At 49.7% G+C, this 57,671-nt stretch carries 49 protein-coding genes (1 of these 49 running past the window's edge); 23 read left to right on the top strand and 26 right to left on the bottom strand.

Annotation, left to right across the window (positions count from 1 at the left end; all coding sequences use genetic code 11):
• The 9 genes from bamA to rpsB all read right to left on the bottom strand — a co-directional run.
• Positions 1-1,526, bottom strand: the 5' portion of a protein-coding gene (bamA, locus tag BZG75_RS09565) for an outer membrane protein assembly factor BamA (protein ID WP_077459731.1). The gene continues 904 nt to the left of window position 1, outside the view; 1,526 of the gene's 2,430 nt are visible here — the first part of the coding sequence; it begins with the start codon at positions 1,524-1,526; its stop codon lies off the left edge, out of view.
• Positions 1,527-1,559: 33 nt separating this feature from the next.
• Positions 1,560-2,915 carry a sigma E protease regulator RseP gene (gene rseP / locus BZG75_RS09560; protein WP_021021997.1) on the bottom strand — a complete coding sequence of 452 codons (1,356 nt, stop codon included), beginning with the start codon at positions 2,913-2,915 and terminating at the stop codon, positions 1,560-1,562.
• Complete coding sequence (gene ispC / locus BZG75_RS09555; protein WP_077576825.1) at positions 2,912-4,108, bottom strand: 1-deoxy-D-xylulose-5-phosphate reductoisomerase; 1,197 nt, start codon at positions 4,106-4,108, stop codon at positions 2,912-2,914. The genes rseP and ispC overlap by 4 nt, the downstream gene beginning before the upstream one ends.
• An 18-nt stretch (positions 4,109-4,126) precedes the next feature.
• The gene (locus tag BZG75_RS09550) at positions 4,127-4,978 is read right to left on the bottom strand and encodes a phosphatidate cytidylyltransferase (protein WP_077576824.1); all 852 of its coding nucleotides are present in this window, start codon (positions 4,976-4,978) and stop codon (positions 4,127-4,129) included.
• Between the two features lie 15 nt (positions 4,979-4,993).
• A complete protein-coding gene (locus BZG75_RS09545) occupies positions 4,994-5,764 on the bottom strand; it encodes an isoprenyl transferase (RefSeq protein ID WP_021022000.1) in 771 nt (256 codons plus the stop codon).
• 75 nt (positions 5,765-5,839) lie between these two features.
• The gene (gene frr / locus BZG75_RS09540) at positions 5,840-6,397 is read right to left on the bottom strand and encodes a ribosome recycling factor (RefSeq protein WP_021022001.1); all 558 of its coding nucleotides are present in this window, start codon (positions 6,395-6,397) and stop codon (positions 5,840-5,842) included.
• A 53-nt stretch (positions 6,398-6,450) separates the two neighbouring features.
• Positions 6,451-7,179, bottom strand: coding sequence for a UMP kinase (pyrH, locus tag BZG75_RS09535; protein WP_021022002.1), 729 nt, complete (start codon positions 7,177-7,179; stop codon positions 6,451-6,453).
• Positions 7,180-7,262: 83 nt separating this feature from the next.
• Positions 7,263-8,105, bottom strand: coding sequence for a translation elongation factor Ts (gene tsf, locus BZG75_RS09530; protein ID WP_021022003.1), 843 nt, complete (start codon positions 8,103-8,105; stop codon positions 7,263-7,265).
• A gap of 133 nt (positions 8,106-8,238) precedes the next feature.
• Positions 8,239-8,967, bottom strand: a complete 729-nt coding sequence (rpsB, locus tag BZG75_RS09525) for a 30S ribosomal protein S2 (RefSeq protein WP_021022004.1) — start codon at positions 8,965-8,967, stop codon at positions 8,239-8,241.
• 462 nt (positions 8,968-9,429) lie between these two features.
• Here rpsB and map point away from each other — a divergent pair, with 462 nt between their 5' ends.
• The 3 genes from map to BZG75_RS09510 are packed head-to-tail and all read left to right on the top strand — an operon-like array spanning position 9,430 to position 13,334.
• On the top strand, positions 9,430-10,224 hold the full coding sequence (gene map, locus BZG75_RS09520; RefSeq protein ID WP_021022005.1) for a type I methionyl aminopeptidase: 795 nt from the start codon (positions 9,430-9,432) through the stop codon (positions 10,222-10,224).
• A gap of 53 nt (positions 10,225-10,277) precedes the next feature.
• Entirely contained in the window at positions 10,278-12,896 is a 2,619-nt protein-coding gene (gene glnD / locus BZG75_RS09515) for a bifunctional uridylyltransferase/uridylyl-removing protein GlnD (RefSeq protein ID WP_077576823.1), read from the top strand.
• A 60-nt stretch (positions 12,897-12,956) separates the two neighbouring features.
• The gene (locus tag BZG75_RS09510) at positions 12,957-13,334 is read left to right on the top strand and encodes a DUF3461 family protein (protein ID WP_021022007.1); all 378 of its coding nucleotides are present in this window, start codon (positions 12,957-12,959) and stop codon (positions 13,332-13,334) included.
• A gap of 34 nt (positions 13,335-13,368) precedes the next feature.
• Here BZG75_RS09510 and truC read toward each other — a convergent pair whose 3' ends face one another.
• Positions 13,369-14,106, bottom strand: coding sequence for a tRNA pseudouridine(65) synthase TruC (gene truC, locus BZG75_RS09505; protein ID WP_175993541.1), 738 nt, complete (start codon positions 14,104-14,106; stop codon positions 13,369-13,371).
• A gap of 8 nt (positions 14,107-14,114) precedes the next feature.
• Positions 14,115-14,435 (bottom strand): YqcC family protein, encoded by a 321-nt coding sequence (locus tag BZG75_RS09500; protein ID WP_077576821.1) that lies wholly within the window; start codon positions 14,433-14,435, stop codon positions 14,115-14,117.
• 140 nt (positions 14,436-14,575) lie between these two features.
• On the opposite strand from BZG75_RS09500, the gene BZG75_RS09495 reads away from it, so the two are divergent.
• The 4 genes from BZG75_RS09495 (at position 14,576) to BZG75_RS09475 (ending at position 17,404) form a co-directional block, all read left to right on the top strand.
• Positions 14,576-15,628, top strand: a complete 1,053-nt coding sequence (locus BZG75_RS09495) for a DUF3549 family protein (protein ID WP_077576820.1) — start codon at positions 14,576-14,578, stop codon at positions 15,626-15,628.
• Complete coding sequence (locus tag BZG75_RS09490) at positions 15,618-15,932, top strand: DUF3301 domain-containing protein (protein ID WP_021022011.1); 315 nt, start codon at positions 15,618-15,620, stop codon at positions 15,930-15,932. The genes BZG75_RS09495 and BZG75_RS09490 overlap by 11 nt, the downstream gene beginning before the upstream one ends.
• A gap of 927 nt (positions 15,933-16,859) precedes the next feature.
• Positions 16,860-17,093: a DUF2789 family protein gene (locus tag BZG75_RS09480; protein WP_077576818.1), complete on the top strand. Its 234-nt coding sequence runs from the start codon at positions 16,860-16,862 to the stop codon at positions 17,091-17,093.
• 32 nt (positions 17,094-17,125) lie between these two features.
• Positions 17,126-17,404, top strand: coding sequence for a hypothetical protein (locus BZG75_RS09475; RefSeq protein ID WP_077576817.1), 279 nt, complete (start codon positions 17,126-17,128; stop codon positions 17,402-17,404).
• A 72-nt stretch (positions 17,405-17,476) separates the two neighbouring features.
• Here BZG75_RS09475 and BZG75_RS09470 read toward each other — a convergent pair whose 3' ends face one another.
• Together BZG75_RS09470 and syd are read right to left on the bottom strand one after the other, a co-directional pair.
• Positions 17,477-18,256: a Zn-ribbon-containing protein gene (locus BZG75_RS09470; RefSeq protein ID WP_077576816.1), complete on the bottom strand. Its 780-nt coding sequence runs from the start codon at positions 18,254-18,256 to the stop codon at positions 17,477-17,479.
• Positions 18,253-18,801, bottom strand: a complete 549-nt coding sequence (syd, locus tag BZG75_RS09465; protein WP_077576815.1) for a SecY-interacting protein — start codon at positions 18,799-18,801, stop codon at positions 18,253-18,255. Before syd ends, BZG75_RS09470 begins: the two co-directional genes overlap by 4 nt.
• A gap of 63 nt (positions 18,802-18,864) precedes the next feature.
• Here syd and queF point away from each other — a divergent pair, with 63 nt between their 5' ends.
• The 5 genes from queF (at position 18,865) to xni (ending at position 26,146) form a co-directional block, all read left to right on the top strand.
• Positions 18,865-19,713: an NADPH-dependent 7-cyano-7-deazaguanine reductase QueF gene (gene queF, locus BZG75_RS09460; RefSeq protein WP_021022017.1), complete on the top strand. Its 849-nt coding sequence runs from the start codon at positions 18,865-18,867 to the stop codon at positions 19,711-19,713.
• 58 nt (positions 19,714-19,771) lie between these two features.
• Positions 19,772-22,177, top strand: coding sequence for a hypothetical protein (locus BZG75_RS09455; RefSeq protein WP_077576814.1), 2,406 nt, complete (start codon positions 19,772-19,774; stop codon positions 22,175-22,177).
• 76 nt (positions 22,178-22,253) lie between these two features.
• Entirely contained in the window at positions 22,254-23,813 is a 1,560-nt protein-coding gene (locus BZG75_RS09450) for a GGDEF domain-containing protein (protein WP_077576813.1), read from the top strand.
• A gap of 120 nt (positions 23,814-23,933) precedes the next feature.
• Positions 23,934-25,295, top strand: coding sequence for a nucleotide 5'-monophosphate nucleosidase PpnN (ppnN, locus tag BZG75_RS09445; protein WP_077576812.1), 1,362 nt, complete (start codon positions 23,934-23,936; stop codon positions 25,293-25,295).
• An 80-nt stretch (positions 25,296-25,375) separates the two neighbouring features.
• Positions 25,376-26,146, top strand: a complete 771-nt coding sequence (gene xni, locus BZG75_RS09440; protein ID WP_077576811.1) for a flap endonuclease Xni — start codon at positions 25,376-25,378, stop codon at positions 26,144-26,146.
• Here the strand turns inward: xni and rlmM are convergent.
• From rlmM to BZG75_RS09420, 4 genes are all read right to left on the bottom strand, one after another.
• Positions 26,143-27,228, bottom strand: coding sequence for a 23S rRNA (cytidine(2498)-2'-O)-methyltransferase RlmM (rlmM, locus tag BZG75_RS09435; protein ID WP_077576810.1), 1,086 nt, complete (start codon positions 27,226-27,228; stop codon positions 26,143-26,145). The two genes, xni and rlmM, sit on opposite strands and share 4 nt — an antisense overlap.
• A gap of 102 nt (positions 27,229-27,330) precedes the next feature.
• Positions 27,331-27,729 (bottom strand): DUF423 domain-containing protein, encoded by a 399-nt coding sequence (locus tag BZG75_RS09430; protein ID WP_077576809.1) that lies wholly within the window; start codon positions 27,727-27,729, stop codon positions 27,331-27,333.
• Positions 27,726-28,364: an alpha/beta family hydrolase gene (locus BZG75_RS09425; protein WP_077576808.1), complete on the bottom strand. Its 639-nt coding sequence runs from the start codon at positions 28,362-28,364 to the stop codon at positions 27,726-27,728. Before BZG75_RS09425 ends, BZG75_RS09430 begins: the two co-directional genes overlap by 4 nt.
• A complete protein-coding gene (locus BZG75_RS09420; protein ID WP_021022025.1) occupies positions 28,361-29,266 on the bottom strand; it encodes a transcriptional regulator GcvA in 906 nt (301 codons plus the stop codon). Before BZG75_RS09420 ends, BZG75_RS09425 begins: the two co-directional genes overlap by 4 nt.
• Positions 29,267-29,621: 355 nt before the next feature.
• Between BZG75_RS09420 and BZG75_RS09415 the strand changes: the two genes are divergently transcribed.
• The 6 genes from BZG75_RS09415 to phaC all read left to right on the top strand — a co-directional run bounded on the left by BZG75_RS09415 (position 29,622) and on the right by phaC (position 36,053).
• Positions 29,622-30,833 carry an aminotransferase class V-fold PLP-dependent enzyme gene (locus tag BZG75_RS09415; protein WP_077576835.1) on the top strand — a complete coding sequence of 404 codons (1,212 nt, stop codon included), beginning with the start codon at positions 29,622-29,624 and terminating at the stop codon, positions 30,831-30,833.
• Between the two features lie 22 nt (positions 30,834-30,855).
• Entirely contained in the window at positions 30,856-31,281 is a 426-nt protein-coding gene (locus BZG75_RS09410; protein WP_077661063.1) for a SufE family protein, read from the top strand.
• A gap of 496 nt (positions 31,282-31,777) precedes the next feature.
• Entirely contained in the window at positions 31,778-32,518 is a 741-nt protein-coding gene (locus tag BZG75_RS09405) for an SDR family oxidoreductase (RefSeq protein ID WP_077459746.1), read from the top strand.
• A 15-nt stretch (positions 32,519-32,533) separates the two neighbouring features.
• A complete protein-coding gene (locus tag BZG75_RS09400) occupies positions 32,534-33,745 on the top strand; it encodes an acetyl-CoA C-acetyltransferase (protein ID WP_021022029.1) in 1,212 nt (403 codons plus the stop codon).
• Positions 33,746-33,802: 57 nt separating this feature from the next.
• A complete protein-coding gene (locus BZG75_RS09395; protein WP_021022030.1) occupies positions 33,803-34,150 on the top strand; it encodes a phasin family protein in 348 nt (115 codons plus the stop codon).
• Positions 34,151-34,229: 79 nt separating this feature from the next.
• The gene (phaC, locus tag BZG75_RS09390) at positions 34,230-36,053 is read left to right on the top strand and encodes a class I poly(R)-hydroxyalkanoic acid synthase (RefSeq protein WP_077459748.1); all 1,824 of its coding nucleotides are present in this window, start codon (positions 34,230-34,232) and stop codon (positions 36,051-36,053) included.
• Between the two features lie 53 nt (positions 36,054-36,106).
• Here the strand turns inward: phaC and tcdA are convergent, their stop codons facing one another.
• Together tcdA and BZG75_RS09380 are read right to left on the bottom strand one after the other, a co-directional pair.
• Positions 36,107-36,916, bottom strand: coding sequence for a tRNA cyclic N6-threonylcarbamoyladenosine(37) synthase TcdA (tcdA, locus tag BZG75_RS09385; protein WP_021022032.1), 810 nt, complete (start codon positions 36,914-36,916; stop codon positions 36,107-36,109).
• A gap of 33 nt (positions 36,917-36,949) precedes the next feature.
• On the bottom strand, positions 36,950-37,870 hold the full coding sequence (locus BZG75_RS09380) for a LysR family transcriptional regulator (RefSeq protein WP_198532282.1): 921 nt from the start codon (positions 37,868-37,870) through the stop codon (positions 36,950-36,952).
• A 98-nt stretch (positions 37,871-37,968) separates the two neighbouring features.
• Between BZG75_RS09380 and BZG75_RS09375 the strand changes: the two genes are divergently transcribed.
• From BZG75_RS09375 to BZG75_RS09365, 3 genes are all read left to right on the top strand, one after another.
• A complete protein-coding gene (locus BZG75_RS09375; protein ID WP_077576806.1) occupies positions 37,969-39,297 on the top strand; it encodes an aspartate aminotransferase family protein in 1,329 nt (442 codons plus the stop codon).
• 48 nt (positions 39,298-39,345) lie between these two features.
• A complete protein-coding gene (locus BZG75_RS09370; protein ID WP_158009976.1) occupies positions 39,346-40,155 on the top strand; it encodes a 3-keto-5-aminohexanoate cleavage protein in 810 nt (269 codons plus the stop codon).
• 143 nt (positions 40,156-40,298) lie between these two features.
• A complete protein-coding gene (locus BZG75_RS09365) occupies positions 40,299-41,270 on the top strand; it encodes a TAXI family TRAP transporter solute-binding subunit (RefSeq protein WP_021022036.1) in 972 nt (323 codons plus the stop codon).
• 84 nt (positions 41,271-41,354) lie between these two features.
• On the opposite strand, the gene mltA is transcribed toward BZG75_RS09365, so the two are convergent.
• Positions 41,355-42,434 carry a murein transglycosylase A gene (gene mltA, locus BZG75_RS09360; protein ID WP_077576804.1) on the bottom strand — a complete coding sequence of 360 codons (1,080 nt, stop codon included), beginning with the start codon at positions 42,432-42,434 and terminating at the stop codon, positions 41,355-41,357.
• A gap of 236 nt (positions 42,435-42,670) precedes the next feature.
• Here mltA and BZG75_RS09355 point away from each other — a divergent pair, with 236 nt between their 5' ends.
• Positions 42,671-42,895 (top strand): hypothetical protein, encoded by a 225-nt coding sequence (locus BZG75_RS09355; protein ID WP_025744513.1) that lies wholly within the window; start codon positions 42,671-42,673, stop codon positions 42,893-42,895.
• Between the two features lie 100 nt (positions 42,896-42,995).
• Here the strand turns inward: BZG75_RS09355 and BZG75_RS09350 are convergent, their stop codons facing one another.
• The gene (locus BZG75_RS09350) at positions 42,996-43,346 is read right to left on the bottom strand and encodes a DUF2850 domain-containing protein (RefSeq protein ID WP_077459753.1); all 351 of its coding nucleotides are present in this window, start codon (positions 43,344-43,346) and stop codon (positions 42,996-42,998) included.
• Between the two features lie 212 nt (positions 43,347-43,558).
• Between BZG75_RS09350 and argA the strand changes: the two genes are divergently transcribed.
• Entirely contained in the window at positions 43,559-44,890 is a 1,332-nt protein-coding gene (gene argA / locus BZG75_RS09345) for an amino-acid N-acetyltransferase (protein ID WP_077576803.1), read from the top strand.
• 12 nt (positions 44,891-44,902) lie between these two features.
• Here the strand turns inward: argA and recD are convergent, their stop codons facing one another.
• The 5 genes from recD to BZG75_RS09320 all read right to left on the bottom strand — a co-directional run bounded on the left by recD (position 44,903) and on the right by BZG75_RS09320 (position 57,418).
• On the bottom strand, positions 44,903-46,747 hold the full coding sequence (gene recD, locus BZG75_RS09340; RefSeq protein ID WP_077576802.1) for an exodeoxyribonuclease V subunit alpha: 1,845 nt from the start codon (positions 46,745-46,747) through the stop codon (positions 44,903-44,905).
• Positions 46,744-50,331: an exodeoxyribonuclease V subunit beta gene (gene recB, locus BZG75_RS09335; RefSeq protein ID WP_077576801.1), complete on the bottom strand. Its 3,588-nt coding sequence runs from the start codon at positions 50,329-50,331 to the stop codon at positions 46,744-46,746. Before recB ends, recD begins: the two co-directional genes overlap by 4 nt.
• Positions 50,332-50,482: 151 nt before the next feature.
• Entirely contained in the window at positions 50,483-52,729 is a 2,247-nt protein-coding gene (locus BZG75_RS09330) for a CehA/McbA family metallohydrolase (protein ID WP_077576800.1), read from the bottom strand.
• 490 nt (positions 52,730-53,219) lie between these two features.
• Positions 53,220-56,600, bottom strand: a complete 3,381-nt coding sequence (gene recC, locus BZG75_RS09325) for an exodeoxyribonuclease V subunit gamma (protein WP_077576799.1) — start codon at positions 56,598-56,600, stop codon at positions 53,220-53,222.
• A gap of 134 nt (positions 56,601-56,734) precedes the next feature.
• On the bottom strand, positions 56,735-57,418 hold the full coding sequence (locus BZG75_RS09320; RefSeq protein WP_077459758.1) for a DNA-3-methyladenine glycosylase I: 684 nt from the start codon (positions 57,416-57,418) through the stop codon (positions 56,735-56,737).
• Positions 57,419-57,671 lie beyond the last annotated feature (253 nt).

Raw genomic sequence — 57,671 nt, 5'->3', positions numbered from 1 at the left:
GTCCCGTAACTCTCGTTGGTATACTCAACAATATTGGCATCGCGCGCTTCAAACTCGTTGTAAAATACCTTACCACCCAGACTGACACCATCGAGGGTAAAGTAAGGGTCTCGGTACTCCAACGTTAGGTTTTTACGATAATCATTGACCATGGCATTAATACCAAAGCGATTACCGGTACCGGCAAAGTTATCTTGCTGCAAACCGAGCTGTAAACTGGCGCCAGACTCGGTACCGTAACCGACACCAAAGTTAATGCTACCGGAGTTGGCTTCTTTGACTTTATAGTTAACATCGACTTGATCGTCCGTTCCCGGCACGCGTTGTGTATCCACTTCCACGTTTTGGAAAAAGCCGGTACGACTCAACCGCTCTTTCCCCCGAGTGACCGCTTTGGAGTTTAGCCAGGTTCCTTCCAGCTGTCGCATTTCGCGGCGTAACACTTCATCTTTAGACGTGGTATTCCCGGAAAAGCGGATATTGCGCACGTAGATACGCTTACCCGGCTCGACATTCACGGTCAGTGAGACTTGTTGGTTGTCATCGTCAAAAGTCGGCATGGTATTGACTTTGGGGTAGGCAAAGCCGGTTTCACCAAGATGGCGCTTAATGGCCTCTTCGAGTGCAGTCACCTTATCGCCATTGTAGGTATCACCACGGGTAAAGCTAACCAATGAACGGTAAGTGTCTTCGTTTTGCGGATCGCCACGAAAGTTGACATCAGCAATCTCATACGGCTTGCCTTCATTCACATTCAGAGTGATGTAAACACCCTTTTTATCTGGCGAAATAGCCACCTGGGTCGATTCAACGCGAAACTTTAAATACCCACGATTGAGATAAAAATTACGCAGTTTTTCCAGATCGCCAGCAAGCACCTGCTTTTGATACTTTTCGTTGGCTAAGAAATTCCACCACGGCACATCGGCACGCAAATCGAAGCTATCGCGTAATGCGTCATCACTGAAGACGTCGTTCCCCACGAAATTGATCTGCTCAATCTTGGCCGAGACGCCCTCAGTAAATACAAACTTCAAATCCGCGCGATTTCGCGGCAAAGGCGTAACAACGGCTTTTACCGACGCACTGTATTTACCCACACTGTAATAAAAGTCTTCTAAGCCTTTCTCAATATTACTAAGCTTTGTCCGATCAAGCGCCTCACCGACACGCAGCCCGGAAGACGTGAGGTTTTCTTGTAACTGCTCTTTTTTAATTGCTTTGTTGCCTGAGAACGAAATGCTCGCAATAGTAGGACGCTCCACGACTTTAACCAGCAAGGTTTCATCATCGCGATAGACGCGCACATCCTCGAAATTACCCGAGGCAAACAGTGCATTTATCACATCTGCCACATCCTCGTCGTCGACGTTGTCACCCACACGGACCGGCATCGATAGCAATGCAGCCCCTAAGCTGACGCGCTGTAGGCCTTCAAAGCGGATATCGCTTACCTCGAATGTGTCAGCATGCGCCATACTGCTGCTGACTAAAAGAGACGCTATTAATAGTTTTTTCATCGCCATGTGCTATCTGACTTATCCTTGAATACTAACCGTTTAAAGTCGGGCGAAGTCGTTAAACAATGCCACTGCCATCACCATCATCAACACGGCAGCGCCGATACGATACCCAAAGTCCTGTACACGCTCGGAAACCGGTTTTCGTGTCACAGCCTCAATCCCAAAGAACAGCAAATGGCCGCCATCTAATACGGGCAGAGGAAGTAAATTGATAATGCCTAGGTTCACACTGATCAGTGCCATGAACCCTAAAAATGAGATCAATCCGATCTCTGCTGTCATGCCCGCGCCTTTCGCGATCGATATAGGACCACTTAAGTTGTTCACACCCACATCACCGGTGATCAGTTTTTTTATCATATTGACGGTCATGCTGATCACTTGGCCCGTTTTATTGACCGCTTCTGGTATCGCCGCTAACGGCCCATATTGTTGCGTGAAACGGTATGATTCAGGCCATGCTGCCATTTGAGGAGCAATCCCCGCATACCCTGTCATTTGACCTTCAACGTCACGCGCATCCGGGGTGAGTGTCAAATTTTGCGTTTCCCCATCGCGGACGATTGTCAGCGACAAGCTTTGATTGGGACTTCGTTTGATCACCGCAACGAGCGCTTGCCATGATGCCAACTCAGTGTCATCCACGGCAACGATCTTATCACCTTGCTCGAGTCCAGCTTGCGCTGCCGCGCTCTGTTCAACCACTTGTGCGACCGACAATGTGATCGCGGGTCGATAAGGCGTGATGCCAAGCGTCGTCAAAGGCGATTGTTTTTCTGGATCAAACTGCCATTGCGTGAGATCTAGGGTGTAATCGCGTTGATAAGTTTGCGCCGGACTCTGTTTCGCAGTGAGGGTCATGCTCTCATCACCAATATGCCCGATCAACGCAAAATTAACCGCTTGCCAATCAGCGGTTTCGACGCCGGAAACTTGGGTTAGTTCCATTCCTGATTCGATTCCGGCTTCAGCAGCAATCGAATTGGGGGATATTTCGCCGATCACAGGTTTGACAGCAGGAACACCGATCATCATCACCAGCCAATACGCAAAGGCGGCAAAGATAAAGTTAGCGATAGGGCCGGCGGCGACAATGGCGCTACGTTGCCACAGGGGTTGGTTGTTAAATGCGCGGTGCTTGTCTGCGTCAGGAACGGCCTCAATACGCTCATCCAACATTTTGACGTAGCCACCGAGCGGGATCGCAGCAATCACGTATTCGGTATTGTCTTTGCCGTACCAGCGCCATAATGCGCGACCAAAACCAATTGAAAAACGCTCAACCTTTACACCACAGCGACGAGCGACCCAAAAGTGACCGTATTCGTGAATTGCAACCAGTATGCCAAGCGCGACAATAAACGCCGCCGCGTTCCAAAGAAAATCGCTCATTTTTTCACCTTAGTAATCTGCTCATTGGCAGCCATGCGAGCTATTCTATCCAGCTCAAATAAGCAATCCAAGCTTGTTGGCGTGGGAAGCGATGATTGGGTCAATACCTGCTCATTGATGCGAGCAATATCCATAAAGCTGATCTTTCCGGCAAGAAACGCGGCGACAGCTTGCTCATTGGCGGCATTGAGCGTGGTGGTTGCTGCTTGCCCCTGCTCACAGGCTGCGATCGCGAGCGAAAGACAAGGATAACGACACGCATCCGGTGCCATAAAAGTAAATTCGCCAATTTGAGTGAAATCAAGAGGCGCTACCGACGCTTGAACGCGATCAGGATATCCCATTGCATGAGCAATCGGCGTACACATATCGGGCGTACCCAATTGCGCGAGCACCGAGCCATCACACATCTGTACCATGGAGTGGATCACTGACTGCGGGTGGATCACCACGTCCAGTTGATGAGGCTGGGCGTTGAATAACCATCGCGCCTCAATGTATTCCAAACCTTTATTCATCATGGTTGCTGAATCGACCGAGATTTTTGGCCCCATCGACCAATTAGGATGTGCGATGGCCTCTTCAACACTGACGGTCGCTAAGCTTTGTGGGTCACGATAGCGAAATGGTCCACCCGAGCCTGTTAGCAAAATTTTATTGACGCCGGCCGATTGCAAATCACAGCGTCCAGGCTGTTGCTGCACGGATTGCGGCAAGCATTGAAAGATCGCATTGTGTTCACTGTCGATGGGCAGCAGCTCAGCGCCGTATTGATAAACAGCATCAATAAAAAACTGCCCAGACATTACCAAGGCTTCTTTATTGGCAAGCAGCACCCGTTTGCCCGCTTTAACCGCCGCCATTGTTGAAGACAGCCCGGCCGCGCCAACAACTGCCGCCATCACCATATCCACTTCAGGTAATGCCGCAAGGTGACATAAACTGTCCTCGCCAGCGAGTACTTCGGTGCCGATCCCTCTTTCACGCAACGCATGACGCAACTGTTGCGCTGACGTGCGATTGGCCATCGCGGCGTAAGCAGGTTGCCAATCGACACATAACGCAATCATTTTCTCGACATTGGTATRTGCAGCCAATGCCGTGACTTCAAACTTTTCAGGGTTGGCTGCAACCACTTTTAAGGTACTGGAGCCAATAGAACCTGTGGCGCCTAATACGGTGATTCTTTGCATGTCGAAGACTCGTTTCACTTAATTCGCAAATGCGAAGTACAACACGGTAAACACTGGGAACGCTGCCGTTAAGCTATCAATGCGATCAAGAATGCCCCCATGACCTGGAAGCAAATTACCACTGTCTTTCACCCCAGCGACGCGTTTAAACATACTCTCCGCTAAGTCACCCAACACGGACGCCAAGGCAGTCACCACAGTGACAGCCAAGAACACGCCAACATTGGCGAAATGGATGTTTAACAGATGCGTCCCTAACCAGGTCACTGCCACTGCCGCAGTGAGCCCACCCAATAATCCTTCGAGGGTTTTATTCGGGCTGACTGCAGGGGCCATTTTATGTTTACCGAACTTTTTCCCGGCAAAATAGGCACCACTATCTGCGCACCATACGAGGACAAAAACCAGCAGCACTAACTTGGCGCCATAAAAAGAGGAGAACTGGTAGTCTGTTGCACGCAACAGCAAGACACTCCACATAAACGGTAACAGGGTAACGAGACCAAAGAGTAAGCGTAGTAACTTGCTGTGGGTCCAATACGCCCCTGAGCGAGGGTATGTGAGCACTAACACGGTTGCGAATAGCCACCAAGCCGCGCCGGTTGCCGCCAGTGCGAAAGGTGGCAGTGTGACATGCCCAAGCGCCATGGCACTAAAAGGAATACTAAAGAGCGAAAGCGCCAGCGCTGCAGCAGGGAGAATAAAGGTAAAAAGACGCGAAGACGCCGAGACAAACTGCGTCCATTCCCAAAGTCCAATTAAAGTGACAGCCGCTATCGCTGCAACAAATGCAGGAAACGGTAAGTAAAAGACTCCAGCGACCACTAAGGGGACTAACAAGGCCGCGGTTAAAACACGTTGTTTGAGCAAACTGATTCCTCGTGGTTACTTATCCGTTGTTATCATGGCTTTAATTTGCTCGCCGGTGCAGCCAAAACGTCGTTCACGATTGACATACCAAGCCACGGCATCATACAAACTTTGTTCGTTGAAATCAGGCCAATATTGCTCGGTAAAACATAACTCTGCATAGGCAGCTTGCCATAAAATAAAGTTACTAATGCGGCATTCGCCGCTGGTGCGGATCATTAAATCGACATCCGGTAAATCTGCCAACATTAAATGACGCGCAATATCCTGCTCCCCAATATCATTGGGTTGTAAGTGACCGGCGACAACCTGTTCAGCGACACGACGTGTTGCCTGGGTAATATCCCATTGCCCACCGTAATTCGCCGCAATATTGAGTACCAAACGATCATTATTTGCCGTTAGCGCTTGGGCTTCGGCAATTTTCGTTTGCAAAGAGGGGCTGAATCGAGAGGTGTCACCAATGATGCGTAATTGCACACCATGGCTGTCGAGCCGTTTAGCTTCACGCGATAGCACATTGATAAATAGCTCCATCAATACGCTGACTTCGTCTTCTGGACGACGCCAGTTTTCACTACTAAACGCAAATAAAGTTAGCGCTTTCACACCAAGCTCAGACGCCGCCTTGACGGTCTTGCGTACCGCTTTGACGCCCGCTTTATGCCCGAACACACGGGCTTTTCCGCGAGCCTTGGCCCAGCGTCCATTGCCATCCATGATAATGGCGATGTGTTGCGGTAAAGCGGCAGATTCGAGCTGCGCATCAAGAGACTGGGAACTCATGTTTCTCCTTGGCAAATAAAAAGCGCTGTACTGCACGCACAGCGCTTTAGCATTGGCGGTAAAGTCTAATGAGATTTAGACTTCCATCAACTCTTTTTCTTTTGCATCAAGAAGTGCATCAACATTCTTAACCGCTTCATCAGTCAACTTTTGAATGTCATCTTGCGCACGGTGCTCGTCGTCTTCTGAAATTTCTTTGTCTTTTAATAGGGCCTTGAGATCACTATTGGCATCACGACGGATGTTACGTACTGCAACACGCGCATTTTCACCTTCAGAACGAACAACTTTCACCATGTCTTTACGGCGATCTTCGGTCAGTGGTGGCAAAGGCACACGGATCACGGTACCTGCTGAGGCTGGGTTCAAGCCTAGGTCAGAGGTCATGATCGCCTTTTCAACCGCTTGGGTTACTTGCTTGTCATACACGCTAATCGCCAAGGTACGCGAATCTTCAGCAACAATAGACGCAAGTTGGTTTAAAGGCGTTTGCGCGCCGTAATACTCAACGGTAAGGCCTTCTAGTAGGCTTGGATGTGCACGCCCAGTGCGCAGTTTACCTAACGTGTGCTTAAGCGCTTCTACACTTTTTTCCATACGCGCTTTGGCGTCGTCTTTTATGTCATTAATCACGGGAATATCCTTGCGATTGAATTAATTTGTAAGATTATGCCACCAATATTGGCTTAGCTGTTAGTGATCAAGGTGCCTTCTGCTTCACCCATCACGACACGGCGTAACGCACCTGGCTTATTCATGTTAAATACACGAAGAGGCAGTTTATGGTCGCGTGCAAGTGTAAATGCGGCCAAATCCATCACTTTCAACTCTTTTTCTAACACATCTTGATATGTCAGCGAGTCATAAAGTGTTGCATCTGGGTTTTTGGTTGGATCATCACTGTATACACCGTCGACTTTGGTCGCTTTAATCACCACATCGGATTCAATTTCAATACCGCGTAAACAGGCAGCCGAGTCGGTAGTAAAGAAAGGGTTACCGGTCCCAGCAGAGAAAATCACCACGCGACCATTACGAAGTTGGCTGATGGCTTCAGCCCAGTTATAGCTGTCACATACACCGTTTAGAGGAATCGCTGACATCACTCGTGCGTTCACATAGGCACGATGAAGTGCGTCACGCATCGCCAACCCGTTCATCACGGTGGCTAACATACCCATGTGATCGCCCACAACACGGTTCATTCCCGCCTCAGCAAGACCCGCACCACGGAATAAATTCCCGCCACCGATGACCAATCCTACCTGAACACCCAGCTCGACCAGTTCTTTTATTTCTTGCGCCATACGATCAAGCACGGTGGGATCGATACCGAATCCATCTTTGCCCTGCAGGGCTTCACCGCTCAGTTTAAGTAAAATTCGTTGATATGCAGGCTTAGGATTTGTAGTCATTTCACTACCTTTCTATTAGGCACTAATTAGGGAAGAAGGTTATGGAAGACCGCGGCGAGCACCGCGGTCTGAGTCAGCAAGAATTAGCTTTGTTGTACAGCAGCAACTTCTGCAGCAAAGTCTACTTCTTCTTTCTCGATGCCTTCACCCACTTCAAAACGGATGAAGTTAGTCACTTCGGCACCTTTTTCTTTCAGCATTTGACCCACAGTTTGTGCTGGATCCATCACGAATGCTTGACCTGTCAGAGAAATTTCACCGGTGAATTTCTTCATACGGCCAACAACCATTTTCTCTGCGATATCAGCTGGCTTGCCTGATTCCATTGCGATATCAACTTGAATTTTCTTCTCTTTTTCAACAACGTCAGCAGGCACATCTTCAGGGTTCACGTAGTCAGGCTTAGACGCGGCAATGTGCATAGCAACGTGCTTGATGGTTTCTTCGTCAGCTTTCGCAGCAACAACCACACCGATGCGATCGCCGTGACGGTAAGAACCGACTTTCTCGCCTTCGATGAATGAAACACGGCGGATATCCATGTTTTCACCGATTTTTGCAACAAGCTCAGCACGCTGCTGTTCGAATTTTTCTTTCAGCGCGTCGATTGCTAGGCCTTCAGCCAGTGCTGTTTCTGCCACTTGGTTAGCAAATGCAGCGAAATTCGCGTCTTTAGCAACAAAGTCAGTTTCACAGTTAATTTCAACGATCGCAGCTTTGCCGTCGTTTTCTTTAACTAGGATGACACCTTCAGCAGCAACACGGCCAGCTTTCTTCGCTGCTTTTGCCGCGCCGCTCTTACGCATGTTTTCGATTGCAACTTCGATGTCAGCGTTCGCTTCAACCAGTGCTTTTTTACATTCCATCATGCCAGCGCCAGTGCGCTCGCGCAGTTCTTTAACCAGGGCAGCGGTAACAGTTGCCATTGTTCAATCCTCGATTCGAAACTATTTTGGGTAAAAAACAGGGGCCCGATATCGGCCCCTGCTAACCATACTTAGCTTACAGCATGAAAGATGACACGCTGATGGCTAAGAACGCTCACAAGGAGCTGTCGTCTTACTCAGCGACTTCAACCAGCTCGTCTTCTGCTTGCGTGACGATGTCTTGGCTACGGCCTTCTTTGTAAGCGTCAGACGCTGCGTTCAGGTACAGTTGGATAGCGCGAATTGCGTCATCGTTACCTGGAATTACGTGATCAACGCCGTCAGGGTTAGAGTTAGTATCTACCACTGCAAAGACTGGGATGCCCAGATTATTCGCTTCTTTAATGGCAATGTGCTCGTGATCTGCATCGATAACGAACATTGCATCAGGTAGGCCGTTCATGTTCTTGATACCACCCAGTGATTTGTCGAGTTTTTCCATCTCACGGGTGTACATCAGCGCTTCTTTTTTGGTCAGCTTTTCAAACGTACCGTCACTCGCTTGAGTTTCTAGATCTTTTAGACGTTTGATAGATGTGCGAACGGTTTTCCAGTTGGTCAGCATGCCGCCCAACCAACGGTTACTTACATAAAACTGCTCGCAGTTTTCTGCTGCCGTTTTTACCGCTTCGCTTGCTGCGCGCTTAGTACCAACAAACAGAACTTTACCTTTACGCTCACCGATTTTTGACAGTTCAGCCAGTGACTCGTTGAACATTGGTACGGTTTTTTCAAGGTTGATGATGTGCACTTTGTTACGTGAACCAAAAATGAACGGCTTCATTTTTGGGTTCCAGAAACGAGTTTGGTGACCGAAGTGTACACCCGCCTTGAGCATGTCGCGCATTGAAACAGTAGCCATGATAAATTCCTCTCGGGGTTAGGCCTCCACATATCCCATTTACCGACCCGTTAGTGGGCACCCCGGTCAATGTGTCGATATGTGTGTGATTTAAGATTAAAAATGATAATTGAACCCCATCAAACTGAAACCTAGCTCGGCTAGACCTAGCATAGCTAGATTGATCATAATGACGGTTTTCGGCGCGCTTTATATCACAAACACGTGGGTAAAATCCAGTTAAATTGCGCGCGCAATCCGCCTAAACCTATACGATGACCGCGCGGAATGCTTCTCTTTCTGTTTCTTCCATGGACATGGCTTGGTACCATATAGTCACTATTAGACAGTTGCTAATCCTGCACCGCTGAGACAAGCGTAGCAGGGCGTCAGTGGCTGTGCTTAATGATACAAAACGTGACTTGAATCATGCTCTCGTTTTAACATTATCATTGAGCATCCCGAATAAAGAGAGAAAGCAAAATGACAATCCCGATTAAAACAGAAGAAGAAATTGAAAAAATGCGCGTAGCCGGTCGGCTCGCTGCTGACGTGCTCGTGATGCTTGGCGAGCATGTTAAGCCTGGGGTCACCACCCGTGAGCTAGACGACATCGCTCACCAGTATATGACTGACGTACAAGGCACCATTCCTGCCACATTGGACTATCACGGTTTTCCTAAATCCATGTGCACATCAATCAATCATGTCGTTTGTCATGGTATACCTTGTGATGAAGACGTGCTCCAAGAAGGCGACATCGTCAATATTGATGTCACCGTGATCAAAGATGGCTACCATGGCGATACCTCAAAGATGTTTTTAGTCGGGGAAGTGTCTCTCGAAGACAAACGTCTTTGCCGTGTCACGCAAGAAAGCCTGTATCACGCGATCAAAAAGGTAAAACCAGGTGCGACTGTTGGTGATTTAGGAACAGCGATCCAAAAGTTCATCAAGAGCAGCAACACGCGCTACTCCATCGTCAAAGAGTACTGTGGGCATGGTATTGGCGCGAGCTTCCATGAAGATCCACAAGTGGTGCACTACAAAAACAACGACCGTACCATTCTTAAACCTGGCATGTGTTTTACTATTGAGCCTATGATTAACGCAGGGAAGTATGGGACCGTACTGGATGAGGACGATGATTGGACGGTCTATACCATCGATGGTAAAAAGTCGGCGCAATGGGAGCACACGCTGCTGGTGACCGATACAGGGGTTGAGGTGTTAACGTTACGAGAGGAAGAAAGTCTCCCACGTTACATCAACCACTAATCTAGAAATAAGAGCCGGTTTCGTTCCGGCTTTTTTTTGCGCAAAGGATCGCCATGACAGACACGGTAATTACGCCACAACATTTGGGGGATGATCAACTCGACCCCATCACGCTAAAGGCACAGTTCCAACAGCTACTTGAACAGCAAAAGCAAGATTTCCTTGCCAATGTTCCCGTTGCCGAGTTGGTTTATCAGCGTACCGATTATATGGATGCCCTTCTGGCTAGGTTATGGCATCACTTTGGTTTTGATCAAAGCCCTCTTGCACTGGTCGCGGTGGGCGGCTATGGCCGGCGTGAATTACACCCTCTGTCTGATATTGATTTACTCCTACTTTGCCAAGCACCGCTAAATGCTTATCAGCAGCAAAGCCTCAGTGATCTACTCACTTTGTTGTGGGACTTGAAATTGGAAGTCGGCCACAGTGTCCGGACTGTCGAAGAGTGTATTGACGTTGGGCTGGATGATCTTACCGTCGCGACTAATTTACAAGAGTCGCGCCTTTTATGTGGCGATTCACAGTTGTTCGAGGCGCTCGAGGCCCGTGTGCACCATGATAGCTTTTGGCCCAGTGAACGCTTTTATCAAGCGAAAGTCGACGAGCAAAAAGCCCGACATCGCCGCTATCATGATACCGCTTATAAACTCGAGCCAGATTTAAAACTCAGCCCTGGCAGCTTACGCGATATTCATACCCTATCTTGGATTGCGCGCCGTCATTTTGGTGCCACCAGCTTAAGAGAAATGAGCGATTTTGGCTTTTTGACTGATGCTGAGTATCGTGAACTTAACGAATGCCAAAACGTGCTGTGGCGGATCCGTTTTGCCCTTCATCTTGAGCTGCGCCGCTACGACAACCGACTGACCTTCGCTCATCAAACCTCAGTGGCTGAACTCCTCGGCTACCGGGGCGACGGTAATCGTGCGGTCGAGACCATGATGAAAGATTTCTTTCGCACCCTCGGACGCGTGGGGGAGCTCAACAAGATGCTGCTGCAAATCTTTGATCAGGTGATCATCGATAATGGTCGGTCTGGAGAAGTCGACGTATTAAGTGATGACTTCCAACGCTGCGGACGGACTATTGAGGCACGCAAACCTGCTTTATTTCAAGCACGCCCTGAGACTATCTTAGATATGATGCTGCATATCGCCGACGACACCTCGATCGAGGCCATCGCCGCCCCCACTTTACGCCAACTGCGTACCGCTCGACGTCGACTTAACCACTTTTTGTGTCAGCAAGACGATGCAAGAGAAAAATTCATGGCACTCATACGCCACCCAAACGCTCTGCATAAAGCGTTTGGACTAATGCACCGCCACGGTGTCATGTCTGCGTACCTCCCACAGTGGAGTCAAATTGTCGGACAAATGCAGTTTGATTTGTTTCATGTCTATACGGTTGATGAACACACGATTCGTTTGCTCAAACATATGCGTTTGTTTGACGATGAAGCTAATCGTGAGCGCCACCCCATTTGTTGCGATGTATTTCCGCGTCTTGCACGAAGAGAGCTGTTGCTGGTTGCGGCTATTTTTCATGATATAGGCAAAGGCCGTGGAGGCGATCACAGTGAAATTGGCGCGATTGAATCCCATGATTTTTGTCTTGACCACGGTTTATCAAAGCCAGAAGCCAACATTGTCAGTTGGCTGGTACGTAACCACTTACTGATGTCTGTCACCGCCCAGCGTCGCGATATTTACGATCCCGATGTCATCACCGACTTTGCCAAAGAGGTCCGCGACGAGGAGCGGCTCGATTTGCTTCTCTGCCTGACCGTGGCAGACATTAATGCCACTAACCCAGACTTGTGGAATAGTTGGAAGCGTACCTTAATTGCTGAGCTTTATTATTCCACTCAAAAAGCCTTACGACGTGGGCTAGAAAACCCACCGGATGTCCGAGAACGGATCCGGCACAACAAACATCTCGCTGCTGCCATGTTACGCAAGCAGGGGCACAGTCCACGAGAAATTGAAGTATTATGGCAACGTTTTAAAGCGGATTATTTTCTTCGCCATACCCACAAGCAAATAGCTTGGCATAGTGAACATCTGCTCCACCACGCCGATGATAAGCCGCTGGTACTCGTCAGTAAAAAAGCGACCCGTGGCGGCACAGAAATATTCGTTTACTGCCAAGACAGGCCGAGCTTGTTCGCACGCGTCGTTGCCGCCCTAGATAAGAAAAACCTCAGTGTCCATGATGCCCAAGTCATGACCAGCAAAGATGGCCACGCACTCGATACCTTTATGGTGCTCGATCAAAACGACGATGCGATTTCTATCGATCGTCATCCTAGAATTATCGACGGGGTTGGGAAAGCACTCAACGAGACCGGCAAGATCACTATTCCCAAGCGTCGCTCACCGCAAAAGTTACAACATTTTTCGGTGAAAACGCAGGTATTGTTTCTCCCCACCAAAAACGGGCGACGTACACTCATGGAATTAGTCGCGCTCGATACGCCAGGGCTATTGGCACGCGTCGGTGCGGTTTTTGCTCGGCAAAATGTGAGTGTTCACGCGGCTAAAATCACCACCATCGGTGAGCGCGCAGAGGACTTTTTTATCGTCACAGATCTCGACAATCAAGCGCTCACTTCTGAACACCAAGCACAATTGAAAGCGGCGCTCGAGAAAGCCCTCTCGCAAGCCAAATAATACCAGGGAATCGCGCGGGTAAGACGCGCAACCATAACGATGTCTAACCATGAGGTGGCTATGTATCAACAGTTAAAGAATATCGGTGTTGAACACCCTGAAAAAATAGAGCGCTACTCGCTCCGTCAAGAAGCAAGCTACGATACGCTCAAAATCTATTTTAGTAAGCCAAAAGGCGATCTGTTTGCGCGGAGTATGAAATTTAAATATCCGCGGCAGCGTAAAAATGTGGTCGTCGACAGCGGTACAGGTCGCTCAAAAGAAGTAACAGAGATAAACCGGAGCCTCTCTTTGGTCATTGATGAGCTCGACCAGATCGTACAACACGAGCATACCGAGCAAGACGTGAAGCAAAAAGTGCTTACCGACCTACGTCACCTAGAAAAAGTGGTCGCCAGTAAGATTGCAGAAATCGAGGCCGAACTCGAAAAGCTGTAAGGGCGGCATGCGAGTACACCGCCCATAGCAAGGTCTAGTTATCGTATGATGACGCCGGCGCTTCCCAGCCCAACTGTTCAATAACATGCTGCCAGACTGTATCCAAAGGCGCATGAATAAAAACAGTCTTGCCACTAGCTGGGTGCGTTAGCGTCATCTCACTGGCGTGCAATAGCAGCTGATGACAATTAAATTGCTCTCTAAACACACGATTGTGGCGACCGTCTCCATGAGTGGTGTCACCAATGATCGGATGGCTTAAGTGGTGCATATGCCGCCGCAATTGATGCTTTCGTCCAGTATGAGGTTGCATCGCTACCAAGCTATAACGACTGGTCGCATAGCGTCCGGTTGCGATCGGCAGCTCAACTGTCGCCAATGGCTGATAGTCTGTCACCGCCGCTTTTGCTGTCGCCGGTTGGCTGGCGTGTTTATCCGCTATTTTGTCTTGTTCTTCCACCAGCGGGTAATCCAACTGGCCAGCATGGGAAATCCAGCCTCGAACAATGCCATGGTAAGCTTTTTTGACCTGCCCTTCAGCAAACTGCGGCATCATCTTAGAGGCCACTTCACTGGATAACGCAAACACCAAAACGCCCGACGTCGGCTTGTCCAGTCGGTGCAATGGATAGACATGCTGGCCAATTTGATCTCTCAAGGTTTGCATCACAAATCGGGTTTCCCCTTTGTCTAACCAAGAGCGGTGGACCAGCATCCCTGACGGTTTATTTACCACCACTAAATGCTCGTCACGGTATAAAATGTTCAGCAAAGTATCGGTCATTGATCAGAAAACAAGTTATCAATTCGAACAACGACAGCAACCACGTCACTATGGCCTGCCTGCTCTTTCATTGCTTCTTCCACGTACGGTGAGATTTCAAAGTTACGTGGCAAAGCTTGCTCTGTCTTGATAAGCGCTCGCATCTTAGGCACAAAAACCCATTGCAACCATTCGTGGCACGCCAGTGTATCGACAGCAAACGGTTCAGTGCTGGCTAGCCGCTCAGTTGACGGTGGCGTCGTCTGCCATAGCGCGTGATCGTTTAGCACTTGCTCTAATTCATCAAGGAGTTGTTCACATTGTTGGCGAAGAGTCATTGACAACCTCATCATTACTCGACCGATAAAGCGCGAAGCATAGCACGAACCGATTCAAGACGACATTAACAAGGCGAGCATTGCAGGGATAAAAACTGATATACTCGCGGCTAATTAAGCGATAACGAAGAGCGGATATCATGCAAACGGTTCACGCCCTCAGCGCCCTATTTGATCAAGCAGGTTGCCAATTCAGTGTCTATGATTTAGGCCGTCGAGTGTGCCGCCTGGAAGAGGCATCTTTTCGTGCCGTCGAGGCCAACCAACAACCTTACCCTTACCCATTACGTCAGCAAGCGCATATGGCCGTGGCTTTTTGGCCACAAGGTGGCACGCCTTGGGTATGGTTTTTAAAAATGCCTTTAGATGAGCGAGGGTTATTAAATCACACCGCAATGGGGGATTTCCTTCAGTATGTCAGCGCGGCGATGGGCGAGAGCCTGACCGCGACGCCAAACAAGGCACAGCGCGAGAAACTGGCCAACAATCCTTATACCTTTACCCCAACTGACGACAAGATGGCGATGTTTCACGCCTCACTGACCTATCAACTGGGTCACCCTGCCAGCCAGTACTATGACCATGCCCAGCATTACCTCAATGGCGAGCTCGGCTGGGATAACTGGCAAGGCGTTGGACTTCAGGGGCTAGCGGATACCTGCGTGCGTATGCAGGAGCAAAATAATGCAACTCGAGTTCGTAAAGCACTGAATAACATACCTAGCACACCACTATATGCGCTGTTAGGTTGTTTGGAGCATTGTGAAATTAACGCGAAATTAGCGGAAAGTTTACGCGAGATGTTTACTCAAATGTGCCAAAACCAAGATGTCGACTTGTTTTTGGTCAGTGCATTGCTTCGTGCTCATGCTGGGGCGCCTTCAGACACCGAGCACCAACTGATAGAAGCGGTGCTTGCAAGACCAGAGCTCCACCACCGAGAAATTTTTGTCGCTATTGCCGGTCGCTGCTGGCGTAGCTTAGCCAATGAATCCGTGCTTGACTGCTTTTTGATTTCCTTGGCAGACCACCAGGATGCAGCATTATTTCAGCAAATCTATACGGATTTGGTCATGTTACCACCGTTACGCGGTGCACTACTGACGCGGCTCCACGGTCATACATCACCCGCCCTAGCGCAGGCCATGGCTCGGATGCAACAGGCCGTGACACAAACATCGCATGATCACTGATCTATTGACCATCTTGCTAGTTGTCGTCATTGCCTTGCTATTTTGGCAACAGCGGCGGCAATCTGAGCAAGCTCACCAGCATATTCGTCAATACTGTCAACGAATGGAGTTGCAATTACTCTCGATCGCGCGCGGTCGCCACACCATGGTCAAAACGAAGGCTGGTTGGCGATGGGTAACGTACTATTGGTTTGAGTTTTCAGCGACGGGTAATGATCACTACACCGGTCAAGCACAGCTTTATGGACTAAGGCTGAAAGCGATTGATACGCCTGTTCATACGATGCCGGGGCAATCCGATTGATCGATGAGAAGATCGTCAATGCAAAGGCCCTCCCTAGTATAAAGACCTTAGGGCAAAGACCTGAGTACAGAGACCTGGGTGCACAAACATAGTCGCGCATCGTGATAAGCTGTACTAGATTATAAATATGATGCGCACGCTGAGGGTGTTTTTGCTAATGCGTGACAGGGAGTCACCGAGTGTCGGCCACCGAGTGTCGGCCAAAGCACTCAAAAAGGAAAGGGCGCAGCTTGCGCCGCGCCCTAAAGTTTTACTTGCAGCTATCCTGCTACGAAAAGGTGCTCCCTGCATCATTCCTTGATCAGTCGCCGATTCCTTCAGCGTCGTTCCATGTCTCTCCGTCTTGGAGGTGTCCTTTCGTCATCCTGACAAACCGAAATTCCGATTTTCGATAAGCTCTCCATCCTGGAGGTGTCCATGACTTCGTCCTGAAGTGATCCTTAAGCCCCCATCCTGGGTTGTCCTAAATCTTCCTGACGTACAAGCTTCCTGCTTGCAGCGAACGGCTCCGTCCGTTGTCCTTTTTGCAATCCTTGCCAGCGCTTCTTCCTGAAGTACTGCCTCATCCTGAGGTACCAAGTCCTTGGTGATTCCTGTTCCCTGTGTCAGTTCCCTTCCGACACCCATAAGATTACGCGAATAGACGCTTGGTACAAGTCACTGTCACGTGCTTAATCTCTCATTTTTTAGTCCGAACTAGTTACAATCCAGTAAGTCACTGTTTTAAATTAAAAATAAACTATCGTCAGGTCGTTTGTCTTGATACGATTCTGCTTTTATCCCACGCGCGTGTAAGAGATATCGCACACAGAAAAGGGATAATTGTCTCGACAAGGTAGGATTGAGTCATCAACGGTGGGGAAAGGTCTACGCTTTTTATTCTTGCTATAGTCAATATAGACCCATACCAACAGGATAGGAAAGACAATGGAAACGTTCCAGCATGATTTGCAACATCTGTTTGAGCAACTCGGGTTAGACAGCGATCACACAGCGATTGAGCACTTCTTATCCAACCACTGTCTGGTAGACGGACAAACGCTGGTGGACGCCCCTTTTTGGAACGCGGCGCAGCGGGCATTGATTGAGCAAGCCGTAAAAGAGGATGCCGACTGGGCTGAGCAAGTTGATATGCTTGATGCATTACTGAGAAAGCCCTAATCTTGCCGCTGACTTTAAACTAAGGAGATGAAATGAGCTATCAAGCAGCATTAGAGCGAACGTTAAAAGCGCTCGCCGCAAAAGGACAAAGCGCGACAGTGGCAAAGATAAAAGCTCAACTTGATACACAAGTCCCATTGCCGCTGATCATTCAGGCCGTCAAAAGTGCCAAAAAAAATCAGTCCCTGCCTGCCATGTCAGCCCCCGAGATCACCCTGTCTGATGCTGAGCGGATCGATCAACTTGAGCAACACATTACACAGCTAAGTGAGCGTTTGGCCCGGTTAGAAGCAACGTTGGACAATCAGTAATACAACAATCAAGCAATCAAGCAATCAAGCAATCAAGCAATCAAGCAATCAAGCAATCAAGCAATCAAGCAATCAAGTTAGTTTAAAGTCCCAAGACAGGTTTGAGACCAAACGGCAAGCCTCACACTTAAATAAGAAAATATCGTGCAGTGGCGTATCTAATCGCCACGCTGCGCCGCATTTCGGACAAGGGCGTGTTAACTCAGTGTCCTTGTCTTTGCCACCGACGCGATATTGATAGTAATAAGTCGGGATCCCCGTTAGGTATTCAATCCGACCGCGCAAATCCCACCCCCGTTGAAATAGCCGAGTATGGGGGCTTTGTATCTCGTTAAGCCCAGCAAATTCGGCATCACTGGCGCCCGCCATTTGTAGTTCATCACAGGCCTGCCATTCCGTTTGCCATTTGACGACCGACTTATGATCACCATTAAAGGTGGCTGGTAAACGGTATAAAGGGATAGGTAGCAACGTATCCCCGCAGCGCAGCGGTGAGCACGTGTGCACAAAGGTTGTGTACAACACTTGCCAACTTGGTGACGCATTAGGCGCCGCTTGCTCCGAATTGAGATCGCGCCCCAAAAGGCGTACTTTTGGCTGGGTCAAACACGCATCAGCCAATTGTTGCAACGCGCGTTTGACTTGAGGACTATGATACTTAGGTTGTAACGCATCTTCATCTGGACACACCACACGGAGCTGAAATTGCCCGTCTTGCATGAGAATAGGAAATTCGCGTCCAAGCACCTGACCGTTATATCGCAGCGCGTCCATTAAACCATTAAGCTTACGATCGACGGCATCTACTGTGGTGTTATCGAAACACTCAAACGTCAGCTCTGTCAGGATCATATAGCATCAACCTCCAACGCCGTCACAAACGCTTCGGCATCCTTGGCTATCACGTCGCGAGTGCCAGTATTCAATCCTTCTTTCACCACTTCGCCGCTCATATTATCAATTGAAATGATCGTCATTTCGTCATCCGTGGTGGCAATGAAAACAGTCGGGGTCAATTTACGCTGACGTTGCATCATTAAATGCCCCAAAATATTTTCTTGTAAGCGTGCGAGATCGTCATCGCTCCAAACTTGCACCAAACAGATCGACTCCCCCGCAAACCGAACCGGTAAATCGGCGCAATAGAAGCCATTATAAAAATCTTTTATATCACTGTGTAAACGCAGCGATATTCCCTTCTCAACATTGATAAAGTCCGCGGCGGTTTCACGCTTAACTGGCTGCCACTGTACTTGATGCGCATTGTCACTGACCATACAAGGCGATGAGAGCCCGATATACTCATCCGAGCACGGTAAACTCTGATATTGATGCTGCCATGCGGTAACATAATTCTGTGCTAGCGCCCAAAGGGCGCGATGTAATGTGTTCTCCATTCGCAACCTATAGCAAGATTCAGTAAACTTTACCCATTCTACTTGAATCAATAGCAGATCCGTATGAGCAATTATCAAGATGCCGATGCCCTAGCCAAACTATCGCTAGGTCAACACACTGATTACCCAACTGAATATGATCCGTCACAGCTGCGTGCGGTCCCGCGCGAATTAAACCGCCAAGCTATCGGCCTCGATCAGGCGTCGCTTCCTTTCACTGGCTATGATACCTGGACGCTCTATGAACTATCCTGGTTAAACAAGAACGGTTTACCTCAAGTCGCGATCGGCGAGGTACGATTACCCGCATCCAGCCCAAACCTAGTGGAATCGAAATCGTTCAAGTTATACCTCAATAGTTTTAACCAAACCCGATTCGATAGCTGGCAGCAAGTGGCGAATGCACTACAAACCGACCTTTCCGCTTGTGCCGGTGAAGCTGTGGATGTCACCTTATCGCCCCTCAGTGAACTAGAAGGGGAGGTGATTGCGGGACTATCAGGCGAGTGCTTGGATCATCAAGATATCAGTATTGATGACTATCGTTTCCAACCTGAATGGCTAGAAGACGCCGCGCAAGGTGCCATTGTGTCCGAAACCCTTCATAGTCATTTGCTCAAGTCGAATTGCTTAATCACTCACCAGCCCGATTGGGGCTCAGTGAGAATTGCTTATAAGGGCAAGAAAATAAACCGCGAGAAATTGCTTCGTTACCTGGTTTCATTCCGCGAGCATAACGAATTTCACGAGCAGTGCGTTGAGCGCATTTTTATGGATATTATGCGCTTTTGTCAGCCTGAAAAATTGACCGTCTATGCCCGCTATACTCGCCGTGGCGGTTTAGATATAAACCCCTATCGTACCAATATGGGCAAAACCCCGAGTGAAAATAACCGGTTAGCACGACAATAACAAAATGGGGCTGCTTATCGGCAGCCTTTCTTTCATTTTTATACATAGAGGATGGCGCATGCGCATCAGCCCACTACTTGTAGGCCTGCTTTTTTGGTTGACGTCGATGGCGGCGTTCGCTTCTATCCACTCCTCGCCCGTTTTGACCGATGCCGAAAAATTATTGGATACATCCCCCATCCAATCCTTAGAAATCAGCAACCGATTCCTAGCCCAACGACGATTAACGACAGGGGCTAATCGTTCACACGTCAACAATGACACCGATCGATCGATTCGGACGCCGTTGCACACGGTTTATGCGTATTTAATTAGCGCCCGTGCTTATGCTCATTTGGAGCAGCCACTTGAGTCCAAAGCCGCGCTCCAAAAAGCGTATCAGGTCGTTGAAGAGTACGATTTAAAACATACTCACGTGCAAGTCGTTCTGACTGAAGCGACGCTCATTTGGCACTTAGACCATGATGAACAAGGCGCACTGGCAAAGTTAGATGCAGTACAAACGGCGATGAGTACCTTGCCGGAAAATAGTCTCAATGGGCCAGAGCTTCGCTTTCGTAGTGCCTTACTACGCGCCAACATACTGGCTGAAACATCAGATAACGAATCGGCATTAGTGGCGTATGAAAATGCACGCAGCCAGCTGAGTAATGATCCACAAGATCTTCGCGACAAAGTCGAGTTTCAACTCTCATTTGGACGTTTTTTGCTGGCACAAGAACAGCATGAAAGTGCCTTAACTGAACTGCTAAGCGCTTTTTGGATCGCCAGTGAAAATGAATATACCGCATTGATCGCGAACGCCAATATGGAACTTGCTCGACTTTATTTTCAACAAGGTGTACTCGAGCAAGCACTCGAGCATGCGAATCAAGCCGCGGCATTTTTCGAACACTTCTCACTCAGCCGACGACTCTCAGCGTCTCAGCGCTTATTAGCTACCTTATACGAGCAGCAATCTCGGTATAATTTTGCACTCGTGCATTATTTTAATGCGCTCGAAGTTGAGCAGTCTCTTGGCCGAACTCAACCGCTCGCCGATATACACTTAGCCATCGCCCGCACCTACTTTGAGCTAAAACACTTTCCTCTCAGTGATCGCTATATTCAGGATGCATTGCGACTCGTGGGGAGTTTGCCAAACTCGCCACTGACAACTCAGGCCATGCTGTTACAAGGCCGAATACATTTAGCGCTTGAGCAACCCAAACAAGCAGAAAAGGAAATCAAGACCGCGCTTGAGCGCGCCGAGGCTGAAAACGATATCACCACCATGACCCACGCCTATCAGGCATTATCAAACGCTTTCGAGGCGCAGGAACGATATCAAGTTGCGCTCGCTATGCAGCGAGAATATGAGCAATTACGAGCAACACAGGCTCAATCAAAGCAACAGCAACAAGCAGATACCTTTAAGCAACAGCAGCGTGTGGTTGAACGCCAGTTACAAATGGATGAATTACAGCGTCAGCTCGATACGGCGCATCAAGAGCAGTTGCACCTACAAAAAGTCAATTACTTTCTGTTGGGCAGCCTGGGTGTCCTAATTGCCATTGTCTATCTACGCCACCGCGCCGCAGTGTTACGCCAAACCGAGCTCGAGCAGTTACGTGATGACTTCTACACTCACCCTCGTACTGGGCTGAGAAACTTACGTATGCTTAATGCCAAATTGCCGCGTTCGCTTGAAAAAAGTAATGCCAATTTTGAGCAATGGTACCTCAACGACATGATTCACCAACCGCTCAGTGATCGGCTACGCTTCGCCATGTTCGACGTGGTTTTTCTCAAAGAATTGTTTTTGTTGCATGGTTACCAACGTGCTCAAGACATAGAACGCCAGCTCGGTGAGTATCTGTCTGAACGTGTGACACAATCTGGGCGTCTGTACCATTTTGCTGACACCCTGTTTATCTATATAGAGACAAACTGGGACGAAAACACCAAACCTGAAGCACTCGCACAATTTGTACAAACATTGATAGAGGATTTTGTCACCCAATACCAAAATACCGTCCACGAAGCGCTCGCTAAGGACGCTACTGTCGACACATCAGACCAATCACTTGATAACCACACATCCATTGATGCTGCTCCTCAACATCTGGCGCGTTTAACGCCACACGTCGCCATTGGCTTAGCAGAGTATCCCTTTTTGCCACGCGCATATACCTCGATCAACGATCAGGAGCTGATAGAGATCTTGCTCACCGCCACACATCAAGCAAGCGCACTGGTTCAACAAAGTGAAGAAAGTCATTGGGTCCACTTTAGTGCGATTAATACGGCGCCGGCGGCGAGTTTCGTCAATACCAACCTTCGCCAAGCCTGTTTAAAAGGGATTGAGTCTGGGCTAGTAAAGGTTAAAACATCATCAAATGGCCTCATGGACTGGCAGAAGGATCACGAATCTGATAAAAAGCGAACATCTTTTATTGATGACGATAGCAATAAGTCGGTATAGCTAACGTCCATGGGTGGTGCATTCTCACTACCTGTGATGCTGAATCGCGAATGTAATTAGGTGTTCTTTCGACCAAATGACTAAGTCAACTCCATCACCGTTGTCGGCACAGACCGCTCAGGCGGATCATCATCATGCGCCTTCAGCGTATCGAGAGCTGGCTTTGAAGTCGCGTCGAGAGATCCATACGCTCAAACGCTTAGCCTCGCGATTGATTGCGACATGCACAGGCAAAAACACCGCGGTAGATCAAAAACTAACCGACTTCCGTGACATATTATACTCAGCGCAGGATGTTAGCGCGTTGCTTCCGCGTTTAGCTGTTATTGAACGCATGGTGAGTCATCAAGACATGACACAAAAAAAAGCACAGTCCCATCTCGAAGAGCAGTTTCATACCAGTGGTGAAACGCTACAACGTGTTATCGGTCTGCCTGCTCAACTCAAGCGAGATTTACGCGAGTTGCTAGCAAAATCGGCGAACAGTGATACTGAACGAACGCAGCATTTGATCCGACTACTTCAGCTCTACGAGCGGGCTGTGACCTTGCAAGTCACACGCCCTCGCGCTCAACACGCGCAAATAGAGATCGATAAAGACCAAATTCGTCGCGTCGCAGATGAGCTACAAAACCTGATTACCGAGCTCGATATTGATGGTCAAGCTGGCAGTCAGTTGCTTGATATTCGTCGCCAATTATTGGCCGATGTCGCGCCAGCGACTGTCGTCTCACTCACTCTGTCCGCCCTTCGGCTTATTTTAGATGCCACGCAAGCCGAGCGTCAGGCATCACAACAGTTTCTCTCCCAAGTGAATGATGATCTGGTTGCAATCAGTCAGCAAAATACGCGCGCTTTTGATCACGCCACACAATTGCGGGTGGCACATCAAAGCGTTGATCAGCGCCTAGATCACACCATTACTAACATTGAAAAAGAACTTGGCCTAAAAGGCACGCCAGAGTCCAATCCTGAGGCCGCACTAACACGTGCACTCGACGCGCTGAACGCCATAGCAAAAGAGAACGAGGCCCTCAAAACGCGAGAGCGCGCACTCGAAGAGCAACTGAGCCACAATCAAACCCAGCTGAGTACACTGGCTGAACACACGATGGATCAACGCCGTCATGTTGGCGACCAAGAACGCAAGCGTTTACTGGATCCACTGACCCGTGTTTACAATCGCGCCGCGCTCAATGATCGCCTCGAACATGAATTCCGTTTGTGGAAGAAGTACCAACGACCGTTTTGCCTCGCGGTGATTGACATTGATCACTTCAAGCAAGTTAACCAACAGTTTGGGTATGAAGTCGGTGATAAAGCCTTGAAAATCGTCGCGCGTACAATTTATCAATGCTTGCGCGACACCGATTTTATAGCTCGGTTTGGTGGTGAAGAGTTTGTAATCTTATTGCCCGATGCCAACGATGATACTCGCACAGAAATCCTAGCCACTATCAGCCATACCATCCGCAAGCTGCCGTTAAAATTCAAGAACGAACGCGTCGCGATCACCGTATCGATTGGTGCTACCCTCTTTAGCGATCAAGATACGCCAACCCCCGTTCTAGAACGAGCAGACCAAGCGTTGTATCAAGCCAAAAACAGTGGCCGCAACCAAATTATTTGGTGTTAATTATTACTGGTCAATTGTGGCTGGCGTGTGTATTTTTAATTAACACACTGATTTTTATAGCACCGTGCTATCTTCCCTACTTGGCTTTTCAAGAGGGGCGGTCCGTAAGAGGTTGTCGTTATGATCACACACATTAGCCCCATAGGAACGATGGATCTGCTTTCTCAAATTGAGGTTGATCGTTTAAAAACCAGCGCCAGCAGTGATTTATACCGTTTATACCGAAACTGCTCATTGGCTGTTTTAAATTCTGGTAGTCATACAGATAGCTCCAAAGCGCTGCTAGAAAAGCATGAAAACTTCGAAATCCGAGTGCTTCGTCGAGAGCGTGGGATCAAACTCGAGTTGGTTAATCCACCTGAGCATGCCTTCGTCGATGGTAAAATCATTCGTGGCATTCAAGAGCACATGTTTTCTGTGCTAAGAGATATCATTCATGTCAATGTGCAGCTCGAGCACAGCCCGGCGCTAAACCTAGACAGCTCGCCACATATTACCAATTTGATATTCGGTATCTTACGCAACGCCAAAGCACTGCGTCCCCATGTCGATCCTAACCTGGTTGTATGCTGGGGCGGTCACTCCATCAATGATATCGAATACCAATACACCCGCGAAGTGGGCCATGAGTTAGGGCTGAGAGAGCTGGATATCTGCACCGGTTGCGGGCCAGGTGCGATGGAAGGGCCTATGAAAGGCGCGGCCATCGGTCATGCGAAACAACGTACTTATGACAGCCGTTTTATCGGCCTGACTGAGCCATCTATTATTGCCGCCGAGCCGCCCAATCCAATGGTGAACGAATTAGTGATCATGCCCGATATCGAGAAGCGTTTAGAAGCGTTTGTTCGTATCGCCCACGGTATCATTATTTTTCCTGGTGGCGCCGGTACCGCCGAGGAGTTACTTTATATTCTCGGGATCATGATGCACCCCGATAATCACGCGCAGCCACTGCCGATCGTACTCACTGGGCCCAAAGAGAGCGAGGCCTATTTTCGTGATATTGATAATTTTATTCGTGATGTACTCGGTGAAGCAGCCACACAATACTACGAAATTGTGATTGATGATCCGGCCAAAGCCGCGCGTTTGATGAAAAATGCCATGCCCGCCGTCAAAGAGCACCGCAAAGCAACGGGTGACGCCTACTCGTATAACTGGTCATTAAAAATTGAGTCCGGCTTTCAGCATCCCTTCGCGCCCACGCATGAAAATATGGCAAACCTCAACTTACACATGAATCAACGCCCAGAGCTTCTCGCGTCTTCACTGCGCCAGGCTTTTTCAGGCATCGTTGCAGGTAACGTCAAAGATGAGGGGATGCGTAATATTGAACGCCATGGCCCATTTAAAATTGATGGCGACAAGTATTTGATGGCCAAAATGGATAAACTTTTGCAAAGTTTCGTTGAACAACAACGCATGAAGCTACCTGGCACTGCGTATGTGCCTTGCTATGAAATTGTTTCCGAGACTTAGGCACGACTTTTAACGCCCTGCGTCCTAAACAAAAACCGGGTATAATGCGGCATTTATAAAACGCACCCCCGGTTTTTATTATGTCTAGGCTCCATGTTGTTATTATTGATGCGATGAATCTTATTCGCCGAGTCCACGCTGCCCAGCCGGATCAAGAATCGATCGATGCGACGGCTCAATCCTGCATCAAAACCTTGGATAAAATCATCAATCATAGCCAGCCTAGCCATATTGTTGCCGTGTTTGATCATATTGGCCCTGATCGAGGTTGGCGGGCCGAGATACTTCCCACCTATAAACAAAACCGTAAGCCCATGCCTGTGGCACTAGAACAAGGCTTAGACACGATCCAAGAAGCATTTTGGCAAAGAGGGGTCGATGCGTTACTGTCACAAGGCGATGAAGCCGACGACATGATTGCTACCTTGGCATTAAAAGTGGCAGCGCGTCATGAGCACGTCACGATTGTTTCCACCGATAAAGGCTACTGCCAGCTATTACAACCCACGTTAAGCATTCGTGATTACTTCCAACACCGGTGGCTCGATTTAGCGTTTGTTGACGCTCAGTTCGGTGTGCGTCCTGAGCAGCTGTGCGATTTTTGGGGGCTGGCCGGGATCAGCAGTAGCGAAGTGAGCGGCGTCCCCGGTATTGGTGCAAAAACGGCGGCAACGCTGCTTGAGCGGTACGAGACGCTTGACGCTATTTTCGCCGCGAGCGATGTCGAACAAAAATGGCAAAAAAAGCTCGCTGGGCACCAGGATTTAGCCCAACGTTGTAAAAAGGTAGCCCAATTAAAAACGGATATCCCACTCGGTTTTAACCTGCAAGATATCCGCTTTGAACGTTAGCCGCCACGTTGCTGGCGTTTCACACGGCGCAAGTGCACGGTGATTTCTTCACGATCGTGATAAAGGTGTTTCGCGCGCATTTCATACGGCACATTGTAGTCAGCCAAAAATGCACCTAGGGTTTGCAAGTTTTCTGACACCTGCTCATAACGTCGGCTCATCGGCAGTTTCAAGTTAAAAATAGCCTCTTGGGCCCAACCTTCAATTAACCACTCTCCCATCAACCGCGCCACTCGCGATGGTTTTTCAATCATGTCGCACACTAACCAGGTCACATTCTTGCGCGTCGGCTCAAATTTAAACCCATCTTCGGCATGATGAAACACTTGTCCTGTCTCCATCAGGCTTTCAGCCATCGCCCCATTATCCACCGCATGGACAAACATCGAGCGTTTTACCAATTGATAGGTCCAGCCCCCGGGGCATGCACCTAAATCGACCGCCCACATGCCAGGCGCTAAACGCGTATCCCACTCATCCTTGGGTATAAAATGATGAAAGGCCTCTTCCAGTTTTAATGTCGAACGGCTTGGCGCATCAGACGGAAATTTCATCCGTGGTAGGCCCATATAATGAGGTGAGTTATTGGTCGTCAGCGAGTAGCCCACCAAGCAAGTACCCGGTGCGGTAAAGCATAAGTGAATCACCGGTTTTTTGGGGTTATCTTTGGCTAACATGACGCCTTGTTTGCGCAAAGCTTGGCGTAGTGGCACGGTAAACTTACGGCAAAACTTCAATAAGGCTTTAGCCTCATCGTTATCCGGTGTCTCCACCCGTAGATCGCCACCTTTAGGCAGATCGCTCGCTACCGCCAGAATCGGGGAGATACGATCATCAGGGTCAAGATCCGACAAGGCGGCGGTCACAGCAATCATTTGGCGCGCAAAGATCAGCGAGTCCAACGATAAATCACGCACAACGCGCTCAGCGTCATCTTCTTGGTAGCACTCAAACACAACATACGCGCTGTTTTTTATCACGCGCGGAAACCCATACACGCCCATTTCGGTGGTTTTTTGTTGGATTTCTGCGGCGCAGTCTTTTTCAAACCCTGCACGGCAGTAAAGCAAAACCTGGTTCATAACACCCTCTGGTTCGACGATAGGATCACGCTATGTGATGATAAAAATAAGCTGCGCATTATATCTGTCATCTCGACAAGAAAGAAATGCAGATAGCCGCTTTTAACGCGATGGATGAGAGAGAGAAACGTTTGTACGCCATGCGCCCACAGCGAGCCCTCCCCAGCCGATTAAAAAGCTCACGCCGCCAACTGGTGTTACCGGTCCTAGCCAATGCATATCCGTGAGAGCAAGCAGGTATAAGCTACCGCTAAAACCGATCATACCAACTAACCAAGCCCAAGCGACCCAGCTGAATAACCGCGTGGAGATCCGTGAAGAAAGTGCACACAGTCCAAGCAAGGCTAAACTATGCCACATCTGATAGTTAACGCCGGTTTTAAAAATAGCTAATTGATAATCGGACAAAACCATTTTCAAACCATGTGCGGCAAAGGCACCCAGCCCGACAGCCAGTCCTGCCCCTAAAGCAGCTAGGCTGATCCAGTGGTTTAATTTCATGCTTTCGCTCCTTGGCGCTCAATAAAACGCAGTAGACAGTCGACCGCAAACTGCCGATTGTCCGACTCAGTGTAACCTGACGCTTTGCGCGGCTTGAAACTATGATCGCCATCAGGAACGAACTCAAGATCAATACTTGATGAGTATGAATACTCCATCACTTCTTCTTTCCGACCAAAGGTATCACGCTCCCCTTGCACAATGAGCAACGGTTTGGTCACGGTCGCTAAATGCTCGCCTTTATATTTTTCAGGCTTGCCTGGAGGGTGAAAAGGAAAGCCAAAGCACACCACCCCGCTGACTGATGAATGGCCGGTAAGGTGGCTGGCCATACGTCCTCCCATCGATTTACCGGCAAGCCATAAACGACTTTCTTTTGGGCGTAAACTATCGATGGCATCAATCACAGCTTCAAAGTGTGCAAGTAGCTTAGGTGCACGGTCTGGCGGACGCTTTTTGCCATCTTCCTGACGCTTTTCCATATAGGGAAAATTAAACCGCACCACACGGCAACCGACCCCGATGCGTGTCGCGATATCCGTCATAAACTCATGCTCTTTGCCGGCGCCTGCACCATGAGCAATAATCACCCAATCAGTGGCACTATCAGGCCCATCAAATTCTAGATCTATCATAAATTCATACTCGCTTGCTCTTTTGCTGCAGTGGCTAGCATCCATTCTCGAAACGCAGTAATGCGCCCGGTGTCAGCGTCTCTTTGTTGACTCACCAGATAAAAACCATTGTCACTTTTTAACACCTGCTCAAAAGGTTGCACCAAACGTCCAGAGGCCAGTTCAGGTTGGGAAAGCACATTATTCCCTAATGCAACGCCCTGTCCGTGGGCCGCTGCCTGAAGCACCATCGACGAATGACTAAAAATAGGACCGTGCTCAACGTTCACTTCACTCAATTGATGGGCTTTTGCGAATGCCTTCCATTCTTTTCGTGAGCGATCATGCAACAAAACATGATGGACGAGATCGTCTGGCGCTTGGAGCGGATAACCGGACTCTAGCAACATGGGAGAACAAACAGGCAACAAGCACTCTTGGTACAATAGGTCACAGCGTAAACCGGTCCAATGGCCTCGGCCATAATAAATGGCTACGTCGACATCATCGGTTAATGACCCATCCTCCAAATCAACCGCTTTTATCCGAACATCGATATCTGGATGCGCTTTATTAAAATCAGCGAGCCTCGGCACTAACCATTGAATCGCGAAACTGGGTGGCAAACTAATGGTCAGCGCCCCTTTGGCACTTCGCTCTAACACTTTATCAGTGGCATAAGAAAGTTCAGAGAATATATCTTTAATATCAAGAAAATAGCTTTGACCTTCTTCCGTCAACAACAGCGAGCGGTTACGACGACGAAATAGCTTTAATCCCAAAAATTCTTCTAACGCTTTGATTTGATGACTCACCGCCGCCTGAGTCACAAAGAGCTCTTCAGCTGCACGGGTAAAACTCAAATGTCGTGCGGCTGCTTCAAAAACGCGCAGCGCGTTAAGTGGAGGAAGACGCCTTGCCATAAACGGACACCCTATTCATTAATTTTTCTAATCGTTGACATTATAAATTGTCGATTGCTGATATACCAGCAACACCCTATAGTGCATCCCGCATCCACATGTGACGTCTCTCTATTTAGACTGTTTCCGTGGTTGCGATGTTGTGTTTGCATTTGTCTAACACTGGTTAGACAGGTAGTCGTATCTACCACTTTTAACTTCCTGTATTTTGACATTGTCTGTCATTACATATTTGTTGGCACTGAGCTTGGCTCAGTGCTTTTTTTTGTCCGTTTTTTATCTTAAACACGTATCACGCTTGAGTTACACCAGTGAGATGGCGATCATAGGCAAGATTTTACCTTGGACGATGACTATGACAGACGGTTTTGATCCCTACGCATTGCGTGCCCAGTTTCCCGCTTTTAATGCCTCAGACTGGGTGTATTTGGACAGTGCGGCTACGGCACAAAAACCACAGTGTGTGATTGATGCCATTTGCCAAAGCTACATGGCACCGGTTGCGAATGTTCATCGCGGCCAACACCAAGCCTCGTTATCCACCACTGCGCAGTTTGAACAAGCGCGACGTGAGGTTGCGGCGTTTATTGATGCAAACCCTAGTGAGATAATTTGGACGCGAGGGGCAACGGAAGCTATCAACTTACTTGCCTATAGCCTCAGCCACACTTTGACCGCCAACGACCGTATCCTCGTCAGCGAAATGGAGCATCATGCTAATTTGCTTCCCTGGCAACTGATCGCGCAGCGTACAGGCGCGCAACTGGTAAAGATCCCCTGTTGTGTCAGCACGGGCCAGTTAGATATGGAGGCTTATCAACAAGCACTCACGACCCGTCCCCGTATCGTGGCGATAAGTCATGTCAGTAACGTGACCGGAACACGCCACCCGATAGAAGCAATGACCGCACTCGCGCATCGTCATGGTGCAACGGTGATCATTGACGGTGCACAAGGGATCGTTCACGAGCCACTCAGTATGCAAACCTTGAATGCTGACTTCTATGTGTTTTCCGGACATAAGTTGTATGGACCAACCGGTATTGGCGTGCTCTATGGAAAACCAGAAGCATTGGCTACTCTCGCGCCATTTCACGGTGGTGGCAAAATGATTACTGACGTCACATTTGATGATCACACATTAGCACCGATTCCCGCTCGTTTTGAAGCAGGCACGCCCAATACAGCGGGTGCGATTGGCCTTGCTGCCGCCATTCAATGGCTAAAACAATATGACGCTCAAGCCATCGATACCCATATTAGTGACTGTAACCAAGCGCTACTCGACGGCTTGAAACAACGCCCAGCCATCAAGCTAATCTGCCCCCAACCACACAGCACCATAGTGTCATTCGTGGTAGAAGGAGAACACCACGCAGATATTGCTGAGCTGCTCAGCCAACAAAACGTGGCAGTACGGTCTGGGCACCACTGCGCGCACCCGCTGATCAAAGCGCTGGGCGTGGAGGGAACCGTACGTGTATCACTCGGTGCCTATAATCATCAGGAAGACATTCAACGCTTCCTCACAGCGTTAGATAAAACATTATATTTACTCGGTGTTTAATCGTTTCATGACAGGATCTACCATGGATTTACCTACTCACCCCTTTGGCAGTGAACTCGACCAAAAAATGGTTACCGAGATGCTTGCACAACACATCAGTTGGGAGGACAAATACCGCCAGCTTATCGTGTGGGGTAAACGCTTGCCTACGTTTACCGATGAACAGAAGCATGCTGCGCGCCTTGTCAGTGGATGCGAAAGTGATGTTTGGTTTTTACATCACTCGGATGACGAAAGGCATTACTTTGCTGCAGATTCAAATGCAAGAATCGTTAAAGGTCTATTAGCCGTTGTGCTCGCTTGTGTTCATGGTCAACACAGTGATGCCATTTACGCTCTCGATTTAGATCAAGTCTTCCAACAAGCCGGATTATCGCACCATTTAAGTGAGTCACGCACCAATGGTTTGCATGCGATTGTGCAATATGTTCATCACCTTACCGCTTAATTTGTGTTGGACGCCGTGGTTCATCGTCACGGCATTCTAACCTTATCCCCCCTAAAACATCGCGCCACCACTGCCCACATATGCCGACAACCCGACTATTCACCATCGAAATGCACAGAAGAGTGCAATCGATTTCTTCCAGATCATTCAGTCTCGCCAACGGAAAACAAAGACAAACATAAAAATAACAACTTATTAACAAAGTATTGCATTATTACCTATCAAAATTGACCGAGATCGCGAATGTGTAATCCGAGGCTTTTATACTTTGCGTATTTGGCTAGATTCGTTAGCTTAGAAGCAGGCAGTCATAAAAGGGTCACACCAACAAGTTAGACTGCCTAATAATATCGGCAGCATGATTATTAACTATTGGCATAACTCTTGCTGCCGTTATGAGACAAGAAAGGATGACTGTAATTCTGGTTTAAAGTGGTTCCAGATGCGGCTTCAGGCATCTCGTTATATTTGCTTGTTGTAGTGAATGGAGTCATAGATGAAGAAACTGGCATTAGTAACTGGCGCAAAAGGCGGCATTGGATCAGCGATCACCGAAAAGTTAGTTGATGATAATTATCGCGTCATTGCAACACACTTCACGGGCGGTGGTCAGTGCGCACAAGACTGGTTTGAAGAAAAAGGGTTCAAACAAGATCAAGTGCGCCTATTCGAACTTGATGTTACCGATACAGAACAATGCGCTACACGTCTTGCTAAACTGCTTGAAGAAGAAGGCACAATCGATATCTTGGTAAATAACGCCGGGATCACGCGTGACAGTGTATTCAAAAAGATGGATGCCGATAAATGGCACGACGTCATCAACACCAACCTCAATAGCCTCTTTAACGTCACTCAACCTTTGTTCGCTGCCATGTGCGAAAAGGGAGGTGGACGTATCATTAATATCTCGTCTGTAAATGGTCAAAAAGGCCAGTTTGGCCAAGCAAATTATGCCGCAGCGAAAGCAGGGATGATGGGCTTTAGCAAATCGTTAGCTGCCGAAGGAGCCCGCGCAGGCGTCACCGTGAATGTGGTTGCGCCAGGGTATACCGCGACGCCCATGGTAACGGCCATGCGCGAAGACGTACTTGAGTCGATTACCAATCAAATCCCGATGAAACGCTTGGCAAAGCCAGAAGAAATTGCGGCTTCCGTGGCTTACCTCGCGAGCGAAGCAGGCGCATACATTACGGGTGAAACGCTGTCGGTCAACGGCGGCCTGTACATGCAATAAATCAAGGATAGATTGATGGAACGCATTTTTATTGTGGCGGCAAAACGCACCGCCATCGGTGCTTTTTCAGGCACGCTCAAAGATATCCCTACCGGCCAATTGGCTGCCTATGCTATCAAAGGCGCATTAGCTGAAAGTCGATTAACTGGTGAGGCTATCGACGAAGTGATTGTAGGCAATGTAGTCAGCGCCGGACAAGGAATGGGAATAGGTCGTCAAGCAGCTATCTATGCCGATATCCCTACTCATGTTCCCGCATACTCTGTCAATATGGTCTGCGGCAGTGGGATGAAAAGCATTATGGATGCTGTTACTCATATTCGCGCTGGTGATGCACAACTTGTGGTCGCTGCTGGCGTAGAAAACATGTCACAGATTCCGTTTGCAGCGGCCGGGAACTTACGAACAGGGCAAAAGATGGGCAACTTTGCGATGAAAGACTTGCTCATCAATGACGGTCTCACCGATGTGTATAACCAATATCATATGGGCGTCACCGCAGAAAACGTTGCTAAAAAAATGGATATCACTCGCGAGCAACAAGATCAGTTTGCCCTACACAGCCAGCAAAAAGCGGTTGCAGCGATAGAAGCCGGTCGCTTTAAAAGCGAGATCACTCCCATTGAGATTAAGCAGCGTAAGCAGACCATTACCTTTGACACCGATGAGTATCCTAAAGAAGACGTAACCCTTGAGGGGCTGGGAAAATTACGTCCCGCCTTTGATAAAGAAGGCTCGGTGACCGCGGGTAATGCATCAGGCATCAACGATGGTGCCAGTGCGGTGATCTTAGCCTCCGAATCGGCAGTCAATAAACATGGGCTCACCCCATTAGCAGAAGTAAGTGCCTATTCACAGCACGGAGTTGATCCTAGCGTCATGGGGTTAGGCCCCGTGGGTGCGGTGAACACCGCACTCGATAAAGCCAACCTCACTCTCGATAATATTGATTTGTTTGAACTCAACGAGGCATTTGCTGCGCAAGCACTCGGGGTGGTTCACCAACTAGCTGAGCACCACAAGACGACGCCCGATGCCATCTTGGCACGTGCTAACGTCAATGGCGGAGCAATTGCACTTGGCCACCCGCTTGGTGCATCCGGCAACCGAATTGTTGTGACCTTGCTACACGAGCTTGCGCGAAGAGGCGAAACCTATGGCGTTGCTTCTTTGTGTATTGGCGGCGGTATGGGTACGGCTTTAGTAATTAAGCGTACACAAGTATAAACGGACACTTGCGACCTTGGGGAAAATCCCCAGAACAACACTATCAGGAGATACACCATGTACACAGATATGTTTAAAGCGTTTTCTGAGCAATCTGAAAAAGCCCTGGCTCCCTACGTTAATTTTAACAAGCTGGTAGCCAAAAATGTCGAAACACTCACCGAACTGCAAATGAACGCGATGCGCACATACAGCTCGCTCGGTCTTGAGCAGATGAAAGCTGCCAGCGAAGTCAAAGATGTCACCAGCATGACATCATTTAGTAGCCAGCAACTGGCAGCATTGACCAAACTGTCTCAGCAAATGATGGATGACAGCACCAAACTGCAAAACATCGCTAAAGAGTTCAAAGAAGATATCGACAAAATCACGGCTGAAAACATGAAAGCCGGCACCCCAGCATAAAGGCAGGGTTACTGCACTATCGCCTGCTACTCACCGTAGCAGGCCTTTATAGTGCTTTTCCGATCAAGAGGGCAACATTATGTTTCATCACTTCTTTTCGGACTACCTTGCCAGGCTGCAAGAACAAAACCAGCAATGGTGGCAGGATCTTGAGCAGGGCAAGGCAGCCGTAGACACACCGTTTAATCAAGCCATGCAGGAAGTCAGCCTGCAAGACACTGCTCAATTGCTGGAAGGCGCGGCTCAACAACCCGCTGCACTTCTACAAGTACAGATGCAGTGGTGGGAACAACAAATGCAAATCTGGCAGAACGCCATGCTCGCCCGTGATAACACGGACGAAGTGATCAGCGAAGGTAGCGACGATAAACGTTTCAAGGACAAGGCGTGGCAAGAAGATGTCCTCTATAACTTTATCAAGCAATCGTATCTGTTATTTGGACGTACCTACATGGAGACCATTGAGGCCATTGAAGGACTCGATGATAAAACCCGTGAGCGCCTTTCTTTTTTCTCTCGCCAAGCCATTAATGCCATGGCCCCCAGCAACTACATCGCGACCAACCCAGAGTTGTTAAAAATGACGCTGGAATCAAAAGGTGAGAACTTGCTGCGTGGCATGGAGCAGTTAAAACAAGACATGGAGTCAAGCGCCGACATCCTAAAAGTACGCATGACCAATAATAACGCTTTCCGCGTTGGCGATGACGTTGCTAACACCCCAGGAGACGTGGTGTATAAAAATGACCTGTTTGAGCTTATTCAATACCGCCCGGTCACCGAAAACGTCCATGCCACACCTGTGTTAGTGGTGCCGCCTTTTATCAATAAATATTACATTCTCGATTTGCGCGAGAAAAACTCACTGGTTCGTTGGTTAGTAGAACAGGGACACACCGTCTTCTTGATGTCATGGCGCAATCCATCTGCTGAGCAAGCTGATATTGGCTTTGAAGACTATGTCACGCAAGGGACAGTAAAAGCCGTCAGTGCGATTGAAGACATCACCGGCCAATCACAGATTAATGGTGTCGGCTATTGTATTGGTGGAACCGTATTAGCGTGCACCATTGCCTACTACTCTGCCAAACGCATGAAAGCGCGTATTAAGTCGGCAAGTTTCTTTACTACCTTACTCGATTTCTCACAGCCTGGTGAAATTGGCGCTTACATCAATGATAGTCTCATCCGAGCCATAGAAGCGCAGAATACTGCTCGCGGTTATATGGATGGGCGATCGCTGAGTGTGACCTTTAGCTTGTTGCGGGAAAATAGTCTTTATTGGAACTACTACATCGAGAACTATCTGAAAGGGAATAGCCCAGTCGACTTTGATTTGCTGTATTGGAACAGTGACAGTACCAACGTGGCAGCTAAAACCCATAATTTTATCCTGCGCGATTTATACCTCGAAAATAAGCTGGTGCAAGATAAGGGCGTTAAAGTCGGTGGTGTATGGATTGATCTCAATAAAATCAAAGTTCCCAGTTATTTTATTTCCACTAAAGAAGACCATATTGCTCTGTGGCAAGGCACGTACCGTGGTGCGCTCAATGTCGGCGGCAATAAAACCTTCGTATTAGGTGAGTCCGGCCATATTGCAGGGATTGTTAATCATCCAGTGAAGAAAAAATACGGCTTTTGGACCAATGACCACCTCGCAGATACGGCAGAGGAGTGGCTGGAAGGCGCGTCTCACCAGACTGGATCATGGTGGACACATTGGGAAAAATGGTTACGAAGTTATAGTCCCGACGAACAAGTTGAGCCCTACCCAACGGGATCAGACAGCTACCCTGTACTTTATGCTGCACCAGGTGAATATGTACGCCAGGTACTGCCGGTTAAATCGGACGTTGGGCCGAAATCAGCCGAATCTGAACCGGTAAAAGAAGAGGCTTAATCAACCGTCCCACAAAAATGGCGCCCCGACAGATCAGGCTGGGGCGTCACTTTCTAATCTTCGCGCCGCTGATCAGCGGCGATTAGTTTTTGTAAAATACGTGAGACCGCGACAAATCCAAAGCTTGCTGTCACCATGGTTGCGGCGCCAAACCCACTGGCACAATCCATCCGTTTCGGGCCTTCTGCCGATGATTTACTCTCACACACACTACCATCCGGTTGCGGATATTTGAGCTGCTCGGTGGAGTAAACACAGTCAATCCCGAACTTGCGTCCTTTCGTCTTGGTAAAACCATAAAAGCGACGCAAATTATTGCGTAGCTTGGCCGCCAAGGGGTCTTGAATGGTTTTGGTGAGATCCGCCACCTGGATTTGCGTCGGGTCAATCTGCCCACCCGCGCCCCCGACGGTAATAACTTTGATTTTGTGCCGCTTGCAGTGTGCCAATAATGCGGTTTTGGGCTTAATGCTGTCGATCGCATCAAGCACATAATCAAAGCGCTTATCGATATACTCAGCAATATTATCCGGTGAGATAAAATCATCAATCACAGTGACTTGGCATTCCGGATTAATCGCTGCCACGCGTTCAGCCATTACCTCACTTTTGCTTTGACCGATGGTATCTTTCAGCGCGTGAATTTGTCGGTTGGTGTTGGTGACACACACGTCATCCATATCAATAAGGGTGATCGCCCCAATCCCTGTGCGAGCCAGCGATTCCACTGCCCACGATCCCACGCCACCAATACCGATGACACAAATATGGCTTTGGTGAAACACCTCTAGCGCACGGCGTCCATACAAACGAGCCGTACCGCCAAAACGTTGCAGATAGGATTCTGATAGGGGATGTGTCATAACTATTGTCTTCGTTGATCGCGCTGACAGGCGTTATACCGACTTGCTGATAGGATGTCTAGCCACATCCACCTTGAGGGCGTCACACAGCCAGTTGATCACATGCATGACAGCGGGTGAACGCTGCTTATACCGCGCACTATAAAGGTAGTAGCCATAGCCGCTGTCTATGCTTAACCCCAAGGGATTTACAATCTGATCGTTTGACAGGGCGGCTGAGGCCATAAAGGTGGGGATCAACGCCATGCCCATACCCTGTTTCACGCCTTCAAGCGCCATAAAAAAGTGCTCAAAGCCTGCGCCATATTGCGGATTACTGTCAGCCAGCCCAAATTGTTGCCAAAACTGCTCCCACAGTGAAGGGCGCGTCAAATGAGATAAAACCGGCACCTCCGATAACAACGCGGTCCGATCCAAAGGCTCTGGTAGCAAAGTCACTGATGCGACAAGCGATAAGTGTTCGTGAATTAAACAGGCTCCTTGCGCGCCTGCCTGCTGATGAGGCTGACAGCGGATTAAAATATCCAGTTCACTTTCTTTCCCTTGGGGCACATAGTCACTGGCACTGACCACCACAGAAATATCAGGATGCTGCGATTTAAATTCAGGCAGCTGAGGAATCAACCAAAGGCTGGCAAACGAAGGCGGTACCAATAAGCTGACAGACTCTTGCCTTGCACTTTGCTGGCGCGCTTGCGCCGTGGCATTGGCGATATCATTGACGCTGGCCGATATCACATTTAAATAAGAGTCACCGACTCGGTTGAGTTTTACTCCCCCTGCGTGTCGCTCAAAGAGTGGTTGGCCAATCCCTTCTTCAAGCTGCTGTATTTGCTTGCTCACCGTACTTTGGCTGACATGCAACCCCTTGGCAGCTTCTGAAAAACTTCCTGTTTGAGCCACCGCAATCAATGTTTGAAGCGAACGCATCGACGGCAAACGCACATTCATCATCTCATTCCTTTTTTGCATACCTGGTGAAAATATATCCTTTGCGGTTTAAAACACAAGTTCACCATACTGAGTTATCACGCTTGCATTGAGGCCCTCGTATGAGTCATGTCTTTCACCGTCACTGTCATCATCTTCCCCCTACCATTGCCAGTGGTAATGGGATGTACTTAATCGACACTCAAGGTAACGAGTATCTCGATGCATGCGGAGGCGCAGCCGTCTCTTGCCTTGGGCACAACCACCCTGCCGTATTGGACGCTATCCACCGTCAGCTTGATGCGATTCCCTATGCGCATACCGGCTTTTTTACCTCAGAAAGCAGTGAAGCGCTCGCCAAGATGTTGGCCGATCTTGCACCTCCCTCGATAAATCACGCCTATTTAGTCAGTGGTGGATCGGAAGCGATGGAAACCGCGCTAAAACTCGCTCGCCAGTACTGGGTGGAAGTCGGTGAACCCCAACGACAACATTTTATCGCACGCCGCCAAAGCTACCACGGTAATACACTCGGGGCGCTGTCCGTGGGTGGCAACGCATGGCGACGCGCCCCCTTTGCCCCGTTGTTGATGGATACCAGTTTGATTGCCCCTTGTTACGCCTATCGCGATCAACGTCCCGATGAGACCGCTTACGAGTATGGTCAGCGGGTGGCCAACGAGCTGGAAGCCATGCTGTTAGAAAAAGGGCCGGAAACCGTCATTGGGTTTATCGCAGAACCTGTGGTGGGGGCGACAGCCGGTGCATTGACCGCGGAAGCGGGATACTTTTCTCGTATTCGCGCAATTTGCGATCAGTACAATATTTTGCTGATCCTCGATGAAGTCATGTGCGGCACGGGGCGCACCGGTCGCTTTTTCGCTTTTGAACATGAAGGCATCGTTCCGGATATTGTCGCCATCGCTAAAGGACTGGCTGCTGGTTATCAGCCCATTAGCGCCACCTTGGTCTCGGATCGTCTCTATGAAGCAATTGCATCTGGGTCAGGCTTTTTCCAACATGGCCACACCTTCATGGCTCACCCAACGGCATGTGCCGCTGCCTTAGCAACACTCACCACCATTCAGCAAGAAGGATTAGTTGACGCCACTGAGCAGCAAGGAAAGGCGCTTAAATCGGCGTTACACCATCAGTTTGATTCTCACCCTTTTGTCGGCGACATTCGCGGACGTGGGCTATTTTTAGCGTTGGAGCTGGTGGCAAACAAAACCAGCAAGCGTCCCTTCTCGCCTGAACTTACGCTCCATCAAACGATAAAAAAAACCGCCATGCATAACGGACTCATGTGCTATCCCATGGGCGGTACCATTGATGGTAAGCAGGGGCATCACATCTTACTCGCACCGCCGTATATTATTGAATCAACTCATATCGCGGCCATCACCGACAAGCTAGCACTGACATTAGAGATGTGCTTGCCTCACCAATAACGACAGATTCAGAAGCGAGGGAAAAGAATGCGAGACGCAAGGACGATCATGGTTGCCCCCAATGGTGCGTACTTACAGCCCGTGCACCATCCGCGTGTGCCTATCACCGGCGAACAGCTTATTCACTGCCTGCACGAATGCGCCGAGGCAGGCGCAACCATGGCCCACATCCACGCCCGCGATCAACAGGGAGCCCATAGCCTTGATCCCGCGCTAAACCAAGCGCTATATCAGCAAGTAATAGATGCCGCCGGCGATCGCATGGTGATTCAACTCACCACCGAAGCCGTAGGCCGCTATTCCCCCCAGCAACAAATGGCGCTGATTAAAGCCGTCAAACCCGAAGCCGCTTCCTTTGCGCTACGAGAGCTTATCCCTGATCATCAGCCTCCAAGCAAAGCGGTAACAGATTTTTTTGCTTGGACGGTTGAAGCTCGGATCTATAGTCAGTTTATTCTCTATCACCCCAGAGAGCTGGCACGCTACTACACGCTGCGCGAACAAGGTATTTTACCCTCACGAGGTCATCACTTGCTTTTTGTTGCAGGGCGAGATCGGACTCCACCCCGAGGTATGTCCGAAGATGTCGTCGCCATGTATCATGCGCTTCACGCCGATGGCACTATTCCTTGGTCTGTCTGCGCATTTGGATGTCATGAAAGTCGCTGTTTAACGACAGCCGCGACACTGGGCGGTGACGTTCGAATCGGCTTTGAAAACAACACCCAACACATCGATCAAAGCCAAGCACACGATAACGCATCACAGATCACAAATTTTCGCAACACACTGGAAAACCTGGGATATTGTACTAAACCTGTACAAGCACTAAGACAAACCATGACCCAATCGTTTTAACCCAATACTATTGCTTGCAAATATTGTTAAAAGATTGAAAAAATAGCGCGGTGACACGTTATTGTCATATTTACATCGAGTGTCATACCATCTTCGAGGGTGCGCCCGGATAGCAACCTCTAACTTAAAAAGGAATCTTAAGCATGAAAGCGATGAAACCGACTCTGATTGCGCTCAGCTTTTCCGCTGCACTAGGAACCGCAGCAACGGCTCAAGCCAATCAGTTTGTAACCATTGGTACTGGCGGTGTGACGGGGGTTTATTACCCGACGGGCGGTGCAATTTGTCGTCTGGTTAACAAAAGTAAAGATGACCACGGCATTCGCTGCTCTGTAGAGAGTACAGGCGGTTCTATCTACAATATCAATACCATTCGTGCTGGCGAGCTCGATATGGGGATCGCACAATCCGACTGGCAATATCATGCCTACAAAGGCACCAGCAAGTTTGAAGATCAAGGCGAATTTAAAGATCTGCGCGCGGTTTTCTCTATCCACCCAGAACCTTTTACCGTGGTCGCTCGTGCTGATGCAAACGTAAAAACCTTTGATGACCTCGAAGGCAAGCGCGTTAACATTGGTAACCCAGGGTCAGGTCAGCGTGGCACCATCGAAGTATTGATGGATCAAATGGGTTGGGACATGGATAAGTTCGGCCAAATTTCCGAGCTGAAAGCGTCTGAGCAATCAAAAGCCCTCTGTGACAATAAAATTGACGCCATGGTTTATGCCGTAGGCCACCCGAGTGGTGCGATCCAAGAAGCAACGACTGCGTGTGATAGCGTATTGGTTGAAGTCGCTAACGATGCGGCTAAACAGTTGATCAGCGAGCGCGATTATTATCGTCAAGCGATATTGCCAGGTGGTATGTACCGGGGTAACGATAATGATGTGACGACCTTTGGTGTGGGTGCTACTTTTGTATCCTCAAGCCAAGTCTCTGAAGACGTCATTTACAACGTCGTGAAAGCGGTGTTTGAGAACTTCGATGATTTCCGTCGCTTACATCCAGCCTTTGCCAACTTGAAGAAAGAAGAAATGGTAAAAGATGGTCTGTCTGCTCCCCTGCACCCAGGCGCAGCACGCTACTATCGTGAAGCGGGTTTAATTGAGTAATCATACTTCGTTAGCTTAAATGCAAAAGCGAGCGTCAAACGCTCGCTTTTTTATTGCTTCAAGGATGAGCCTTAGTCTTAGCCGTTAGGGCTGATTCACCATTTGTGGCGCTAACGGTTCCAGTTTCCAAACCCGACCAAAGTGTTTGTAATGACCGGCTTGCTCGCCTGCTTTCTTACCCATGCCATGGTATAAATCCAGGTGATTTTCTTTCACTGCCCCACCGGTATCCAACGCCATTAAAAGCTTGAGCACATGCTCTCCCGTCCATTTACCCTGGTCATCAAGCTGTGGCACTTCAGCAAGTAACACACTCCCCATAGGTAAGTAACGTCGATCCGCCGCCACAGAGGCGCCCGCTTTTAACGGGATCCCTGCCGTCCCACTGACAGGATCCGCCGCTTTGGGCGTAAAGAACACATACGACGGGTTGTGTTCCAGTAAGGTCCGAACCTCTTCTTCATCGTGCGCCGCGACCCAATCTTGAATCGCCCGTAACGACATATCCTCTCTGGCTACCTCACCATTTTCAATTAATACCTTACCAATACTGACGTACGGATGACCGTTTTTACCGCCGTAGGCAAAATACTCGAGCTGATCATTATCACCAAAATGGACAAAACCACTGCCCTGCACTTCCATAATAAAGTTATCGATGCGAGATGCGCTGTAACCCAACGCTAACCCTAATCCTTCTAAAGCACCGTCATAAATCGCTTGACGATCAGGGCAGTCTTCATCACAAGGCGGTTTGGCATAAACTGGATAACGGAATAAGGCATCGGGTTGATGGCGCATTTCAATCACGGGTGAGAAATAACCGGTAAACATCACGTTACCGAAATCATCGCCACCGCCCATTTGGTTGACACCCAGGCCAAACTCAGCGAGCGTGTCCACATTGCCTCCTGCGTCCAGCCATGCCTGCAAACGCTGGTATACCGCTTGATGCTTGACCACTAACGAGGGAGATTTTGCTTCTACTTCTGCAAGCTGCTCCTGAAATAAACTAAAGTCGCGCGGACTTTCCGACACCACCTGAGGTACTGGGGTTAAAATACGTTCAAACCGCCCATCTCGATACTGCTGACCACGATCAGTCGGCCTAACACACCCTGCGAGTACCGCCACACACGCCATCACGACTAACGCTTTTTTCACACCATCATCCAATCAGTTAGTTTGTAGCGCTAAGGCTCGCAAAAAGCGATGAATTTGGCAATCACTTATCATTATCAGACTGTAAATGCCTGCAAAATAATACAGTTCAATTGTGATGTCATTCAGATTATCCTAGTAACTGCTTGGTCATTCATCAAACTGTCATATAATTGTTATGTACTATGCATGAAACAAAAATGCATAGAAAATGCAACAAAAAAGGAGTAATGAATACCATGGACTTGAAAGTTGGGCGTTCGACGTTACTTGATAGCGATGCGGTGGAATATCAATGGATCCGCATGATGGCTAGTGAAGGTTGTACCCATAATGTGATCAATACCAGTATTCAGCGTTGCCTAGGTGGCGACTCGGAAACTGCCGATCTTTTACGCCGAGTAGCCACCAAGCAATGCTCGGTCAATGAGTTATTGTCGACAATAGAGTCTGTGAAATATTAATCACGATCTGAGCACTCTGCATCCTAGTGCCTACTCGGAGAGTTTCTGGGCGCCCCTACTTGTGCCGTCGTAACCTAATAACTCCATTGGATGCCAACATCTAGTCGTCTTTCGCAAAAAAAGACGTGTAATGCGCGGGCGATAAGCGTTCTAAGGTACTTTTGTTTTCGACACGATACACGTACGTTTGCGTACCAATCGAATAACTTAGCTTATCACCATCAAACTGATAACTCGTCGTAACCCGGCTGCCATTGGTATAGATACCGTCTTTGCGGACTTCAAAACGATCAGCTGCATAGGGCGCGACCTCTGTTTCAACCCATTCGCCATACAAATCGGTTTGCGTCACGTCAGGCGCAAAAATTGCAGGCTGGGTCGCCACTAAAAATCCCGTTCCACCAAATAATATAAATAGAACTAATAGAACCACTTGTTTCGTTTTTCGCACGCGCTTACCCCTCAGTGCTTTTTATTCCAGCATAACTGACTCATCACTTTACTTTAGACGCTGAACGCCAGATTGTGATCTCGCTTCATCGGCCGACATTGAGTATGGGAGCTAATTCTTATCGTTTCACATGCGCACTGACAGCGCACAGGACTTGACACCCAGACCTAAAAAAGAATAAAAAGGCATATAAAGTGAATAAATAAACGGATATGCGCGTGAAGATAAGAAGTACCGCACTGGTTAAAGGATTTCGCCAATCTGCACCTTATGTAAATGCTCACCGAGATAAAACCGCGGTGATCATGCTGGGTGGCGAGGCGATGGCGGATGAGAACTTTAAAAATATCGTCAATGATATCGCGCTACTCAATAGCCTTGGCATGAAGCTAGTATTGGTGTTTGGTGCCCGCCCGCAAATCAATCGCGCGCTCAATCAGTACGGACTGGAAACGCCTTATCACAAAGGAATACGCATCACCGACAGCCACGCGCTTGAAGTGGTCAAACAAGCCGCCGGCCAAGTGCAGCTCGACATCACCGCGCGTTTATCCATGGGGCTCAACAACACCCCAATGGCGGGTGCTCAGATTAATGTGATCAGTGGCAATTTTGTTATCGCGCAACCCTTGGGTGTCGACGAGGGGATTGATTATTGTCACAGTGGCAAAATTCGCCGTATTGATACCGACGGTATTCAACGCCAACTGGATCAAAACGCGATTGTGCTGATGGGGCCAGTAGCCAGTTCAGTGACAGGGGAATGCTTTAACCTCACCTCCGAAGAAGTGGCGACTCAGGTCGCGATTCGGTTACGCGCAGACAAGCTGATTGGCTTTTGCTCTGAACAAGGGGTCTTAAACCCAGACAATGAGGTGATTTCTGAGTTACTGCCCACCCAAGCCCAGCCACTTCTAGAAGCGAGAGAAGCCGCTGGCGATACTGGCTCTGGCACCAGTCGCTTTTTACGGGGCGCGATTACTGCGTGTCGCGCGGGCGTCACTCGCAGTCATTTGATTAGCTATAAAAAAGATGGCGCCTTGATTCAAGAGCTGTTCTCGATTGAAGGGATCGGCACCCAGATCGTGATGGAGCGTGCCGAAAAAGTGCGCCAAGCCCAGATTGACGATATCGGTGGGATCTTGGATTTGATCCGACCTTTGGAGCAACAGGGGATCCTAGTGCGCCGCTCGCGAGAACAATTGGAGCAAGAAATCCCACGCTTTACCATCATCGAACGGGATGGGTTAGTGATAGGCTGCGCCGCACTCTATCCGTTTAGTGACGCGCGCACCGGCGAGATGGCATGTGTTGCCATTCATCCGGATTATCGTGATGGCGACCGCGGCGTCATGCTCCTCAATCACCTCAAACAACGCGCCAAAGCCAAAGGGCTTGAAACCATCTTTGTGCTCACCACCCACAGTTTGCATTGGTTTCTGGAGCAAGGCTTTTTGCTCTCCGATGTGTCGGCACTCCCCAACACCCGCCAAGAGCTGTACAACTATCAGCGTCGCTCTAAGGTACTAACCTTAGCGCTTTAGCTAACCTCGCCATTATAAGGGCGCCAACAAGGCATCCGGCAAACCACTATACCTGGCGGTGCGTGCGCCCACACCGTGGCGTAGCACCGGCCAAGACGCGTAAAGATCAAGCTGGCGCTTCGCCCGCGTGATGCCGGTATAAATCAGCTCGCGGGTGATCACCGGTGAAATGGTGGGCGGACACACCAGCACTGTGTGCGCAAACTCCGATCCTTGTGATTTGTGCACCGTCATCGCAAACGCAGTTTGATGGGCGGGCAGACGGCTGGCAAGCAAATAGCGCACCTCGCCATCGTGGGTTTCAAACGCCACGCGGGTGATCCCCTCATGCTGCACCGCAATTCCAATATCACCGTTATACAACCCTAGGGCATGGTCGTTTTGCAAAATCATGATCGGCCGACCGTGATACCAAGTATCACGCTCTTTGGCGATCAATCCCGCCGACGCTAAATGCTGCTCAATGGCTTGGTTGAGGCCAGCGACACCAAATGGGCCTTCGGTCAATGCACACAACAAACGAAATTGGCTAAAGGCACTCAGCACGTCCGCCATGGATGGCGGGTTTTCGAGCGTCGCATTATCGAGTGTTGTTAAGTAATCGCGATATCCTGTCACCGCTTGTTGCATCAGGGTCTGATAACTGTCATCACTCAGCACATGGTGGGTAATATCGCCATAGCCGCGTTTTAACACCGCCCCCACCTCGGCCATCTCTCCTCGGTTCACCGCAAAGGCGAGCTGGCCAATGCCGGATTGGGCATCAAAACGATAACTTTTGCGCAGCAGACACAGGGCACTGGCGATCGCTGGCGCATGTGGGTTTTCGGGTACATCAAAGCCTGTTAGCTGGCTTAAACGCGCGGCTTGCGCCGCTGGATAGCCCGCCTCGGCGTACTGACAAATATCGCCTAGCACCGCCCCCGCTTCCACAGAGGCAAGCTGATCTTTATCCCCCAGCAAAATAATGCGTGTTGAGGGCGCCAAGGCATCGAACAGCTGTGCCATCAAAGGCAAGTCCACCATCGAGGCTTCATCGACAATCAACACATCCGCATGCACGGGATTATTTTTATGATGGCGAAACGCCACCCGCTGCGGAATCGCCCCTAATAATCGGTGAATGGTACTGGCTTGGGTCGGCAGCGCCGCTTTTACGTCATGATCAACAGGCAAGGCGGCAATCGCCCGCCCCAATGATTCAGTCAATCGGTTGGCTGCTTTGCCGGTCGGGGCGACCAGCTTGATGGTGAGTGCAGCAGAGGTGGTTGTACGTTCGGCGTGGTGCGACGCCACCAGCGCTGCCAACAAACGGGCGACGGTAGTGGTTTTCCCCGTACCCGGCCCACCCGAAATCACCGCAAAAGGTTGGGTCAACGCGGTAGCTGCCGCCACTTTTTGCCAGTCTATCTCTGCCTTCGAGGCAGCAAATAAATTATCTAGGGTTTGTCTGGCCTCATCCGGTAACGGTAGCGCCGTCAGACGCTGGCGAATATGTCCCGCCACTTGCTGCTCGGCATGCCAGTAGCGATGTAAATACAATCGGTGTCCGGCAAGCACTAAGGGCGTCGCCTGCGTCCCGTCAGACACCACCGACGCCTGTGCCAATTGCTCGCTTGGCGCTTGGCTATCAATGTGCGCCAATAAAGGCTGCCAAGCGACGTCAGTGGGTGGCTGCCACTGGTTTAAGTCAAGGCAGACATGGCCTTTGCCCACTTCGCGACTCAGCAGCGCCGCCCATACTGTGATAGCAGCCTTATCTAATTGGGTGTCTTCTTCGCCCATCAAACAAGCAAATTGCACATCAATCGCTCGTAATTCCCCGCGCTGGTAAAGCGTCATTAATGCTTGTTTCATACCGACTCTCCAGCAAAGAGGTTGTCCAAGGCGTCAATCAGCGCCTTATCGGGACGGTGCGCGAATACACCGGTCTCGCCGCTATCACTGGCACCCCGTAAAAAGAAATAAAACACGCCCCCCACATGGGTGTCGTAATCATAATCTGGGATCCGCTGGCGCAAAAAGCGGTGCAGCGCCAAGGTATAGATCTGGTACTGAAAGTCGTATCGGTGCGCGATCATTGCCTCTTTGAGCGCCTCAGGATGATAATCGGCCACGCTGTCCCCTAAATGGTTCGACTTCCAATCCAGCACGTAATACTTGCCATCGGCGCGGAAGGTTAAATCGATAAAGCCTTTTAGCATCCCGCGCGCCGTGTCAAAGGTGAGCTGGCCAGCGCGGGCAGACAGTGCATCATATCGTGCGGCGAGTCGATTCAATCGCTGGCAGTCGAGTGCAGCCAAAGGCATCACGAACTCCATCTCCGTTAATCGACTGGCATTGTCAATGTGGTTCAGCCTCAGCCCTTGCTCATTGAGCGGGTGTTTCAATACCTGTGTCATCCACTGCTGCAATATCGGGCACCACTGCGGGTCATAGTTCTCCAAGCTAAGGTGATGGGTAATAAGCTCAGCGACCTCTTCACTCATCAAATCCGCGGTAAAGTCCACCTCTTCAAATAAGGTGTGTAAAAAGGTACCGGCTCGCGCGCCTTTGGGAAACGCAAAAACCGACCAAGGATCCACCGCCACATCCGGCGTCTCCTCATCGGCGAGATCATCGTCCGCGTCCAAGTCGTAACTGGCTAATGTAGGCAAGGCGCTGACATGATGGCTTTGTTTTACCAGCCCTGAGTAACTGGTTAAGCGCCACTGACGGTCAATCTTGCCGTCAAACTGACGTGCGCTTAGCGCCTCGTGCGCCCCCGTTTGAGGGGTATAACGGCTATCGTCCGGCTCCGGTGGCGCAACCACAGCCACCGCATCACTCGCGCTCGCCAACCCAGCCAAACTCTCGGCCAGCAGGCTAGCATCACCGGCTTCTCCATGCTGGAGCAAATAACCAAGGGCCGTTAAGTGCAAGGCCGAGTCTTTTTGCCGGCTGTTACCTTGTTTAAGAGGTGTACAGCCGATAAAACATCCATACACGGCGCGCGTCACCGCCACGTACAGCAAGCGGATATCTTCAGCCAGCCGCTCTTTTTCAGCACGTTCTTTGCCTTCATCGACATTATCCAGCGCCAGCACCGGCTGATACTGTTCATCATGATAAAAAGGTTGGCTGCTTTCGCGATACTGACAAGCAAACGGCAAGTAAACCAGATCGTATTCCAAGCCTTTCGATTTGTGGATGGTAACGATTTGCACCAAATCACGCTCCGACTCCAACCGCACCTGCTGCTCTTCCGATTGTTGAGCCGGCTCGGCCATCCGCTCTTGTAGCCAGCGGATCAGCGCGTGGGGGTTATCCAATTGCTGGCTGGCACTTTGCAGCGACTCCGCAATATGCAAAAAGTCGGTCACACAGCGCTCGCCTTGCGGCATCGCCAACCAGTTTTCTGCCACTTGGCGGGCAGTGGCGACTTGGCGAAGCATCGGCATCACCCCACGGCGCTGCCAGGTATCACGGTAATGGCTAAAGGCCACCACCTCTTGCTCCCACAAGGCTTCGTCTTGATTGAGTAACGCCAGCTGCTCAGCGGTCAGGCCAAATAAAGGGCTGGCTAGTGCCGACCGCAACTTACGCTCATTTTCAGGCTGCATGACCGCCACTAAGATGCGCTCAATATCGCTGGCGACGGGGCTGGCGAACACATTATCACGGTTAGAAAGATACACAGACGCCACGCCTTTTTCGGCCAGCGCTTGCTTGACCAGCTGTGCCTCGCGTCCGGTGCGCACCAACACAGCAATATTGTGCGGCTGAATGTCGGCTTGGCCGGAAGACGTTTGTAGATAACTATTGCCCGCCACCGATTGGTTGAGCACTTGCGTGATATGCTGTGCGGTACTCACCGCCAAGGTCTGTTCAAAATCTTGCTTGCCACACAACTCATCCGGGCTGTGATGCCAAAAGGTGAGCGCGGGCTGCTCGTTTCCCTCCACCACCAGCGCCTTTTGTTTGGCGCTAGGCGAAGAGGCTACCTCTAAAAAGGGAATGCTGTCTTGATAAACAAACGGCGCCTTAGCACGCGAGAACAAGGCATTGACCCCGCGCACCATGCCATCTGTCGAGCGCCAGTTGGTGGCAAGGTTATAGTGATCACTCACCTGTGCACGGGCATGAATATAGGTGAAGATATCGGCGCCACGAAAGGCATAAATCGCCTGCTTAGGATCGCCAATCATCATTAAACCGGTGCGCTCACCCTCTTCCTCTGTGTCTGCGTCTACGAATACAGGGGCATCGTCCGCCACTGGCGGCTGATAGACAGTGCTAAAAATCTGATATTGCAGCGGGTCGGTATCTTGGAATTCATCAATCATTGCCACCGGATATAAGCTGCGAATACGTGCCGCCAACTGACCTTCGCTATCTTGGTCAAGTGCGCTGGCAAGTTGAGAAAGGAGATCGTCAAACGAGAGCCACCCTTGGCGGCGTTTTTCTTGGCGGAGCAGCTGCCGCACTTCTTTAATCGCCAATGCAGTTAATCCCGGTTTTAACGTCGGCGGCTGATCAACCAATGCCTGAATTTGATCAAATAGCGCAAGACTCGGTGGCTCAGCTTTACTCTTGGCCGCTAATGTCTGTTGGGCGAATTTTTCCAATTTGTCGGGCAACTGGTAATCAAGCGTCTCGGCATTGGCCCATTGTTCCATCGCATTCAGCCAGTTTGCCAGATGATCTTTGCGATAGCTGCGACCATCGAGCTTGGCAGCGCTAAGCTGTTCGGTGATCTGCTCCCCCGCCTCGCGCCATGCGCGCTTTACCCCGTCAATTTTGGCAATCGCCGCTTGGTGTGCCGCCATGAGATCTTCGCCGAGATCAGGCGCCTTGACCGTGACAGCCGGCCCGGATAAATAGGGCGCAATCTCTTTTAATAAGGCTTCCGGTGCGGGCCAGTAGCTGCTCACCACACCGGCTAACGATTTAGGCAGCGGATAAAAACGACGACGCCAAAAATCGGCCGCCGCGCGCGCTTTGATCTGTCGCTCGTCGGTGACAAATTCATGACTGAACAGGCTGCCCGATTCAAACGCATTTTGGGTCAGCATCCGCTGACAAAAACCGTGAATGGTATAGATGGCCGCCTCGTCCATCTGACGTTCGGCCTCTAACAGTCGCTGCGCCGCGGTTTTATGATCGCTAATCTCTGCCAGCAAAGGTTCAATGATAGGATCGTCACTCTCACCGCGCATAAAGGCAAAACGCGCCTCATGAATGCGGCGCCGAATACGGTCTTTTAGCTCTTGGGTTGCCGCTTCGGTAAACGTCACCACCAGTATTTGCTCGACCCGACACGGCGCTGCGCGGCCATGCCCAAGCAACAATCGCAAGTACAAGCCAGCAATGGTAAACGTCTTGCCGGTGCCGGCGGAGGCTTCGATTAATCGGACGCCATCAAGTGGCAAGGTGAGCGGGTTGAGGATCTGCGGTTCCATATCATTATTTCATCGCCTAGTCTGCCCGCTATTGTAGCAACCCCTTGGGGGAAAACATATTCTAACCAAGACCATCAATCTGCGCCGGTTAACATCACGATCAAAAAAGGCCAGCATCGCTGGCCTTGGTTCGTTTATTGAGACTCGACGTTTACGACTGAAGCCAAACTGGGTTGGTCCATGCCGTGCTGCCGTCTTTGTCTTCCACTTCTAGGTTGATCCAACCTTCTGCATCCGCAGGGATTGGCAGTGACAGCTCAAGACGCTGGGTGCTCTCTTCCGGGTTAATGGTGATGCTGTTTAGCACCTCACCATCTTGGCCGATTAAGCGCACTTCTTTGAGACCATCAGCGGCGACGACGTTAATATCCCATTGATCACCTGCCTTGGCGCTTTCACCAAACATGATGTTTTGTGGGTATAGAATTGGCCCCTGCGTGGCATAGCCGTGACCGGCTTTTAACGCTTTGGCAAAGGCGAGCGGCGTTAGCTCACCATCAACATTGGCCATCATACGAATACGCCCAGTGAGCTGGTTCCACGCATCATGGGTATCGGTACCCGCAGTCAGGTACATGGCTTCGCCGCTATCCCACATATCATGTGCTTTTTTCAGAGTCGGCTCGTTGTCAACGCGAGCGTTAAGCTCCATCAGATCGAAACGGTCTGTTTCACCGCCCGGCACCGCATCTTTAGCGATATTAGTGAAATAACCATAATCGTTATAAGGATGGTTCATCGGCACCACTTCTGCACCCATCTCATGTGCAGCATCAATCAGAGTATGCACGTCATCAGTACCCGGATCGACCGTCAGCGCCGCGCCATTGTCGATGGGGAACGGGTTCATGTGACCCCAAGAGGGCGAGATCTCAATGGATGGAATGAAAGGCACACCACGTTTCGCTGATAAGTCAGCAAATACTTTGTGATTAATGGTGGAGTCGTGATCACTGATAAAGGTCAGATCCAAGTCGGTTGCCAACTGGGCACGCACCACGATTTCTGGTGGGGTTACCCCTTCCAGCACATTGCCGTGGTGGTGCAAGTCTGCGCCATACCAATGGCTACGGTTAGGGAAAGTCACCTGTGGGATCTTAACCAACTGCTTGTTGGTTTTGCCCGATTCCAGCGTCACGTCCAAGGTTTGTGATTCAGCGGTAAAGCCTGCACCGGCGTTAATGCCCAACTTGTATTCACCCGGTGCTAGATTTAGCTCGGCATGGCCGGCAGGCAGCAAGTCCGTGAAGAAGGTGCGTTTACCCAAGAATTCAACCGGTGGCGCTTGGCCTTCAATGATAGTCACACGTGCGTCTTTAGCCACGCCAGACACCGCTTCTTCTACGTTAAGCGCAAGCGTCGCAGGGCTTTTCAGCGAGGTGAAATTCAGTGTTTGCTCGCCATCAGCGCTCACATTAATAGATTGCGACTGACTGTTGGCATGGCCGGTTGCCGTACCATAAACCTGATACTCGCCGGCTGGTAGCTCCATGCTGTACTGGCCATCTTTGGCAAGCGTCCACGCATAAGGGTGACCGTCTTTTTCAATCATTACCAAGGCATCGTTTGGCACTTGCCCATTATCAGCGCGCAATTTACCTTCAATGGTACCTGTCGCTTCACCATGACGTTCGGCTTCGGCTTTTACAATCGGCGCCATATCACCGTTCGGGACAACCTGTAGCTGAGACTCAAACGTACGGCTTTCACCGGCTTTGAGCGTGTGACCCAGATACATATCGCGACCGTTGTATTTAATGCGGTCAAAGTAAGGCGCATGCAGCGCGAACGCCCAATCACGGTCATACGCGACCATGCGATCGGCGAGGGCATTGTCCGCCATCGCTTCTTCATTGCCTTCAAGCCCTGGTACCGCGAACTGATAACCCGTATCCGGCCAGATCGTGTGGCCAGATTCTAGTTCGAGATCATCCTCACCCTGGTTATTCATCACGGTTTTAAGAGCAATCGCGTCAGAGCCTGCAGCCAAGGTATACCAAGTAGTAATGTCGACTTTGTCGAAGTTACGGCTCACTTTGATCACTGCTTTTTCATCGCTGTCTTCAACAATCTCAATCGACTTGCGATCGTTCGGCCAGGCCGACCAGCTGTTGGGGATGAAATCTGCAAAAGCGACTCGGTCTAGATCAATTTTGCCATTTTTCACCGCCGCGAGGTCCACCAAGGTACCACGTGGCACGCCCCATGGTGGCGCGGACTCAACCGCCAATGCGAACGCGACATGCTCGTTTTTTACCGTGATGTCTTGGGCGTGCGTTGCCTCACCATCTGGGATTGCAGTCTTACCTTGAGTAATGCTGACGTCGGCGTGCGCTGAGGCACCCAGCAAAAGGCCAGAGACCAAGGTCGCCACCGCGCTTTTTGAGAATTTATGCATGAAGGCACATCCTTTTTTTCATGGTTTGTTATATGAATTTTCGATGACATTGTGCGTTAAGTTAATTACACGTTCAAATAAAAAACAGAACAAAGGCCTCTATAAACAACACAAAAACAATGCCCTCTAANCATTAAATTAAAGCTAAGATAATGATTTTAATTAAAATTAAAATGTAACTCTGCATTAAAATGATCGTTTAAAAAATATTTAGACCCCAAATAGATTGACCCCTAACGAGCAACGTAATGTGCAATCTTTAACCAACACAATGGTAACAAACATGACAAAAAAGATGGTTGTATCGACGAACCACCCATTTTCTCTATCCTAGTAGTTAATTTCTCAAAATGAATATAAAGTCAAAAATTAAGAGTAAATAACCACAAAAGAGCCATGCATAGACTTGGCTAACAGGGAGAAGAGTGGGAAAGAGAGTGGATAGAGGGGGAAACGGCGCCGCACTATTCCTATGAGGCGCCTTTGGTGATTAGCGTTTTTGTCGCTGCGCAAGCATCGGCAGTACGTGTTGATCGCCTGTTGCTAATAGCGCTTGACCGAGACTCTCGTGCCATTGCGGCCATACGCGATACACATAAGGGTCTTGGACTTCACCAGGATTAAAGCCCCCGATAAAGGCATCACGCATCGCTTTCAGCGCTTTGTCTTGGCCGGTGTCACTGTTATCAAAGCCTTTTTTGCCATCTCGGGCTTTTATTCCCGCTCCGACTGAGCTTGGCAGATAGGTAAGAGGCTGGTTGAGGCCATATTGATAGTCTTCAACCAAAGCTTGTAAGTGTGCAAGCGCGTCACCTTTGCTGAGTGGGGCAAACTCGATGGTTTCTTTCACGCCCACCAACGTGCTCGGCACCGCTTCGCCCATCGCGCATTGGCATAAATGATCGATCCATACCGCAAGCTGATGACGCACGGTCAGATCGCCGCAATGAAAGCGCACCAAGCTGTCTTGATAACGCCGATTAAGCCAACCTTGCACTTGCACCTCGCCCAACGCAGTAGGAAGAGTCAGATTAAGCTCAAGATCAGGGCGCGGCGCGGCGAGCAAAGGCGTTAAGCGCTGGTACATGTCACGGATCACCGTGACTTGCGTATCCAAGGTCAGTTCGCCAAAGTACGCCAAAGGCAACTTGCCCTGGCCACGCTGTCGGGCCATAAAATCCTGCACACTTTGGGGACTGTCATCGGTTTCAATAAAGTGCGCTAACAGCTGATCACGCAGCTGAAAGCGGTGCAAGGTATCTAAACTAAAGGGTTCGAATTCTTCTAGCGGCGCTTCTAACTGCTCAAAGAAGACTTTCAAGCGGCGTTGGAAAAAATAGCGCACGGGCAACCGCCAAAAGCGCTGCAACTCAGCTAACTCAATCACAGGATCCTGGTGACTGTCGGGATCAGGGCTTAACGCATCGCCAATAAATGCTGGCAGTTGTGTCCCTTGTCCTTGAGCAGCCGGTAGCCACTCTTGCGCGTAGCTACCACTATGAACAAACGCCTGTGGGCTAAAGGGCGTCAGTGGATGCGTCTGGATAAGCTTTTCTTCCAACCGCTGGCGTGACTGCGCTTCGGGTAAGTCGCGGTCACCGGCCAAACAGTAGCCTTGGGTGCAATACTCAAGCAACTCAGTGACCAGTACCGACGGGACTTTTAAGCTGTTGTCTTGCACTGAGCGACCGACATAACTGATATACAAACGCTGCTGTGCTGACTGCAACGCTTCTAAAAATAGGTATCTATCATCGTCGCGGCGCGAGCGATCCCCCGCCCGCGTGCGACCGACCATCAAATCAAAGCCGACACTGGGCACAGTGCGCGGGTACACGCCATCGTTCATCCCCAGCAGACACACCACATCAAAGGGAATGGAGCGCATTGGCATCAAGGTACAAAAGTTAACCTGCCCGGCCAAAAAGCGCTGGCTGACTCGCTCGTTATTGAGGCGACCATTAAAGTAATCGCGCACCACGGGCAAGGTTAGCGTATAGGTAAATGCGGCATCGCTGAGCTGTGTCAGCCAACTGTCCAACTGGGTGCGGATAAGCTTTATCGCTAACTCTTCATCCCCTTCAATGGCAAAGCAGTCATCCAGCATTTGGGTCAACCGCGCCACCCACGTCTTGCCATCGCATTCAATCGCCAGTTGCTGCTGGTAGTGAATTAAGGTGTCGATAAACAGCCCTAAACGCCCCGCCAGCTCCGCATTAAGCCCTTGGACTTCATCATAAGGCACGGTGTCTGCAAACAGCCCTGCCTCACTCGGCATCGCGTAGCCGAGTAACATACGTTTCAAGCCAAATAGCCAGGTATTCTGATACTGTTCGGGCAAGGCAAATTGGCTGGCGGTATGGGTATCAAGCCCCCAGCGAATACCGGTTTCTTCCACCCACTGTTTAATCTGATCAAACTGTTGGCTGTCGATGGAAAAACGGCGCGAGACCGCCGGCACCTCAAGAATTTCCAATAGCTCCGCCGCACTGCATCGACTATCAGGCAGGGTGAGCAGACGCAAAAAGGCGGCTAACACCGGGCTTTCTTGATCGGCACTGCGATCTGAGATGGAAAACGGAATAAAACGCTCGCGAGGCGCATTACCAAACACCGCTTGAATGGCGGGGCTGTAGGCATTGATATCCGCCACCATCACAATCACATCGCGGGGGCTCAGTGATGGGTTAGCCTCAAACATCGCGAGTAGCTGATCGTGCAGCACCTCAACTTCGCGCATCGGGCTGTGACAGGCATGGATTGCGATGGAAGCATCATCTGGCTCGATTTCTGTTTTCGCCGCACTGGTCTCGGTTTGCTTGGGATCACCCGGCTCGTTCAAATCCAAAATATCGGCTTGGAGATGATGCAGCAGATTATCGCGGTTGACCTCAACAAAGCCGCTATCAATCTCATTACAGGCCATTTCCGAGAGCAGCAGTAAGTTATCGCGCCCCAGTTTTCCCATCGACGCCAGCAAGCTATTTCCCACTTCACCGTACTCGGGCTCATCAAGCCCCAGTGCCAATTGGCTGTCGGCGGGGATGTCTTCAATTCGGCTGATTTTATCCCGTTCCAATGCGGCACGTTTAGCCAGATAACGCTTGTCGCGAATATCGCCCCAATAATAACGGCATGGATTGGTGAACATAAAATGCACCTCCACATGCTCACCTAGGGCTTGCAACGCATCCAGATAGCGTGGTGGAAGCGCCGAGATACCAAACACAAAGACCCGCTCAATATCAGCAAGCCCCGCAGGTTTGTGCTGATGACTGGTTAAGGTGTCGATAAACTCTTGATACAAATTAGCGCGATGGTAAGGCGATTGGCCCAGCGCCAAGGTGTGATCGTATAAGCGACGCCACAGTTTTTGCTGCCAAGGCTGCACATCGTTAAGCTCGGGCACCGGTTGCTCTTGCTCCCATGCCAGCACCCACTCGGGGCGATAGACCAAATACTGGTCGAAAATATCGGCTACTTTTTCGGCCAGCTGATAAGCACGCTGCTGATCCTGACTATCTTCCAAATACGCGGCTAAATCCGCGAACTCAGGCGCATCCAGGCAGCTGGGCAGAATATCCATTAGCTTCCATGTCATCGCCTCTTTATTGAAATCACTGCGCTCAGGCACGCCATCCAACACCCGCACAAACAGCTGCCAGATAAAGGTGGCGGGAAGCGGGAATTCGACGTTGGCGACAATCTGCTGCTCGTGGGCGAGTGCCATTTTTAACCACTGCGCCATGCCGGGGCTTTGCACCAGAATAAGTTCTTTTTGAAAGGGATCGGACAGCGGTCGCTGTTGGATCAGGGAGACCAACAGCGATTTTAACAGATCGAGCCGATTAGAGTGATAAACAGTAAACACAAGGCGCTCACATGGGAAAGATAACTGGCATCGATTGTGGCCGATTGCCGTGATAAGCGCAAATCGCCACCGACACGCCGCGACCTTGCACACGACTTGCTAACTGTGTGATAGCACAGCAAATCGCTGAGCGATTAAACGCGATTATCACCCACACTGAAGGCAATCAGCTGGCTGATATGGTTCAGTGAACGGCCTGACTCTTGCTGCCACTGATTAAATGCCTGTTGCGCGGCTTGCATCGCCCGCTTGGTCTCTCGGCCGCTATCAACGATTTTAGTCGCGCGCAGATAGTGCTCAATATCGCGGGTGAATAAGAAGGTGTCCTTGCCCATTCGGCGCAACGTATAAGCACCCGTATTACCGCCTAAACGCTTACCGTGTTTTTTTAAATACTGCCATAAACCAACAATATCTTCGCTGGGCCAATCGGCGACAAACTGGCTAAAACTGCCGTGCGATTGCTGCACGCGGTGGATCATTTCCGCATTGTGTGGAATGGTCATCACCTTGGTTAAGTGGCGAATGATCGCGGGGTTCGTCGCTTTCTCTTCCCACATTTCTGGCGGCATCAACAACATTTTGTCGATATCAAATCCCCAAAAAACCTCTTCGAACCCCGGCCACTTTTTGCGTACCACCTGCCAGCTAATTCCAGATTGAAAAACCTTCTGGCTAAACGCTGCTAACCAGCGATCATCCGGGATCTCACACAGAGCCTGATGTTCAAGCGGTGCCACCAGCATGCGCTCTAATTCTCGTTGACCACCTTTGCGATCGGCGGCACGTTGATAAATGGTGCTAAATTTTTCTCTCATGTCACAATCACGGCAGGGTCGGTAGACAATGGCCCTTATCCTACTGTATAAAAAGGGCTCTTCACCGGATGTGGTGGAAAGTGTTTCTTTTCAAGTTTTCCGATTAATTGGACAATAAGGAAACACTCTGCACTTGGGCCCTGAATCAGATGAAAGATACAGCACTCTATCAAGCGATCCTTGGACTGATTCCGCCATGGACTGTCGACTCTGTCCAAGTGGATAAAAAGAGCCAACGTATTACCGTGACCAT

The sequence above is a fragment of the Salinivibrio sp. AR640 genome (genome assembly GCF_001995405.1).
Lineage (GTDB): Bacteria > Pseudomonadota > Gammaproteobacteria > Enterobacterales > Vibrionaceae > Salinivibrio > Salinivibrio costicola.
This window is presented reverse-complemented; position numbering and strand designations above follow the sequence as displayed.

Excerpts from the sequence above, each read along its gene's own strand:
- rseP (WP_021021997.1), bottom strand. The coding sequence starts at position 2,915 with ATGAGCGATTTTCTTTGGAACGCGGCGGCGTTTATTGTCGCGCTTGGC.
- BZG75_RS09545 (WP_021022000.1), bottom strand. The coding sequence starts at position 5,764 with ATGAGTTCCCAGTCTCTTGATGCGCAGCTCGAATCTGCCGCTTTACCG.
- pyrH (WP_021022002.1), bottom strand. The coding sequence starts at position 7,179 with ATGACTACAAATCCTAAGCCTGCATATCAACGAATTTTACTTAAACTG.
- tsf (WP_021022003.1), bottom strand. The coding sequence starts at position 8,105 with ATGGCAACTGTTACCGCTGCCCTGGTTAAAGAACTGCGCGAGCGCACT.
- rpsB (WP_021022004.1), bottom strand. The coding sequence starts at position 8,967 with ATGGCTACTGTTTCAATGCGCGACATGCTCAAGGCGGGTGTACACTTC.
- map (WP_021022005.1), top strand. The coding sequence starts at position 9,430 with ATGACAATCCCGATTAAAACAGAAGAAGAAATTGAAAAAATGCGCGTA.
- glnD (WP_077576823.1), top strand. The coding sequence starts at position 10,278 with ATGACAGACACGGTAATTACGCCACAACATTTGGGGGATGATCAACTC.
- BZG75_RS09510 (WP_021022007.1), top strand. The coding sequence starts at position 12,957 with ATGTATCAACAGTTAAAGAATATCGGTGTTGAACACCCTGAAAAAATA.
- BZG75_RS09500 (WP_077576821.1), bottom strand. The coding sequence starts at position 14,435 with ATGACTCTTCGCCAACAATGTGAACAACTCCTTGATGAATTAGAGCAA.
- BZG75_RS09495 (WP_077576820.1), top strand. The coding sequence starts at position 14,576 with ATGCAAACGGTTCACGCCCTCAGCGCCCTATTTGATCAAGCAGGTTGC.
- BZG75_RS09490 (WP_021022011.1), top strand. The coding sequence starts at position 15,618 with ATGATCACTGATCTATTGACCATCTTGCTAGTTGTCGTCATTGCCTTG.
- BZG75_RS09480 (WP_077576818.1), top strand. The coding sequence starts at position 16,860 with ATGGAAACGTTCCAGCATGATTTGCAACATCTGTTTGAGCAACTCGGG.
- BZG75_RS09475 (WP_077576817.1), top strand. The coding sequence starts at position 17,126 with ATGAGCTATCAAGCAGCATTAGAGCGAACGTTAAAAGCGCTCGCCGCA.
- BZG75_RS09470 (WP_077576816.1), bottom strand. The coding sequence starts at position 18,256 with ATGATCCTGACAGAGCTGACGTTTGAGTGTTTCGATAACACCACAGTA.
- syd (WP_077576815.1), bottom strand. The coding sequence starts at position 18,801 with ATGGAGAACACATTACATCGCGCCCTTTGGGCGCTAGCACAGAATTAT.
- queF (WP_021022017.1), top strand. The coding sequence starts at position 18,865 with ATGAGCAATTATCAAGATGCCGATGCCCTAGCCAAACTATCGCTAGGT.
- BZG75_RS09455 (WP_077576814.1), top strand. The coding sequence starts at position 19,772 with ATGCGCATCAGCCCACTACTTGTAGGCCTGCTTTTTTGGTTGACGTCG.
- BZG75_RS09450 (WP_077576813.1), top strand. The coding sequence starts at position 22,254 with ATGACTAAGTCAACTCCATCACCGTTGTCGGCACAGACCGCTCAGGCG.
- ppnN (WP_077576812.1), top strand. The coding sequence starts at position 23,934 with ATGATCACACACATTAGCCCCATAGGAACGATGGATCTGCTTTCTCAA.
- xni (WP_077576811.1), top strand. The coding sequence starts at position 25,376 with ATGTCTAGGCTCCATGTTGTTATTATTGATGCGATGAATCTTATTCGC.
- rlmM (WP_077576810.1), bottom strand. The coding sequence starts at position 27,228 with ATGAACCAGGTTTTGCTTTACTGCCGTGCAGGGTTTGAAAAAGACTGC.
- BZG75_RS09430 (WP_077576809.1), bottom strand. The coding sequence starts at position 27,729 with ATGAAATTAAACCACTGGATCAGCCTAGCTGCTTTAGGGGCAGGACTG.
- BZG75_RS09425 (WP_077576808.1), bottom strand. The coding sequence starts at position 28,364 with ATGATAGATCTAGAATTTGATGGGCCTGATAGTGCCACTGATTGGGTG.
- BZG75_RS09420 (WP_021022025.1), bottom strand. The coding sequence starts at position 29,266 with ATGGCAAGGCGTCTTCCTCCACTTAACGCGCTGCGCGTTTTTGAAGCA.
- BZG75_RS09415 (WP_077576835.1), top strand. The coding sequence starts at position 29,622 with ATGACAGACGGTTTTGATCCCTACGCATTGCGTGCCCAGTTTCCCGCT.
- BZG75_RS09410 (WP_077661063.1), top strand. The coding sequence starts at position 30,856 with ATGGATTTACCTACTCACCCCTTTGGCAGTGAACTCGACCAAAAAATG.
- BZG75_RS09405 (WP_077459746.1), top strand. The coding sequence starts at position 31,778 with ATGAAGAAACTGGCATTAGTAACTGGCGCAAAAGGCGGCATTGGATCA.
- BZG75_RS09400 (WP_021022029.1), top strand. The coding sequence starts at position 32,534 with ATGGAACGCATTTTTATTGTGGCGGCAAAACGCACCGCCATCGGTGCT.
- BZG75_RS09395 (WP_021022030.1), top strand. The coding sequence starts at position 33,803 with ATGTACACAGATATGTTTAAAGCGTTTTCTGAGCAATCTGAAAAAGCC.
- phaC (WP_077459748.1), top strand. The coding sequence starts at position 34,230 with ATGTTTCATCACTTCTTTTCGGACTACCTTGCCAGGCTGCAAGAACAA.
- tcdA (WP_021022032.1), bottom strand. The coding sequence starts at position 36,916 with ATGACACATCCCCTATCAGAATCCTATCTGCAACGTTTTGGCGGTACG.
- BZG75_RS09380 (WP_198532282.1), bottom strand. The coding sequence starts at position 37,870 with ATGATGAATGTGCGTTTGCCGTCGATGCGTTCGCTTCAAACATTGATT.
- BZG75_RS09375 (WP_077576806.1), top strand. The coding sequence starts at position 37,969 with ATGAGTCATGTCTTTCACCGTCACTGTCATCATCTTCCCCCTACCATT.
- BZG75_RS09370 (WP_158009976.1), top strand. The coding sequence starts at position 39,346 with ATGGTTGCCCCCAATGGTGCGTACTTACAGCCCGTGCACCATCCGCGT.
- BZG75_RS09365 (WP_021022036.1), top strand. The coding sequence starts at position 40,299 with ATGAAAGCGATGAAACCGACTCTGATTGCGCTCAGCTTTTCCGCTGCA.
- BZG75_RS09355 (WP_025744513.1), top strand. The coding sequence starts at position 42,671 with ATGGACTTGAAAGTTGGGCGTTCGACGTTACTTGATAGCGATGCGGTG.
- argA (WP_077576803.1), top strand. The coding sequence starts at position 43,559 with ATGCGCGTGAAGATAAGAAGTACCGCACTGGTTAAAGGATTTCGCCAA.
- recD (WP_077576802.1), bottom strand. The coding sequence starts at position 46,747 with ATGAAACAAGCATTAATGACGCTTTACCAGCGCGGGGAATTACGAGCG.
- recB (WP_077576801.1), bottom strand. The coding sequence starts at position 50,331 with ATGGAACCGCAGATCCTCAACCCGCTCACCTTGCCACTTGATGGCGTC.
- BZG75_RS09330 (WP_077576800.1), bottom strand. The coding sequence starts at position 52,729 with ATGCATAAATTCTCAAAAAGCGCGGTGGCGACCTTGGTCTCTGGCCTT.
- BZG75_RS09320 (WP_077459758.1), bottom strand. The coding sequence starts at position 57,418 with ATGAGAGAAAAATTTAGCACCATTTATCAACGTGCCGCCGATCGCAAA.